This is a genomic window from Bartonella sp. B17, assembly GCF_053795755.1.
Window position 1 is genome coordinate 1,480,616 of the sequence record NZ_CP200032.1, and the last position, 57,671, is coordinate 1,538,286.

A 57,671-nucleotide genomic window follows, 5' to 3' on the forward strand; every position below is an offset into this window, starting at 1 on the left:
ACAGATGTAAAGAAAATTGGTTTACAAGAAATTTTTCCCGGAGCTCTCTTATCTCCACAAGGTAAAATCATTGCAGATTTTTTAATCGGCAAAATAGATGACGGTTATTTGATTGATATTGTTGCGTCTTTAGCTGATATCCTACATAAGCGTCTTCTCCTTTACAAACTACACGCAAAAGTAGAAATTACGCAAATACAACAAGAGATTGTAACAATTTCTTGGAATAATGAAAAAGATACTTCAAATTGTACTTTAAATTTTATTGATAAGCGATTTCCACAAAAAGAAAAAATATTACGATTTTATGGAAAAACATCTTTTTTTGCTCCTGAAAATAATGATAACTGGAACCGCTTGCGTATCCGTTATGCAATTGCAGAAAGTGGTCAAGACTACGAAATAGGAAAGGTCTTTCCTCATGATATTAATTACGATCAAATTAACGGACTGGCATTCAATAAAGGTTGCTATATCGGGCAAGAAGTCATTTCAAAAGTGCATCACCACCGTGCAGCACGTCGTCGTACGTTGATAGTAAAAGGTCAGCATGCATTAACCCCAAAATCTAACGTTGAAATAAATGGTAAAGTGTTTGGTCATTTGGGAACATGTGTTGCAAACGAAGCCTTAGCTTTAATGCGAATTGACCATGTTAAAGATGCTATGGATAACAATAACATATTTATGGTAGAGAATACTCCCGTCATAATAAGCATTGCTGAAAATATGAATTTTACCTTTCCTTAAAATACTATGGAAACTGACTAATGGCTAAAGTTGAATTATCACAAAATGGAGAACTACGTGCTTGGCAAAGAATGCTTTCTGGTCGGCGGCTTGACCTTTTAAACCCTTCTCCTTTTGATATCGAAATTGAAGATATTGCCCATGGACTTGCTCGCGTTGCACGTTGGAATGGTCAAACGCAAGGAGAACATGCTTATTCTGTTGCACAACATTCACTTTTAGTAGAACAAATATTTCAGAAGCTTTTTCCGCAATCACGTGGTGATGAATGTCTCTGTACTCTGCTTCATGATGCAGCAGAATATGTTATTGGTGATATGATTTCACCCTTTAAAGCTGTCATAGGAAAACAGTATAAACTTATTGAAAAACACATACAAGATGCTATCCATATGCGTTTTTCTCTTCCCATTTCTCCTGCTCAAAAACTCTTAAAAAAAATTAAACAAGCTGATCGTATTGCCGCATTTTACGAAGCTACAACCCTTGCAGGATTTAGTCCAGACGAAGCCCTTCGTTATTTTGGCTCTCCGAATAATATTTTACCAAGTGGACTTAATTTACAACCATGCTCTACACAAGAAATTGAAAAAGCCTTTTTGCTCCGCTTTAATGACCTTGATATTCAGAGATCATACTAAACTTCTCTTCATCGCTTACTCTTTGCATAGCAATAAAAAATCATGAATGCATTAGATACTTGCTTTCTCTCATGCGTTCCTCTTCAAAACAACAATAACAGAAATAAAATAAGTGTTTTATTTTATTTATGCCTTATAGTTTCTGCCTTTATAATAGCTTATAATTTAAAACTAGCAAAAAGCGAACATTCCTGAACTCAAAGTACTTGTTACAATTCACTATCGAAAATATTTTTTTAAATGAGCAAATCAAATAATACAAAAAAGTAGTAACCCACCCTTGCATTAAATAAAAACCAATATAAAAGAAAGCAATTGGTTATTGGAGCTTGCTAATAAAAGCTCTTTTAGGATTTTGTATTAAACTGAGTTCTATTTAAATTTATAAACTTCTGTATCTGCTGGAAAAGCACGTGACTTCACGTCATTTGCATAATTTTTAATCGCAGTTTCAGCTGCTTGCTCAAGAGAACCATAACGACGCACAAATTTAGGCACATGAGCGCCATATCCTAGCATATCTTCTGTCACCAATATTTGCCCATCACACTGATTAGATGCACCAATACCAATAGTAGGAATAGAAAGCTTTTCTGTAAGTTTTACCGCTAAGGGCTCTACGACTCCTTCCACTACAACAGCAAAAGCACCCGCTTCTTGAATTGCCACTCCGTCATCTACGATCTTTTGCCAATCACTCTCCTTGCGTCCTTGTGACTTAAAACCACCAAAACTATTTACCGCTTGTGGAGTAAGGCCTACATGCCCCATAACTGGAATACCACGTTTACATAAAAAATTAATTGTTTCTGCCATATAGACACCACCTTCAAGCTTTATTGCACCACATCCTGTTTCCGCAAGAATACGTGATGCATTAGAAAAAGCTTGTTCTTGACTTTTTTCATAAGAACCAAAAGGCATATCAACAACCACAAGCGCCTTTTGAGAGCCACGCATAACCGCACGCCCATGCAAAATCATCATATCTAAATTAACAGGAAGCGTTGTATCAAACCCATGCACAACCATGCCAACACTATCACCAACCAAAAGAAAATCGCAGTATGGATCAGCAATCCGTGCTGTATAAGCCTGATAAGCTGTTAAAGAAACAATCGGTTCTTTCCCTTTTCTTGATCGTATTTCAGAAGCAGTAACACGCTTTACAGCTTTATGTATACTCATTTTCATCCCTTTTATTGCAATATATATTGATCAATAAGTCTAACCTGACCAAAGCGAACAGTTAGTAGTAGAACCGCAGGCTTATCCAATTGTCCTTTAATCACACACAAAGTTCTCATATCCCGTAAATCTATTGATTCAATGACAGCACGCGATTCTTGTTGTAAAATGTTGTGAGCAGTTTTGCATAACTTATCAACTGACCGTTCGCCTTGACGATAAAGCTTTTCAACAGCCTTACCACTTTCAGGAATAATTTTTGCAGCTTTGCGATCTTCTAATGTTAAGAGTTGATTCCGTGAAGAACTCGCTACCCCATCTGCTTCACGTAAAATAGGCACACCAACAATTTCAATAGGAAAAGCTAAATCTTCAACCATACGACGAATGATCAAAAGCTGCTGAAAATCCTTTTCCCCAAAAAAAGCTTTATCTGGCTGAACAATATTAAAAAGCTTAGCAACAACGCTAGTCACACCACAAAAATGCCCCGGACGCAACCTTCCCATCAAAATACGTGATAATTTTTCCACCTTCACAATTGTCTCATTTCCCAGTGGCCACATCTCTTCTACAGAAGGTGCAAAAACATATTCAACACCCTCTTTTTTCAATAAAGCGCAATCACTCATCAAATCTTTTGGATATTTATTAAAATCTTCACAAGGACCAAATTGCTTCGGATTAACAAAAATAGAAACTAATATTCGATCGCACATTGCTCTTGCTCGCTGTACCAATGCGAGATGACCATCATGCAATGCCCCCATAGTGGGAACAAAACCAATCGAAAATCCTAAACGTCGTTCTTCTGCAATACACCAGCGCACTTCGGAAATTGTTTTTAAAACTTGCATCTTCTCATTCTATTCATTTTCATCAAATCAATACATTAATTCTTGCACACCAAATCGCTGTTCAAATAACCGTATTAAATTCATGCGGACTGATGGCGGCCTTATACCTCGCGGTTCCCAAACATGGCGCATTAAAAAAAAGCCTGTCAAAATAAAGCCATTTATTATATCACTAAAATCAGCAGGATGAGCAATTCTTTGCACAAGAAACTGCGGTAAAATCAAAAGCTTTTTTCTCCAAGGATGCCCTGCTTCTTCGCATACAGCGCGTCCTGATTTTGGTGATACATAACAAAGCTTTTCTTTACGACCTGTCGCAGCGCAACGAGATAGATCGAGGCCAAAGCCAAGTTCATCAAGAAGTCGCATCTCAAAACGTACAAGCAATTCTGCATTTACAAATGGTTCATCAAAATTCTGCATAAAAAGATGTAAAATATCATATAAAACGGGATGAGGATCACGCTCTGGAAGAAGACGTAGATGAAAAGCTATCAACTGCAAAGCATAAAGCGCCTCTGGTAAAATAATTAACCGCGCAGCGTATAAATCAAGTGCTTCAATCCTAAAATATCCCAAGTGTTCGTCTAAACGTGCCCACCACTCAACCTCTATAAAATTCCCAGGTTGCAGAAGAGCCATCATACGGCGTGAACGCCCACCTTTTACCATCCCCATATAACGTCCACGCTGACGCGTCATAATTTCAAGAATAACACTTGTTTCACCATGCTGACGTGTACCAAGAATAATAGCTTGTTCTTTCCATTTCATTTTATTTTAAAAGGTTCAATCCCATTTCCCGATAGCGCTCTGGATCGGTATCCCAATTATCACGTACTTTTACAAACAGAAAAAGATGAACCGTCTGATCCATCATTTCCATTAATTCTTTACGTGCGGCCTGACCAATTGCTTTAATTGTATAGCCTTTTGACCCTAAAATAATCTTTTTTTGACTATCACGCTCTACATAAATAACCTGATTAATTTTAACTGAACCATCTGGGCGCTCTTCCCAACTTTCTGTTTCCACTGTTGAAGAATAAGGAAGTTCATCGTGGAGACGAAGAAAAAGTTTTTCACGCGTAATTTCAGCAGCAAGCTGACGCATAGGCATATCTGAAATTTGATCTTCTGGATAATACCATGGTCCCCTTTGCATCATTGTACTTAGCGCATGGAGCAAATCCTTGCAACCAGAACCATCTAAAGCTGAAATCATAAATGTCTGCAAAAAATCCACCCGTTCATTAATCTCGGAAGCTAATGCCAAAAGGGATGACTTCACAACTGTATCAATCTTATTCAGAACAAGAATTTTATCGTGCTTAATATTTTTTACAATATCTAACATCGTATAAATTTCATCTGAAAGACCACTTTTAACATCAATCAAGACTAAAAGAATATCAGCACTCTTAGCACCACTCCAAGCCGCAGACACCATAGCGCGTTCTAACCGTTTATGAGGACGAAAAACACCTGGTGTATCAATCAACACAATTTGCGTATCATCATGAATGACGATACCACGGATCAAAGTCCGCGTTGTTTGTACTTTATGTGTTACAATTGAAACCTTTGCACCAACTAACTGATTAACCAATGTTGACTTACCCGCATTAGGCATCCCAATGAGTACAACAAAACCAGAACGCGTCTTGATAACGTCATCCATAATCATTTTTTCCTGTAGTTTCCCATATACCTTCTCGCCGTAAAATTTTTTCAGCAGCCATTCTTTCGGCATACCGTTTAGAACTTCCTTGCCCAATCTCTGGCGCAAAACCAGAAACACTTACCTCTACCATAAAAATAGGGTCATGATCCGGCCCAGAACGTTTTACAACCCGATAATATGGTTGAGCACAACCCTGTATATGAGCCCATTCCTGCAATTCTGTCTTAGCATCACGACGACCAGCCTCTATCTGTTTTGCCCGATTTTGCCAATACTTTTTAATAAAAGGGCGAACACTCTCTAACCCTCCATCAAGATACATCACAGCAATCAAGGCCTCAACTACGTCAGCATGCATATTTGTAAGTCGACGACCTTCTAAATTTGTCATCTCAAAACCTACACGAATCATATCAGGCAAACCCATTTCTAGCGCAATATCGGCACATGTTTGCGCATTTACTAAACCGTTTAAACGTACCGATAATTCACCTTCACTTGCCTGCGGGAAAAACTGATAAAGCATTTCTGCAATCAAAAGTCCAAGAACCCGATCACCTAAAAATTCTAACCGTTCATAATTTCCCTGCTCTAAATCTTGCACACTAGAATGCGTTAATGCCACCTTTAATCTGTTTTCATTTTTAAAACGGTGCTCAGTCAGTTTTTCAAGCTGATTAATCATTGAGCGTTTCATCGCTGATCTCCTGCTTATTAAGCGGCAAATCATGAACAGTATGAATCAAAGAAAAAAGACGTTTCCAACGCACATCAAACGGCCAGCGCCAAATTTGCCAAGCACTTGAGCTATTACTGATAGAGAAAAAAATTAAACTTGCTCGACCAATTAGATTTTCCTCTGGAACATATCCTACACCTAAGCGACTATCGTCAGAATTATCGCGGTTATCACCCATCATAAAATAATGCCCTAAAGGAACTTCAAAAACTTTTGTCTCATCAACTTGTGGAAAAAACCCCAAATCAAGTGTATCATAACTAACACCACTAGACATTGTCTCACGATAAACATCAACAGAGTGATTGACCTCTGTTATATCAGGATCATCAATCTGTCCCATAAAGCGGCGTGGAACAGCTTCATCATTAATGTAAAGAACACCTTGGCGAACTTGTATACGATCCCCTGGTAATCCAACAACACGTTTTATGTAATCAATATCTGGATTTTTTGGTAAACGAAAAACTACAACATCTCCACGCTTAGGCTGAGATGCCCAAATACGTCCCGAGAAAATGGGAGGAGAAAAAGGTATAGAGAAATGAGAATACCCGTATGCGTACTTAGATACGAATAGGTAATCTCCTACAAGCAAAGTGGGACGCATTGAGCCAGAAGGAATACTAAAAGGCTGAAAAAAAAGCGTACGAATAAGTGCAGCCAAAAACAAAGCCTGTATCAAAACAAAAATAAATTCAAGAATTCCACCTTTTTCTTCTTTTTTATGCATTTTCTCTTTCTGGATCATTACAGAGCACCTTCCCATCACAGATACAACTCATCTTTTCATCATAATGTTAGAATAACAAAAGCACAATCTTCCACAATATCTATCCACGACAAGGAAGTGCCTCTATAACAACAAATGCCTGCGCCCAAGGAAAATCATCTGTTAAGCTAAGATGAATGACAGCATCATAATGAGGGAGCAATAACTTCTTCAGTTGCATTTGTGCACGATTTTCTAATTTCATAATTGGTTTTCCAGATGGTAAATTGACCACCTCCATATCTTTCCAACTTACACCGTAAGCAATTCCTGTTCCCAGAGCTTTAGCACATGCTTCCTTGGCAGCAAATCTTTTGGCATAAAAAGAAGATTTTTTTTGAAATTTTTTAGATCTTTTCTGCTCAACATCCGTAAAAATACGTTGAACGAATCGGTCACCATGGCGAATTAACACTTTTTCAATGCGTCTTATATCAACCAGATCATTTCCAAGACCGACAATCATAAGATATTACCCCAATTTTCTTGCAACAAACGCCTTTTATTCATAATCTTTTGATATCGCTTTTGTTGAAAACGGGTTATTGCTCTATAAATACCCACATAAGATAAACCGCCCAAAACAAAACCTAAAAGGATTCCTCCTACGATCATGGGTCGCATAATCGAGTTCCATGCGTCTTTAAAGAGCAGAGATACATTTGAAAACGTTAAACCATCAAAAAGGGCACGAACTTGAGAAAGAGAAATCTCATTTACATCGCTAAAGAACGATAAACATAAATAGCCTATCTTATAATCTGCCATAACAATAAATAAAAATGTAAGTGGATTAGAAAAAACGGTTCCAACGATTGCTGCAGCAAAATTTCCGCGCAAAACCCAAGAAAAAAATACAGCCAAAATCATATGTACCCCAAAAAGGGGCGAACAAGCTAAGAAAATGCCAATAGCAAAGCCTAGCGCTACTTTATGCGGTGTTGCAGATATACGCAAAATACGTTTATACATATAGCGAAATGAACGAGAAAATGAACGACGTGGCCACAGCCAAAGCCGCATACGCTTTACAAAATCTACTGACTCTTGACGACGAAAAAACATATTTTTCTCAATACACATCTTATGAAAACAAAATAATCTGTGTGATTCCAATTAATCATGTCAATTTTTTGCACAAAAACAAAAATATAAAGATAATTAAATATCTTAAATACTCCTGCTTCCCGGCTTTACCGCTGGAATCGCAGCAAGATCAGCAGGCAATGCATCACTAGTATAAGATGCTACCTCATATTCAGCAAGTGCAATCAAGGGAACTCCAACATCAGCTTTACCACCAGAACGATCAAAAATACACGCACTTGCCACCACATCTGCTCCAACTGCAACCAAAGCTTCGATCGTTTCACGAATAGAAAGACCCGTTGTCACAATATCTTCAACAACCACAATCCGTGCACCTTCCTTAATTTCAAAGCGACGCAATTGAAATACACCATTTACACGTTCTACCCAAAGAGAAGGAACACCAAGGTGACGTGAAGTTTCATACGATGGAATAAGTCCACCAATCGCAGGGCCGACTACATAATCAATTTTTTCTTCGACACATTTTTTAATTTTTTCAGCTAATCCACGACACAATTTTTCCGTCAAATCAGCATGCATGAATACTTTTGCCTTTTGCATATAAATAGCACTATGGCGACCTGATGTTAAAATAAAATGCCCTTCCATAATAGCATCTGCTTGTTTAAAAATGTTAATCACATCTTGTGTATTCATCGCAAAATCTTTCATTCTTTATCCATAAACCCGACGCACTGCACTAACAGAACTTGCCTCTTTTAACTGAGAAAAAATACGATTTAAATGCTTTAAATCCCAAACTTCTAGATCAATCATAATTTCTGTAAAATCTGGTGCCGCACATATAAAAGATAAATTTTGAATATTGGCATCATTTACTGAAATAATTTGCGTAATTTCAGCCAAAGAGCCAGGACTATTAACAGCCAAAACACTTATCCGAGCAGGAAAACGTTCATGCATTTGGGCATCAATATCCCAACGCACATCAATCCATCGCTCTAGCTGATCATCATACGCCATCAAAGCTGAAGATTGTATTGGATAAATAACGATTCCTTCACCTGGTTGCATAATGCCGACAATCCGATCTCCTGGTACAGTCCCTTCAGGAGAAAATCGAACAGGAATATCTCCACGCGTTCCCCTAATAGGTAATGCTTTGCGTTGAGACTCATTCTCCGAAATACCATCTTCCTTTTCTGGAACTTTAAAAATCATCCCTTGAGCATTTTCAATGTTAAACCAACCCTCTTCTTCAGTCTTAAAAGACGGCTTTTGGATTACACGATTGTCTTGATAATCCGGATAAACTGCTTTAATTACATCAACAGAAGGCAATTCACTACGTCCAACAGCTGCTAATACATCTTCTACATCTTTGCGTGCCAAACGTGGTAAAATTGGCTTGAGAGCATCTTTTGAAAATTGTTTTCCTATATATTCAAACGAACGCTCAAGAATACGATATCCAAGACCCGAATATTGTCTATGTACTTCTGCGCGAGTTGCTTTACGAATAGCCGAACGCGCCTTCCCCGTTACAACAAGCAACTCCCACGCCGCTGGCGGAATTTGAGCTTGTGAACGTATAATTTCAACTTCATCACCATTTTTTAATTTGGTCATTAAAGGCATAATACGACCATTAATTTTTACACCAACACAAGAATTACCAATGTCGGTATGAACTGCATAAGCAAAATCAATAGGTGTCGCACCTTGTGGAAAAGCAATTAATCGACCTTTTGGGGTAAAACAGAACACTTGATCTTGAAAAAGTTCAAGCTTTGTGTGCTCTAAAAACTCTTCCGGATTATCTCCATCTGATAAAGACTGGATCGTCTGACGCAACCATGCATATGCATTCGTTTCGTTTGATAACTTTGAAATCGAATAATTAGAACCTTGCTCTTTATAAAGAGAATGTGCTGCAACGCCATATTCAGCAATTTCATCCATAGCAGCAGTTCTAATCTGTAGCTCAACGCGTTGTCTTGAAGGCCCCACAATTGTTGTATGAATGGAACGATAATCATTCTGCTTTGGTATAGAAATATAATCTTTAAAACGACCAGGTACCATTGGCCACGTAGTATGGATAACACCAAGAGCACGATAACAATCATCCGTAGTTTCAACAATTACGCGAAATCCAAAAATATCGGATAATTGTTCAAAAGATAACGCCTTGCTTTCCATTTTACGAAAGACTGAATAAGATTTTTTCTGACGACTTTTGACATCAGCTTTAATACCATGTTCAAAAAAAAGCTTTGTTAATTCATTTTCAATCGTGGAAAGTAAATCACGATTACGCTTTGATAACTCAGAAAGCCGATTAGTAATAGTATGATAACCTTCTGGGTTTAAATAAAAAAAAGAAAGATCTTCCAATTCTTCACGCATATCCTGCATGCCCATACGACCAGCAAGCGGCGCATAGATGTCCATTGTCTCCTCAGCAATTCGCCGGCGCTTGTCATCACGCATAACAGCAAGGGTGCGCATGTTATGAAGACGATCTGCAAGTTTGACTAAAAGAACACGCACATCATCAGAAATAGCGATAAAAAGCTTACGAAGGTTCTCTGCTTGTACTGCCTTTTTCGATACAAAATCAAGTTTATTAAGCTTTGTAAGACCCTCAACTAACTTACCAATTTCAGGACCAAAATGTTGATCAATTTCTACCCGCGTAGCGCTCGTATCTTCAATTGTATCATGTAAAAGAGCAACAGCAATTGTTGCCTCATCCAATCGCATATCTGTCAAAATAGCAGCTACTTCTAAGGGATGAGAAAAATAAAGATCACCTGATGCGCGTCTCTGATGACCATGTTTTTGCATCGCATAATTATAAGCTCTGTTTAACAGGTCTTCATCTACGTCAGACTTGTAACGCTGAACACGCTCAACAAGTTCACACTGACGCATCATAAAAGCATATCCTTTAATATTGCTAAAACCCAACCACCTCTTATTGAATATCTCATTAATAAAAGGCAAAAAGAAAATACCTCAACATGACAACGTACATTAATTCTCGTAATACGAGCCGTCAAACTTAATAATCGTCACTCTTTTCTGGAATGACCAAACCTTCGATACCTGCTAATAAAGCTTCTTCTGACATGTGATCAAAGGAACTTGTCTCCTCTTCTGACGAAGCACCAAAAACACTTCCAACCCCACTTGAGTGAGAAATAAATTCACTTGCAACTTCTGGTTCATCCACTTCCACATGTTTTTGCAACGAATGAATAAGATCTTCTTTTAAATCAGCCGGCGACAATGTCTCTTCTGCTATTTCACGCAAAGCTACAACTGGATTTTTATCATTGTCACGATCAACAGTAATCTGCGCGCCTTGTGAAATCTGACGCGCCCGATGCCCAGCTAAAAGCACCAATTCAAAGCGATTATCGACTTTATCAATACAATCTTCTACCGTTACGCGAGCCATTCACGCCTCTTTCTTAAAGGTTTTAAAATTTCATATCAAGCGCACAGTATATACAATAATCGAAATAAAACACAAGAAAAACAACAAAAGTTCCAATCTTTTTTGCCAAAAAGCTTATTTAATAAAATTTTTGTAGGCTTTATAAAAGGTGCACGGCTTATTGAAATCAGTATGACTGCTGTCCTAGAATAAAAAACAATAGCATTAATTTCAAATAAAAATGTATCTTGAATAACAAAACTGTTTCTTGAAATAATTTTTAAAGCAACATCACTATTGCCAACATTTATTAAAAATTTTTCTAAACAACGACGATTCAATGCACACTTTAGTTATGGAAATACATAAGTTAAAAATAAAAAATCTTATCCCATTAAAGAATATTTATTAACGTTTAATTCATAAAGTAAATTACTAAAAAGTTGTTTCTCTTTGCAAAAATAATTGGTAATGATTTTATGAATAAGCCATATTACAAAGTAGTTCGTTTATATTCATAATGAGATTGTTTATAAAAATAATCAATGCCTATCGCCATGAATAGTCAATTAACATCGTTTTGTCCAGAACCGCCAAAAGATTGCGATTTATGTCCTCGCTTGCACAAATTTATCGCTGATTGGCGTATAAAAGAACCAAACTGGTACAACGCGCCAGTAAATCCATTTTTTCCCTCTACAGGTGCAGCCACAACACGCCTCTTGATTATTGGGCTTGCTCCTGGATTACGCGGAGCAAATCGAACTGGACGCCCGTTTACTGGTGATTACGCTGGACAATTACTTTATTCTACTTTAAAAAAGTTTGGCTTTGCTCAAGGCACTTTTGAAGCAAGAACAGACGATAGTCTTGAATTGATTGATACAGCAATCGTCAATTCAGTTCGTTGTGTTCCACCGGAAAATAAACCCACTAGCACCGAAATTAATACTTGCCGGTATTTCTTTTCACCTCTTTTAACAAATCTTCCTAAACTTAGAGCCGTTATCACTCTTGGCACCATTGCACATCATTCAACTGTACGTGCCCTAAACGCTAAGGTTTTAGCACACCCTTTCAAACATGGAGAAATAAGTAATATCGGTAGACTACGCATCTTTGCAAGTTACCACTGCTCACGTTATAATACCAATACTGGTCGACTGACAGATGCTATGTTTCATCGAATATTTCAAGCAGCAAAAACATACTTAGATCAATGCTAAAGTTGCCCTAGCAGTACTTAAAAAATGGATCTACAAATTAATTCTGTTATCCATATCTTTTTAAAAGCCTTGCTTTTTCGCGTCCCCAATCACGTTTTTTTTCCGTTTCGCGTTTATCATAAAGCTTTTTCCCACGTGCTAAAGCAATCTCTAATTTAACACGCCCTCGTTGATTAAAATAAAGCTTAAGTGGAACAAGCGTCATTCCTTCACGAGAAGTCGCATTAAAAAAACGAGCCATTTCACGTTTTGAAATTAATAATTTACGCAAACGGCGCGGTTCATGATTAAAACGATTAGCTTGTGTATATTCAGGAATATAACTATTAACCAACCATAATTCCCCACTTTCAAAACTAGCATAACTTTCAGCGATATTAGCATGATTGGAACGCAAAGATTTCACTTCCGCTCCCTGAAGCACAATACCAGCCTCAATATTACTGAGAATTTCAAAATTAAAACGAGCTTTACGATTATCAGCAATTATTTTTCGTACTGGTGCAGTCTTTTTTTTATTCATGGCTATGTCAATATCATTTTACCCTTTAAAGCAGACCTGCATATTGTAAAGCTGCATCAATAATTTTCTTTGTAGCATCTGTCAACGGAACAATCGGTGAACGAACAGTATCGCCACAAAGCCCCAATTTTGCAGCTGCATATTTAATACCTGCAGGACTTGGTTCTACAAATACTGCACGATTGAGAGGCATCAAACGATCATTTAACTCTAGTGCTGTTTTATAATCACCACGATAACAAGCAGCATGAAGTTCTGCATAAAGCTTTGGAGCAACATTAGATGAAACAGAAATGCACCCTACTCCCCCATGAGCATTAAAACCTAATGCTGTACAATCATCACCAGAGAGTTGTATAAAATCTTTACCGCACTTTTCGCGTTGTTCACTGACACGTTCAATTTTGCTCGTCGCATCCTTAACGCCAATAACATTTTTAAAATTTTGACGAAGATCTCTCATTGTTTCCACGGACATATCAATAACAGATCGACCAGGAATATTATAAATTACAATAGGAATAGAAATAGCCTTCGCAAGAGAAGAAAAATGCGTATATAAACCACGCTGGTTTGGCCTGTTATAATAAGGTGTGACCGCCAAAACTAAATCTGCACCTACCTTTTCTGCATGTTGTGCAAGCTCTATAGTCTCGCTTGTACTATTTGATCCTACTCCAGCAATAACGGGAACGCGCTTAGCAACCTGTTCAACACACAATTCTATAACTTGCTTATGTTCTTTATGACTTAAAGTTGCTGATTCTCCTGTTGTCCCGACAGGGCTTACACCGTTAATACCTTGCATGATTTGCCACTCAACAAAACGGCAAAATGCTTTTTTATCTATAGCCCCATTGTCATCAAACGGTGTGATAAGCGCTGTCACGGCTCCCTTGAGCATGATGAACTCCCTATAATGTTAGCTTTATTAAAAAAGATCGACTTTATAAACTGCTAATGACAGAACATAATCCTGCTCTCTCATTGAAGCAAGACGAATTTCACACAAGCTTTCATAATAATATAGCGTATATCTTTTTTAATTCTGATCCTTGCCCTCAAAGAGGCATACATACATTAACCCATTTTTTATGCTTCTGTTTTAAAAATCTTAAAGGTTAACAAAAAGCAAAGTCTCGAGGTTTTTTTCTCTATGCGTGCATTTTTCACCCTTTTTCTTGTATCAGCTTTTACTGCATTTATACTGACTGCAAAAACTCTATCTTCAAGTGCATTTTCACAAACAACCTTTTTGCACGGGAAAGCGCCAATCCCCTTGGCTCGACCTACCATTAAAGAAAAACCCATTCCGCAACTAAAACGAACCTATACAACAGCCCATAATACTCCCACGATTAGCAATATTACTACGCTCAATCAATTAAAAACTGGTCTCTATGAGCTATCAAACAATAACATTGCGAAAACCATAAGCATTCGTAATGCAATGGAAAAAAATAGCCTTGACCGTCATATTTTGACATGGGCGATCAGTATATCAAGCAAAAACAACGTACCAAGTTCTGAAATATTCAATGCAATTAACGAGCTAAAAGAGTGGCCAGGGATTACCATCATGCAGCGCAATGCTGAACGTGCTTTTATCAATGAAGTCAATTCTGCATACGCAATTATCCAAAAGTTTTCTCACCATTTTCCCCTTACAGCAGAAGGTATGACAGCATTTGCTAAAGCACTTATTGAAACGAAACAAACAACTCGTGCACGGCAAATCATTGCACCATGGTGGCATAAAGCAAATCTCAATGCAAAAGAAGAAGAGCTTGTTCTTAAAAATGCAAGTGCTGCATTAAAGCCTATCGATCATCTAAAACGCATGCAGTCTATGCTTTATGCACATCGATTTGATTCAGCTGAGCGGGTTGCAAAATTAGCTCATGCTCAGTCTCTTTTTAACGCATTTATTGCCGTTGAAAAAAATGATCCTAACACCATACAAAAGTTACAAGCAGTTGATCGATCATGGCAAAAAGATCCTCTTTTACAATTTGCTCAAATTCGCTATCTTCGCAAAACTGGACAATATAGTGCAGCAGCAGCACTCATTATGAAAGCACCTAGAGATTCATTAAGTCTTGTTAACCCTGATGCGTGGTGGAAAGAACGACGTGTTCTTTCTCGCGAAATGCTCGATCTAAATAAACCCCAAATTGCTTATCAACTCGTTGCGACTCATATGGGTATAACATCTTCATTGGCTATAACTATCGATGTTGAATTTCATGCAGGATGGTATGCACTTCGGTTTCTTCATGATCCCAAGTTGGCAATGCACCATTTTTCTCTCATTCCCAAGTTATCTTCTGCACCTCTCTCAGCATCTCGTGGATACTACTGGATGGGGAAAACAGCGGAAATTTTAGGAGAACATGAAAATGCCCAACATTATTTTCACCGTGCAGCCCATTTTAGTTCAACTTATTATGGTCAGTTAGCAGCTTCACAGCTTAATCTAAAAAAACTCAACATCTCTTTTCCTAAACCAACAAAAGCTGAACGGCAACGTTTTAGCACACGAAAAGCTACTCAAGCAATTCAACGACTTGAATTAGCTGGTTATGATAATTTTGCTAAAATTTTTTATAAAGAACTCGGTAAAAAAATAGAAAGCCCTGGCGAATTAGCTCTTCTGGCAGTTATGGCAGAAAAAAATGGTGACTATCATACTAGCCTTAAAATTGGAAAGACTGCTGTTTTTCAAGGAAAAAATGTCGGTGCACTTTCTCATCCTATCGGTGCTATTCCAGCATCGGTCAATATTTCTGCAGCAGAACAAGCACTAGTTTATGCTATTGCGCGCCAAGAAAGCGAATTTAATCCAACAGCTATATCAAAAGCAGGTGCACAAGGAATATTACAATTATTGCCAACAACTGCAAAAGAACTTGCAAAGAAGCATTCAATCGCATGGTCACCTCAAAAATTTAGAAGTGACGCCGGTTATAACGCTATATTAGGCTATTATTTTGTAGGTGATCAGTTAGAACGCTTTAACGGATCCTATATACTAACTCTTATTGGTTATAATGCGGGCCCTCGTCGCGCCAATGAGTGGATAAAACGTTATGGAGATCCTCGAGGACAACCGCTTGATAAAGTTATCGATTGGATAGAACGCATCCCCTATACAGAAACACGTAACTATGTGATGCGCGTCATGGAAAATTATGAAATCTACAAAGCCAGACTTATAGGAACAACAGACATAAAAGCTGATCTTGTTGCTGGTCGATAGATAAAGTACCTGACTCATTAAAAAAGCAATCATTCTGTCTTCTTCATAAAGCACAGCATGATAGAAATCATAGCAATAAACGAGTGAAATTAATAAAAAAAATTTAAAATCAGCTAAATATCAAAGATACTCTAATAATTTTATTCACCTTTGACGGTGGAGGAAATGGAACAGTACCAACACGTTGAAGTGCCGCCATAGCTAATCTATCAAGCTCCTTATCACCAGAAGAAGATACAATACGTCTAGAAAAAATATCTCCCTGTTCGTGTACTCTAAATTCTAACTGCACTGTTCCTTTTGCACGACTGGTACGCTGTCGTACAACATAATTTTTTTGTTTTTCTAATTGTGCCTGTACCTTTGCCAACCATTCTGCCAACAACGCATTCTCAAGAGTTGCCGCATTACCATCATAATTAATAGTAGGCGTATGGACGACCTTTGCATCGAGCTGTTTTGTTACGGCCTTTGTTCTTCGTTTTTTAGCAGGCATTTTATGCTCTACCTTAGGAATAGGTACTGTAAAATCATTTTTTTCCAAAGTATTTTTAACTTCTTCTGATTGAACCTCATCCACTGATTCTAATATCTTTGATTCTTGCTTTAAAAAATTAGACTGCAACACTTCTGGATCCGTGTTGACATTCGATGTATCTGCGTCAACATTTTGCAGATCTGTATTGATATCTGGATTTACGCTCTCTTGATCTTGCACAAAAGTAAGCATAATCGTCTGCATCGTCTGCGAAAGAGTACCATTACTTACACCGGCACTACGAAAATAAAACTGTGCTCCTAATCCTACATGCAGAGAGATAGCACCGACAAACGCGCTGATCCATAGAATTAATGACCGTCTAATATTTGCAAAATCCATAATTTTTCACCGCTATATTAGCTTAATACTAGTGCTTGCCCCTATTAAAACAAGCTATTTTAAAATTGCAATTTTTTTCTTGATTGATTTTGTCATGTTTAATATGGTTTCTCAGTGGTTTTGTTAACCTCAAATCATTTTTGGTTGGCTGTTAATTTTATTATCGGCAAGTCAAATGTTTTTGTATGTAAATTTTAGCGGTGTAGAGGGGCACTTAGAAAAGGTTATTATGTGTCATGCTAATAAGACGAAAAAATATTTATAGGACTTACATAGTTTTAAGCACACTTTCGATCTGTCTACCTTCATTCGCTTTTGCACAAAATAATGACAAAGATGCTGTAACTGAACTCAAGCCGATAGTCATTAAGGGAAAAAAAGTAGAAGATGCTTCAAATTCAGTTACTATTCTAACCGATCGTAAAACCGCTGAAAATCTTGATGAAAAACAAATAAGTAACATGCAGGATGTTGGTCGTCTTGATCCATCCATAAATTATAATCCAAAGAAAAATAGTATTGTGATTCGTGGATTAGATGGAGATCGTGTGCTCACAACAATAGATGGCATTACTATTCCGTGGTTTGAGGACAGCGTGCGGGGAAAAGGCGGAAATACTACATTTGATTTTAATGCACTTTCTATGCTGGATATTATTCAAGGATCAGATTCTAGTCTTTATGGATCTGGTGCATTAGGGGGAATTATTGCTTTACATACCCTTAATCCTGAAGACCTTATTACTGGAGAAAAAAATTGGGGAGGTCTTATAAAAGGTGGATATGATTCTGTAGATAACAGTTGGCGTGTAGATCAAGCTGTCGCAGTACGTAACGCCCAAACATTTTTGCTTTTCCAAGGATCTCGTACAGAGGGTCATGAACGCAAAAATATGGGAACAATAGAGGGCTATGAAGGGCGCTCTCGTCCAAATCCTGCTGATTTTGACCAAACTAATTTGCTTTTTAAAATTCATCAATATTTTGGTGATAACCACAGGATTGGTTTTACAGCGGAACGCTTTGGACATTATAGAGATACTCATTCATTGAATGCTTCTTCAAGGTTTTCTAGAGGTTCTGTTTATGATCAAGATAATAAACGTCGTGAACGTTTATCTTTTTCTTATGATTATAACGGCAATGGAGACGCACTTTTTGACGCGTTTCACGGACAGCTTTATTGGCAAAAACAGTCAAATAATCATATTATGAGTGGGCATCGTGTAGCAGCACCAATAGGAGAATATCTAAGGGATAATCTTGTGCGCGATACTAATTATGGTTTTAGTGCGAATGCGCTCAAAAAAGTGAATACTAATAATGTAAGTCACACATTAAAGTTTGCCACCAATGTTTTGTCATCTCAATTTCATCATTATATGTTGGGTAAAGACAATTGTCATTTGAAGGAAAATGCACGAGGATGCGCCTATTTGCCAGCTAACCGTTCAGAATCTCCAGACACGGATAGTTATAATCTTGGCCTCGCTCTAGAAAATGAAATTAGCTTTGCTGATAACCGTTTTCGCGTAACACCTGGGATTCGTTATGACTGGTATAAACACACCCCTCTTAAAACATCCTCTTATGATAAAGCACTCCATTCTGAAAAATACCCTGCAGAAAAAAATGGTTCACGTTTTTCTCCTAAATTACGTGTGGAATGGGACGTTCGTGATCAAGTGACATTTTATGCTCAATGGGCACAAGGTTTTCGAGCACCACGTGTCTCTGAGCTTTATCTTGCTTATATCAAACCTTCTCTTTACTATGTTAAGGGCAATCCTGATCTTAAGCCAGAGACAAGTAATGGGTACGATGTTGGTATACGATATGGAAATGCTAACTTGGGCGGTTCCGTCAGCGCCTTTTTCAATCAATATAGAGATTTTATAGATACCACAGATAAAGGACCATCAGAAGAATTTATACATTCACGTCGACATTATGTAAATCGTACGAACGTGCGTATTTTTGGCGTTGAAACAAAAGCGCATTTAATTTTTAATAGTGGTCTTCGCAGCAATTTTGCCCTTTCCTATTTGCAAGGACAAGACCTTGACAAAGATGAGTACCTTAACTCAATTCCACCTTTAAAAGCAGTTATCGGATTAGGATACGCAAAAAAATCTTGGGGAACAGACGTTGCGCTTACTATAGCAGCTAAACGTGACAAAGTTGCTAAAGAAGCTGATGATTATCTAAATATACCAGGATATAAAATTGTTGATGTCTCAGGTTGGTGGAAACCGTTCGGTGAAAATGGACCTGTTATAAGAGTTGGTGTTTATAATCTGTTTAATGAAAAATATTGGCATGTATCAGATTTTCCAACCAGCAAAAGTAAAACACCAAAAGATTATTACAGTCAGCCCGGTCGTAATTTTAAAGTATCGTTCGTGCAAAAATTTTAGTCATGTTAGTTAATTATTAGATCAATTAAAAACTATACCGGTAAAAAAGTGAATTATTGTGTTTTCTTTTCCATAGTTTTTTGAACCATAAGAACTTGAGGATACAAGTTTTAATTACTCATAATTTATCGGTCTTTTGTTATTATGCTATTGATAATAATGAATTATTTTGTGATGAGTTGAACTATTCACTAATGATGGTTCAACTCATTACCTAGGAACTGTAAAATTAAAAAATTAATTACCAATGAGTAACATTAAGTAAAATAAGGAAAGTTTATGTCATATACAGCCGAAGCAATTATTCATCTACATAAAGAAAAAAAAGAGATGCATAATCGTGATTTTGCGAGCTCTATTGGCATATCTGAAGCAGAACTTATTGCAGCTTATTGTACGATTGGAAAAGCAAAAAGACTGCAAGCTGATGTTATTACTTTTTTGGAAAATGCTCCTAAACTTGGAACAGTTTTAGCGTTGACACGCAATGAGCATGCTGTTCACGAAGTAACAGGATGTTTTGAACAGATTTTTCAAAACCAACATGTTCCTTTTACACTTGGTGAAATTGACTTGCGTATTTTTTCAAAACAATGGAAATTTTGTTTTGAATATGACATGACTGTTCTTGAGAAACCCATAAAAAGCCTACAGTTTTTTAATCAATATGGCGATGCCATTTTTAAGCTTTATTCTAAAGATATAACCCATATGGGAGAATGGGCTAAACTTGTCGAAAAATTGCTTCATGAGGATCAATCATCTGTTCTTAATATATCTCACTATCCTCCTCCTACCCAACATGATCCCACAAATCTGGATATTGAAAAATTCCGAGATAGTTGGCGGAGAATGACTGATGTACACCAGCTTCAAAGCATTATTTCTGAATTTAAAATTAGTCGAAATGATGCTGTAAAATATGCCGGGAATGAATTTGCTGATGAAGTAAAAATAGAATCTATTGAAATTATGCTTAATCAAATCGCTCAACGAGAAGTCCCAATTATGTGCTTTGTTGGCAACAAAGGATGTATCCAAATTTTTAGTGGGCAAGTAAAAAACATTAAACAAGTGGGATCTTGGCTTAATATTCTCGATAAAAAATTTCATATGCATTTATTAATTTCCGGAGTTGATAATGTATGGCGTGTCCGCAAACCTACAAGTGATGGTTATGTCAGCTCACTTGAAGTTTTCAATAAAAATGGTGAAATGATTATTCAGTTCTTTGGTCTGCGAAAGGAAAGGAAACAAGAACGTGAGGATTGGCGCTCTTTATTGAATAGTTTGCCTTCAATCCAAAAAACAGCAACAACTTAGAAAGGTTAAGTTGGATATGTTCGCATTTCTTTTGCGTAAATTTTTGAGCTTTTTTCTTATCAGCATACTACTTTTTTTTACCTATTTTTCTAAACAAGTAATTGCTGAACCCACAACACGTTTTTCTGAAAATGCGCGGATCGTTTCCATTGGTGGAGCGCTTACAGAAATTGTCTATGCATTGGGAGCTCAAGATCAACTTATCGCTCGTGATAGCACAAGTGTCCATCCCCAAGAAGCACTCAAACTTCCTGTTCTTGGATATATGCGCGCTCTTTCACCTGAAGGTGTCTTATCACTAGAACCAGAAGGTATATTGCTTATTGAAGGAAGCGGCCCTCCTTCAACAATTGATATTCTCAAAAAAACATCAATACCTATAGTGATTATACCAGAGGATTACTCTCGTGAAAATGTAATAAGAAAAATTCATCTCGTTGGAAAAGCTATTCAGCGGGAAATGCAAGCAACTGTACTGATTGAAAAAGTAAATCGTGATTTCATGGAAAATGATGCACTTTTAGCAAAAGTAACAAAACCAAAGCGCGTTCTTTTTATTTTATCCGTACAGAATGGACGCGTTATGGCATCTGGAACAGGTACAGCTGCTGATAGTATGATAAAACTATCAGGTGGGATCAATGCCGTCTCCGATTATAAAGGATATAAACTTCTAAATAATGAAGCGCTATTGAAATTAGATCCCGATGTGATTTTGCTTGCAAAGTACGGTAGAAAATCTGTCAATATTGATAAAATTTTAGCCATACCAGCCATCCAAGCGACAACTGCAGCAAAAAATAATGCCATTAAACAGATGGATACCATGTATCTTTTAGGATTTGGTCCACGCACCGCAAATGCATCAAAAGAGATTATTAATATACTTTATGGTGCCAATCAAAATGGTAAGAGCTGAAAAAATGGTAAAAAATACGTCTATAATGCATACCTATGAAGAAAAAGAGAGTAAAAGAATAAACCGTACCAATTTGAGAAAGATTTTATTATTAGGTTTAATAATATTCCTCATTTTGGGAGTTTTTGGAGGCCTCTTGAATGGTGCATCAAATGCTTCTCTCCTTAATCTCATTCATACAATGCTTACGCAAGATTTTTCGGTGAGCAGTAAAACTCGTGATTATCTCATACTTATAGATATAAGACTTCCTCGTGTTATCTTAGGATTATTAATTGGCTCGGCTTTGGCTGTTTCAGGTGTTCTCATGCAAGGACTTTTTCGTAATCCTCTAGCAGATCCTGGAATTGTAGGTGTATCAGCGGGAGCAAGTCTTGGAGCTATTTTAGCAATCGTTTTTGGTATTGCTTTTCCTTCTTCAATTGCATCTTTTTTAGAGCCTTACAAAGTTGTTGTAGGTGCTTTTTTTGGTGGACTTTTATCAACAACCATTCTTTATGCAATAGCAACACGTCATAACTGTACATCTATTGCAATAATACTTTTGGCAGGTATTGCTCTTGGTGCATTGAGTAGCGCTGTTGTAGGAACTTTAATTTTTATCGCAAATGACCAACAATTGCGTGATATTACTTTTTGGAGTCTTGGCTCTCTTGCAGGTGCTACATGGCTAAGAGTTTGGCTCGTCTTACCTTTTATCTGTGCTGGTCTTCTTTTTTCCCCTTTTTTATCACGAGCACTTAATGCTCTTACTCTTGGGGAAGCAGTGGCTAGCCATATCGGTTTTCATATCCAACGGGTTAAAAATATTGCTATTTTCCTCGTTGCACTTATGTGTGGTAGCGCAGTTGCTGTTAGTGGTGGTATTGGTTTTATAGGTATTGTTGTTCCACATATTTTGCGTCAGCTAATTGGTTCAAATCACCGCTATCTTATTCCTTATTCTGCTTTATTGGGAGCTTCATTACTCATTTTTGCGGACATATTTGCACGCTTAATTGTTTCACCTGCAGAATTGCCAATCGGAATTGTTACCGCACTCTTCGGTTCACCTTTTTTTCTTTGGATCCTTATATGTAAACGGGGAAAAAATTTTTCATGATCGAAGCAATCAATATCTGCGTTCAACGCGGAAAAAAACAGATCCTGCATCACATTAACTTTCAAGCCAAAAGTGGGGATCTCACTATTATTATCGGCCCCAATGGATCTGGGAAAAGTACCTTTATCAAAGCACTAAGTGGAGAAATTCCCTACAATGGAAAAATAACCTTAAATGGTTACGATGTTGCTCAGACAAAAGCTTATAAAATGGCAACAATGCGTGCAGTGCTACCACAATCAACAACGTTAGCATTTCCATTTTTAGTTCGTGAAGTGGTGGAACTTGGACTCTCTGTAAACCAATGCACCATTGCAAAGACTGAATTGCGTGATCTTCCCCATAAAGCTTTAAAGCGCGTTGGTCTAGCTGATTATAGTGACCAATATTATCACCAATTATCAGGTGGAGAACAAGCTAGGGTACAGCTTGCTCGTGTACTTTGCCAAATCTGGGAACCTTTTTATAATGGAAACCCTCGTTGGATGATACTAGATGAGCCTATTGCTAACCTCGACATTCAACATCAACTTATTGTCATGGATATTGCCAAAAGTTTTGCTCACTCTGGTGGTGGTGTTCTTGCTGTTCTCCATGATCTCAATCTTGCTGCACATTATGCAAATAAAATGATACTGCTAAAGCAGGGAGAAATTTATTGTGAAGGCAGTGCTTCTACTGTTCTGACAACGAACAACTTGCGCTCTGCTTATCACTGTTCTTTAACTGTTTCTGAATTGCCTAAAGGAGATATTCCTTTCATATTGCCACAAACTGCATCCTCCTTATGAAATTAGCAATTTGTTCAAAAGCCATTTGATTAAACCTAAAACTTAAATTAAATAACAAAATAGGATATGCAAATATATTTAAGAGTCATTTTATTTTAAAATTAACTCTTTTTTATAGAAAGCAGCATCACAAATATATTACTGGAATTGTTTTTTTCTACCAAAAATTGAAAATATTATAACCTTATACGCTCTAAAAGGGATACATTCGTACTTAACGATAAGCTCTCATTAATTTTGTTTTTTGCATTGATATGTGTACAAAAAATAACTTTTAACCGGTTTTTGTTTATAATAAATCGCATATTATTAGTATAGATAGTTAAAATTGCCGAATGAAAATTTGCTCAAATATTGTTTTTATACTTTCAACTCTTTTAATTCATAGTATATTAATCAACTTATTGTTCATACAGGAAGTAACGCGGATTTTCTCCGCGTCAACTGAGATCATCCAGTGATAGATGATTATTTGTAATATAAAGTCTTACGATTTTATGGCATAAACAACAGTTGTATTCACAGGCCGCGTTTCTGCCTCACCAGTTGAAGAAATAGTTGCTTTGTGCGTGTGTATACCAGAAGGGGATGTCTTGTCTGTCTTTCTTCTAAAATCATAATTTGGATCGTACAGACCAACGGAACCAAACGGCGGTGGCCAAGTAATTTCATTCCAAGTCATACTGTGCACGTGTTCACCCGCATTTTCAATAGTACAAGCATGTGTATGCAATTTTATGCTATCTTTTTGAATATTTGCAAAAGTTCTATTTGGATCTAAACCGCGACCATCATCAAAGCCGCGCAAAAACATTCCTCTAAAATCGGGAACTTTAAAGGTTGTCTCGCTGTCTTTTCCCCATTGATCCCCTATTGCCTCAAATAATTGCGGATAATCTTTACTCTTATAGGTTGCACCATTGCATAAAAGCCAGCCGCTTGGCAGTCTTTGCATAGCAAAAGTAGCAATAAACCCAGCAGGAAAGATTGTTATCTTTGGTGGTGGAAGAGGAGTTGGATTTAATAAATACCAGCCATCACGATCTTTTATTGATGTACCATCATTATAAACTATTTCATAAATACCGCCCTTTTGTAGCTCACCACCTTCTAATGGTACAATACCCGTATTGATGGCTTTATAAAGTGCCTTTGCTCCTATATTGTTAATGTTTATTGTGGTAGAACCAACATTTATACTCGGAGCTTTAAAACGTATAATGATATCATTCTTATATTTTTCTATAGGTGAAACTGTTTTCAACATTATTGATGTTGTGTTGTTCTCTGCATTCACAACCAACTGTGAATCAATAGAGCCTCCACTATCTGCAAGATATTCACGCACGCGCTGCATCATTGCTCTTGCACTATCATTGACAGAACTAGGCGGCTGACCTTCTGCCCAATTAATGATATTATCTGAATTCGCATTTTCGTCAGCCGTTAGCGACCAATCGTAAATATCAGACATTATTCCCCCCTTCTTCTTCAATAAATCTTCTAGCTATCTTTCTACTGATTATATGAGACAACCAACTGTCCCTTTTAATAGGCTAATTAATGGTCTCAATCTGTAAATATGTATTAAAATGCAAAAACTCTGCTACTACCGGTTTTATTCATCATTTTTTGCTGTATCACATGTATTTGCTTATTTTGTTTCTTTTTAGTTCCCTCTGATTCAACAAACTAAATCAATCACACCTCCTTCTTTGGTAAAAGCAACACGAATCTTTTGCTTATGATATAATCACTTCACTTTTGTTACTCGCTTTATTATTGTTCGCTGTGACTATTTTATTATTGTTCGCTGTGACTATGTGGATACGTTTTAGGTATCCCTCTTCTTATTATGAAGTTTAAAATATTATTCCCCGTTATGGATCCATATAACCCACTATTGAATGTAATCGTCTTTTAGACTAATGAAAAATGCTGAAACGCTGGGAATTTTTATGAAGTCCTATTTAACTTCATGCGGTCTGTTCTTATATTTCGCTTCTACGCTTTAAAAATTGTGCAATAACTTGATCTTTTACCTCGTAATCGCAAATCCTCCATAAACTGCCTTACTTTATTTTAAGTGAAAATAGGCTATAATTTTTATGATAGCTTTCTCTCTCAAATACATTAAAAGAAGATTTATTCTGAATTCTTCGCACTACCCCACTTCATTTACAAGCAGATTCCTTTTAAGCGTACCTCGTTTTACTAAACCCATTTCTGCAAGTTATCTTTTAAAAGTCAACCATAAACACTCTTCTTGAATGCCCCCCTTAAACTCGATACATCACTGAAAATGCACCTATATGATAAATTCTTACGTTCTGATCTTATCTAAAACTATCATCCTCCGCACTCTACAGTACTTAAAGATGCATCACCTATTTCCTATAAAACTTAAAAGATGTACCGAATTTCTCTTTGAGCTCTCAAAATTCTTACTCAGTAACGCCATGTCCTGTAAAAAGCACCCTTTGCTCTTCAAAGCTGATGCGTTGTAACTCATTCCTCCCCACACTAAACACCACCGGTTTGCATATTTTAATATATGTAAAACCTCTTTGCAAGGATAATAAACTTTTTTAAAAAATCCAATAATATTGACCTTCTTCCTTCTTACACAATATCAAAATAAGCTTTGAAATAATTTTAATTATCCCATCATCCCGTCTTATGAAGAGTTTTAAACACACCTTGCTTCATATTTCATAACACCACTTTTCTCTTCTACAATTTAGAGAGATAAAATTTTTTTAAAATAATAAAGCAGTCAAAAATTTAAACCTTACTTTTCAAAACAAAAGATAAATTATTACCACCATATTTCTTATTCGTCTGCCTAAAGTTTTTGTCTTTACCATTTTTTTAATTTTTATCTTCTTTGTGCACTAATGATAACCAAAGTAATATTTATCTTTCAGCTTGCTTTAGTGTTTTAAGTTTTTGCATATTCATCCACAATAACAACCACTACTTTATAAGCTTTTTATTCTCGTGATGTCTGATGATATTTGGGAAATAGGTTTTCATATTAAAAAGCCAAATAAGAAATTTAACTATCCTTTTGCACATCTCCCCTTTCTGAATGAGGAAGTGAGCATTATTTTTAAAACATCACAAATTTCTTTGAAAACTGTATAGTTATCTGTTTTCTACAAAAATAAAAACGTTGTATAGAAAGAGTTCATACCATTTTTCTTTTTTATAATAGAATGTTTGCAAAAAAAATTTTGATCTATATTTTATAAAGTGTATAGCTCAAAAAAATGTCTAAAAATCAGCACTCAGCTTTAAGAAAAACTATCTTAACTTCCAAAAAATTCTTCAAAATCATTAAAAACGTATCTTTGTGATTGACAATATAGGTATTTAAGCCAAACATATATCTGTGCTGATAAAAGTACTAAAGGGGGTATGTAATGCAAATATTATTGAAGATGTTGCATCTATTTTTCAATGAAATTTATTGAATTTTATCGAATGCGTTCTTGTATGAAAGCCGCATGATGCGCGTCTCTTAAACTCAAGCACATGTGATTGAATAATTTCGAATATACCTCTGTTAACATCGTAACCTGTTTTTGAACTATGTGTCATAAGGAAAAAGTTTGTGCAAAAAAATACTCCATCAATCAATTGCAACCCCTTTCCCGCTTCGCGCAAAATTTATCAACAGAGTCGTCTCTTTTCTGATGTAAGCGTACCATTTCGCGAAATTTCATTAACAGAAGGAAGCGGTGAAAAACCTTTAAATGTCTATGATACTTCTGGTCCCTACACCGATCAAAATATGACCATTGATATTACAAAAGGTTTGCCAGAAGTTAGCTCATCTTGGCTGTCTCAACGTGCTGATACTGAGGCGTATCCTGCACGACCAGTGAAACCTGAAGATAATGGACTAACCTATGATAAAAATCCTACACCGATCTTTGAACAAAAAAGACCGATTTTGCGAGCAAAAAATGGTAAAGCAGTTACACAAATGGCTTATGCACGTGCAGGCATCATTACTGCAGAAATGGAATATGTAGCTATACGAGAAAATGAAGGTCTAGCGTTAAAAGATCAGAAAAAAACGCAATCAAAAGAAATATTTGATGGATCAATCCCAGAAATTTACACTGCAGAATTTGTTCGCAATGAAATTGCTTGTGGACGCGCCATTATTCCTCAAAATATTAACCATCCAGAATGCGAACCAATGATTATTGGACGCAATTTTCGTGTTAAAATTAATGCAAATATTGGCAATTCAGCAGTTACTTCCTCTATGGCAGAAGAAGTTGATAAAATGGTTTGGGCCATTCGCTGGGGAGCCGATACAGTTATGGATCTTTCAACGGGTCGGGGGATTCATAATATTCGTGAATGGATTATTCGAAATTCTCCAGTTCCCATTGGAACTGTTCCAATCTATCAAGCACTTGAAAAGGTACAGGGTATTGCTGAAAATTTAACATGGGATATTTTTCGCGATACCCTCATTGAGCAAGCAGAACAAGGTGTTGATTATTTTACCATTCATGCAGGACTAAGGTTACCTTTCATCCCTCTAACCATTAATCGCACAACAGGTATCGTTTCACGGGGCGGCTCTATTATGGCAAAATGGTGTCTATATCACCATAAAGAAAGTTTTCTTTATGAACATTTTGATGAAATTTGTGATATCGCACGTATGTATGATATTTCTCTTTCATTAGGAGATGGGCTGCGCCCTGGATCTATTGCTGATGCCAATGATGAAGCTCAATTTGCTGAACTTAAGACTTTGGGAGAATTGACAAAAATTGCGTGGGAAAAAGATGTGCAAGTTATGATCGAAGGGCCAGGTCATGTACCAATGCACAAAATTAAAGAAAATATGGATAAACAATTAGATCTTTGTCATGAGGCGCCTTTTTATACTTTGGGACCTCTTACAACTGATATAGCTCCCGGATATGACCATATTACATCAGCAATTGGTGCAGCTATGATTGGATGGTTTGGAACTGCTATGTTGTGCTACGTAACGCCCAAAGAACATTTAGGGCTTCCTGATAAAAATGACGTCAAAATTGGCGTAATTACTTATAAAATTGCTGCACATGCTGCTGATCTTGCTAAAGGTTTACCCAGAGCACAGCTGCGTGATGATGCTCTATCGCGAGCACGATTTGATTTTCGATGGCATGATCAGTTCAATCTTTCTCTTGATCCAGAAACAGCCTGTACTTTTCATGACGAAACCATGCCTAAAGAGGCTCATAAATTGGTGCATTTTTGTTCTATGTGTGGGCCAAAATTCTGTTCTATGCGTATTTCTCATGATATTCGTGATGCAGCAGAAAAAAAATAAAGAATGAAGGTATGATCACCATGGCAGAAAAATATCAAAAAAATGGTGATCTTTATATAGAAGTTAACCCTACTCAAAAAAAGATAGTAAACAGTTGACAAATATTCTTATAAAAGGTGCGGGCGTAGGCGGTTTAACAGTTGCTTTCATGTTACAGAAAAAAGGAGTTTCTGTTACTGTATCAGCCCCATCTCATTCTCCTATAGGAACTGCTAGTTGGTATGCAGGAGGAATGCTAGCACCTTACTGTGAAAGAGAAAATGCTAAACAAATTGTTGAAGATCTCGGCATAAAAGCTATACGATGGTGGAGTAAAACGCTTCCCAATCTTGTGACACAAAGAGGAACTTTAGTTGTTGCACCTACACGGGATATGGTAGAGCTTGAACAATTTTCAACACGCACGCACAATCATAGAACCATAAATAGTGCAGAAATAGCTCATCTTGAACCGGATCTCGCAGAACGTTTTAGCTGTGCACTCTTTTATGAAAATGAAGCACATATTGATCCTCGCAAAGCGCTTATCGCTTTAAAAGAAAATCTCATAAAAAATGGAGCATGTTTTGTTGATGTAAAAACATCTGAAACAAATTTTGATATCATCATTGATGCAACAGGAATAGCTCGTTTAGAAAAAGACAAAAATATGCGAGGCGTGCGTGGTGAAATGTTACTAGTGCGCAGCAAAGATATTAAAATTTCTCGTCCAATTCGTCTTCTTCATCCGCGTATTCCACTCTACATTGTCCCCCGACAAGATAACATTTTTATGATTGGAGCAACAATGATTGAAAGTGATTTTAGTGGTGCTATCTCTGTGCGATCAATGATGGAATTACTTAATGCAGCCTACACTTTGCATCCTGCCTTTGCTGAAGCGGAAATTATCGAGTCCGGCGTTGGTATACGGCCGAGCTATCCTGATAATTTCCCTTACGTACAGAAACATGGTAATCATATTTTCGTTAATGGATTTTATAGACATGGTTTTCTTTTATCTCCAGAAATGGCAAAACAAGCCGTAAAATTAGCATTGGAGTGAAGCATGCAAATATTTGTTAATGGTGAAATAATTGAAACAGAAGTCATCACTCTTAATCTATTGCTTAAAAAATTGGGTTATGAAGGCGAGTGGCTAGCAACCGCTGTTAATGCTGAAGTCATTCCTATAAATGCACGAAGCCAATTTGTTTTGCATGAAGGAGATAAAATTGAAATTTTAAGCCCAATGCAAGGAGGCTGAAATTATGCTGAATCTTTACGGACGCAAATTTTCTTCCCGTCTTATGTTAGGTACAGCTCAATATCCTTCACTGACAGTTCTGCGCGATGCTATTCATAAATCTGGTACAGAAATTGTAACAGTTTCATTGCGCCGAGAAACCGCAGGAGGAAAACAAAGTGGACAATTTTGGCAATTTCTTACAGAACTTGATATAACAGTACTCCCTAATACCGCTGGTTGTTACACTGTTAAAGAAGCTGTTACAACTGCCAAACTAGCACGAGATCTTTTTAAAACAGCTTGGATTAAACTCGAAGTTATCGGCAATCCTGATACTTTACAGCCAAATGTTTTTTCCTTAATTGAAGCAGCGCAAATTTTAAGCAATGAAGATTTTCAAGTTTTTGCTTATACAACGGATGATCTTATTGTTGCTGAAAAACTTTTAGACGTTGGTTGCCGCGTTATTATGCCTTGGTGTGCTCCTATTGGATCAGCTAAAGGTCCTCATAATACTGATGGATTGCGTTCTATCCGCGCTTACCTTCCTGATATCACCCTTGTTATCGATGCTGGTATTGGACGTCCTTCGCATGCCGCCGTTGCTATGGAGCTTGGATATGATGCAATACTTCTTAATACAGCAGTTGCTAAGGCCAATGATCCTGTTTTAATGGCTGAAGCCTTTTCTAAAGCTGTAAAGGCAGGACGCATGGGATATAAAGCTGGCATTCTTGAAGCACGAAATATGGCGGTTCCTTCAACGCCAATTATTGGAAAAGCAGTATTTTCATGAGATTGGATCCATTTTACCTCATCGTTGATAGTGCTGATTGGATTGAGCGTTTGATTCCTCTTGGAAATAAACTCGTACAATTGCGTATGAAAAATGCCCCCCCCCAAATAATTCGCCAACATATAAAACGCGCAAAAAATATTTGCGATAAATTTGGAGCACAATTAATTATTAATGATTATTGGGCACTAGCAATTGATGAAAAATGCAATTTTATTCACCTCGGACAAGAAGATTTAAGCAATGCTGATCTTTCCGCAATTCGTAAAAATGGTATTAAACTTGGTCTTAGCACACACGATGAACATGAATTAGATATCGCTATATCTTTTAATCCTGAGTATATTGCACTTGGTCCTATTTACCCGACCATCTTAAAAAAAATGAAATGGATGCCACAAGGATTAGAAAAAATAAAACAATGGAGAAAACAGATTGGTGCTCTGCCTTTGGTTGGCATTGGTGGTTTAACACCAGAGCGCGCAATTGATGTATTAGAAGCAGGGGCAAATAGTGCTGCTGTTGTAACCGATATTATCTTCCATAAAAATCCCGAAGAGCGTGTGAAACAGTGGATAAAGGCAACACAAGCATGGCGGTGATACCTTCTATTCTTATTGTCGCTGGGACTGATCCAACAGGAGGTGCCGGTATTGTTCGTGATATAGAAACTGCTGCACATTTTCAAGTAAAAGCAAATTTAGCAATCACTTCTGTTAACGTGCAAAATGATGATCACGTTACCGAAATTGTTCCAATGGATGAAAAAATTGTTGCTGCGCAAATGCGTGCAGCTCTAGAGGCTAATCCAATAAATACAATTAAAATTGGTATGACAGGTACCAAAACAATTATAACAGCAATCTGTAATGTACTAAAAGACTATCCCCATATTCCTGTTATTTTTGATCCTGTGCTTGTTGCTTCATCAGGAGGAAAATTAACAACAGAAACAGTTGTAGAAATTATGGTAAAGCAACTGCTCCCTCATATTTATCTCTTAACACCGAATATAGAAGAACTCGCTATTCTTAGCCAAAGCCCATTGGCATTTAATCATGAAGAAGCAGTACAACAAGCAAAAAAGCTTCTGTCATTTGGTTCGCGCTATATATTGGTAAAAGGTGGGCACACAAATACCCCTCTTGCAACTGATAGTTTAATTAACAAAACTGAAATAATAAATATTCCTACTCCCCGCTTAACAGGAACAATGCGTGGAACAGGTTGCATTTTATCAAGCGCTATTGCGGCACATTTAGCATTAAATGAATCTATAATTGAAGCAGTAAAAAAAGCAAAAGCATATACCTACACACTCTTCTTTGATCATTGCCAAAAAAAATGCTAAATTAACATTCTGTTATTTTTTAATGCACGCTTTATCAACGTTCTCATACAGAGATTAGTAACGAAAACATCATAAAGCTTGAAGAATAATTCTGTCTGGTTTATTCGTTAATGGATCAATTATCAGAAAAAATACAATGTCAAACCGAACTCAATATTCAATCTCTTATGAAGAGCTTTTAAATTTTTACAAAGAAAGTGGCGCTGACGCCGTATTAACTGATGTACCCATTGATCGCTTTAATCAAGCTGTTTTTTCAGAAAAAAAATTCAAACAAGCAATCAACATTTCCCATTATAAACAAGCATCACCAGTCCAAAAACAGCATGATTCTCCATTGCTTAACCCCAGTATCACACAGCATGCACTTTCAGCTATAGAATTAGCAAAAAATGCTCATACGCTTAATGAATTGAAATCTGCACTCCTTGCTTTTAATGGCTGCTCATTAAAATTAACAGCCAAAAATACCTGTTTTGCAGATGGAAAAGCAGGAAGCTCACTTATGCTTATTGGAGAAGCGCCAGGACGCGAAGAAGATATACAAGGCATTCCTTTCGTAGGAAAAGCAGGTATATTGCTTAATAAAATATTAGCATCAATTGGCTTAACAAGAGAAAATGTTTACATAACCAATACTATTCCATGGCGCCCACCAGGAAACCGCACACCAACACCAAGAGAAATTGCTTTATGCCGCCCTTTTGTTGAAAGACATATCCACCTTGCTAATCCTCGTATCCTTGTAGCGTTAGGGAATGTCGCTACACAATTTCTTACAGGAGCTCAAAATGGAATTATCCGAACAAGAGGAAAATGGCTCACTTATGTAGGAGAAGGCAAAGTCAAAATCCCTGTTATGCCAACCTTTCACCCCGCCTATCTTCTACGAACACCTAGTCAAAAAAAGCTTACATGGATGGATTTTTTAGAAATAAAAAATTACTTAAATAATCTTTCATAGTTCTTTAATATTACTTTATTTCAAAAATATAAATTACTTTTTCATCATTTATACTATTAATATAGTCAGGAAAAATTATGGAGCAATTAACAACGCCTACTTATCGTTTGGAAGATTATAAACCTACCCCTTACGCTATTCCTAAAACGCAGCTTCATTTTTGTTTGGAGCCGACAAGAACTCGCGTGACAGCAACATTGTTAATTGAAGCTCGTCAAAATACAAAAGAAAAAACACCTCTTGCGCTTTCTGGTAATGATCTTACATTAATTTCTGTTGCTATTAATGGCGAGATATTGGACAAAAGTTCTTATAAGAGTACTTCTTCACATTTAGAGATTACAGCCCCACCAGTAACTCCTTTCACATTGCAATTAGTTACGGAAGTGAATCCTGAAAAAAACCGTACGCTCATGGGGCTTTATCTTTCAAATGGTGTCTATTGTACACAATGTGAAGCAGAAGGATTCCGTCGTATTACTTATTTTTACGATCGCCCAGATGTTCTTTCTACCTATACAGTGAAAATTGAAGCAGATTCTCAGACAATTCCTATTTTGCTTTCTAATGGAAACCTTTTACAAACGGGAACTCTTGATGGTAATCGACACTTTGCTATCTGGGAAGATCCTCATCCCAAGCCATCTTACCTCTTTGCTTTAGTTGGTGGAAATCTTGATAAGCTGGAAAATCATTTTACCACTGTATCTGGTCGACATGTTAAACTTGGCATTTATGTAGAAAAGGGAAAAACTGAAAGAGCAGTTTACGCCATGGATGCACTAAAACGCTCTATGCGTTGGGATGAACAACATTTTGGACGTGAATATGATCTTGATGTTTTCAATATCGTTGCTGTCTCCGATTTTAATATGGGTGCAATGGAAAATAAAGGACTCAATATCTTCAATGATAAATATATTCTTGCCGATCCTCAAACGGCAACTGATCATGACTATAGAAATATAGAACGCGTCATTGCTCATGAATATTTCCATAATTGGACTGGAAATCGCATTACTTGTCGTGATTGGTTTCAACTCTGTTTAAAAGAAGGATTAACAGTTTATCGTGATCAGGAATTTTCCTCAGATCAGAATATACGCAGTCTACAGCGAATTGAAAACATAAAAACACTGAAAGCTACGCAATTTATTGAAGACGCTGGTCCACTTGCTCATCCTGTACGTCCTCGTCAATATAGCCAAATTAACAATTTTTATACCACAACTGTCTATGAAAAAGGAGCAGAAGTGGTTCGCATGATACATACAATCGTTGGTTCCACTCTATTTCGTAAAGGTATGGATCTTTATTTTCAGCGTCATAATGGACAAGCTTGCACGATTGAAGATTTTATCGCTTGTTTTGCTGAAGTCTCTGATCGTGATTTTTCACAGTTCATGCTGTGGTATGAACAAGCAGGCACGCCCAATGTGGAAATCGATAGCCATTATAGTGATGGTATATTAACGATTAATGCAAAGCAGCATATTCCTGCAACGCCGCAACAAAGCATAAAAAAACCTATGCTTATCCCTATCGCATTTGGCCTCTTAGGACATAACGGGGAGCCCATCACTTATGAAGCAGATACAGATATTCAATCAGATGTAATGCTCCTATCTAAAGAAAACCAAACATTCATATTAAGAGGATTGCGCGAAAAACCTGTTTTATCACTTCTTAGAAATTTTTCTGCACCTATCATTTTACACACTCCATTCAATGAAAGCGAACTTATCTTTCTTGCAAAAAATGATAGCAATCAAATTAATCGTTGGCAATCGCTCAACCATTTGATGACAAGAGCTCTTATTCAAGCCATTCAGGATAAAACATTAACAACAGAGACCATACCTTCCATTTTGCTAGAATTAATTGAAACAATCGTTACAAATGAAAGTCTTGAGCCAGAATTTCGTGCATTTTGTTTAAGTTTGCCTAGCGAAGTTGAACTTTCCCACATAATCGGTAAAAATATAGATCCAGACTGCATCCACCATGTGCGTAACCAATTTTTAGCTTCGATCGCGCACACCCATCAAAAGCTTTTCACAAAAATTTATGCACAGATGCAGATTGAAAAACCTTATTTACCAAATACTGTACAAGCTGGGAAACGGGCATTACGGAACATTATACTAGATTATCTTTCTATCGCTGAAGCCAAACCGAATCGCGCTGCAACACAATATGCAATAGCTGATAATATGACTGACCGTATAGCTAGTATAACCACTTTAGTGAAACACTTTAACGAAAGTAAACAAACACAAGATGCTTTAAATGATTTTGAAAATCGATACCAGCATGACCCGTTAGTTATGGATAAATGGTTCTCTATTCAAGCAATAGTTGCAGGAGAATCAACACTCGACCACGTTAAAAAACTTATGCAGCATCCACTCTTTTCACAGGATAATCCTAATCGTGTGCATGCTTTAATAGGTGTATTTGCATCTAAGAATTTAACAGGTTTTAACAGAATTGATGGCGCATCATATAATTTTCTTTGCCAACTCATTTTAAACATTGATAAAGAAAATCCACAACTTGCTTCACGATTATTAACAACAATGCGCTCTTGGCAACAATTGGAACCTATTCGGCGACAAAAACTTGAGACTGCGTTAAAAACAATAGTAGCAACTCCTCAATTATCAAGCGATTTAACAGATATAATTAAGCGCATGCTTGCTTAAAAAATATTTATAATCAATGTATTATAATATAATTTAGCTTTTTAATAACCATAAGATCATAAACAGGTAATTTAAACCTGTTTATGAGCCGTGTTAAATATTAAGATTTCTTTTATTTTCACAGGCTCATGATATTTATAAGAATAAGAGTAAAATTATTTTTTTTTAAAAAAAAGACTAGACAGGAGACTCCTGTTTTGATTCACTGCATTTATGGAGTTATTGCAAATGTCAAAGCAGTTTTTAGTCACATTATTTTGTAATTAGAGGAACTAGAAATGGCTAAATTGGACGCATATAATGCGCCAACAGAAGTGCACGTTGCGTCAAAATCGAGCGTCCAAAATCGCAAGATGCGAATGGCGCACATTAACCTGCTTTCTGATTCAAATTATAAAAAACTTCTATTTATTGAGCCTTGGATTCGACGCTTTGTTCCAATTATAATTGTTGCATTTCTTGTGGTGTTTGCAGCAATTCGTTTTGTGCTAATCTATGACTGGCATCACACAGTTGATAAAAATACGCGCTCCACAATCGCTCTCTTAGCTCCTCATATTGCCAATATAATTGATCATGATCTTCTTTCTAACACTCAAAAAGAAGAAACTGCTGTTCTTTCTCATAATTATTTTCAAAACATCCTTACCGATTTTCATAACCAAGGTCTTATCAATACTAACGCTGTTATTGCTATAGTAGATCAAAAAGGCATCGTCCTAGCATCATCCAACTCAGAGATCATTTTAGGAAAACCCTTACAAGATTTTACCTCTGAAAGTACTGTTTTACAGTCTCTTGGACAACACGCCGGTGTAATGCAAATTATAGCTGGGAAAGATAATCCTGCTTTAGCTTCATTTAGTAAAACGAAAAATGGGCAATATGGTGTATTCGTTAGTGAAAAAACACGAGATACCTATGCGCAGTGGCGCAAAGCTTTTTCATTAAATATAACGTTATTCATAGGAACTACTGGCGTTATTCTAGCTCTCCTTTGTGCTTATTACAATCAAATCGTACGGGCACGCAATACAGATGAAATTTCAGAAAAAATTCAAAACCGCATTGATATGGCAATGCTGCGTGGACGCTGTGGATTGTGGGATTGGAACATGGCAAGTGGACGCGTCTATTGGTCACGAGCAATGTACGAAATGCTCGGCTATGTGCCCCAAGATGCATTGCTATCAATCCCCCAAATCACCGCAATCATCGATCCAAATGACACTAATTTTTTTGACCTTGCCCAAGAATTAATGAGCGGTAAAAAAAAACATATCGATATTAACGTCCCTATGCGTCATGCTGATGGTCATTATGTATGGATGCGTATTCGTGCCGAAGTTACCGAAGAAGAAGAGCCTCATTTGGTTGGTATTTCTTTTGATATTAGTGAACAACGTCAATTAGCTGAACAAACAGCACAAGCAGACCTTCGTATCCGCGATGCTATTGAAAATATTTCAGAATCCTTTGTATTATGGGATTCAGAAAGACGTTTAGTTATGTCGAATAGCAAATTTTGTGAATATGCATCTATCCCTAAACAAATTCTACAATCAGGAATACAACGTGAAACTGTTGAAGCTATGGCACGTCCTGCTATCAGTGAACATCTACTCAAAGATGATGGTGCTGGAAACTTAACCAGCATTCGCCAAACTGCAGATGGCTGTTGGCTCAAAATTAATGAACGACGTACTCAAGATGGAGGACTTGTTTGCATTGGAACAGATATTTCTGAACTGAAACAGCAACAAGAAAAATTTGAAGACAGTGAAAAACGCCTTTTTTCTTTTATTCAAGAGCTAAAACGCGCACGAGGAAATGCTCAGCAACGTGCAACAGAAGTCGAAAAACTGAATAAAAGTCTGAAAGCAGAAAAAGAGCGTGCAGAAAGTGCTAACAAAGCTAAATCAGAATTTTTAGCGAATATGTCCCACGAACTGCGTACTCCACTTAATGCTATTCTCGGTTTTTCGGATATCATGCTACAATCCACCTTTGGTCCTCTTGGTTCACAACGCTATAAAGAGTATGTGCATGATATTTATAGCTCAGGAACCCATCTTTTAACTCTTATTAATGATATTCTTGATATGTCCAAAATCGAAGCTGGACGATTTACTCTTGACTGTAAAAATATTGATCTTGGACCCATCATTAGTGAAGCGGTACGAACACTTACGCCACAAGCGCAAGCAAAAAATATTTCTGTTACAACAAATATTGCTCCAGAACTTCATGCCGAAGTTGATTGTCGTGCAATGAGACAAATTTTTCTTAATCTCATTTCTAATGCTGTTAAATTTACGCCTTCTGGTGGTAATATTGATGTCTGTGCTTTCCAGAAAAAAAACGACTTAATTTTTAAAATTAAAGATACAGGTGTGGGTATTCCTCAATCCGCAATTAAAAAACTTGGACAGCCTTTTGAACAAGTTGAAAATCAATTTACTAAAACTCATACTGGCTCAGGCCTTGGATTAGCCATCTCACGCTCTCTTATAGAATTGCACAAAGGAGAACTTGAAATCACCTCTAAAGAAATGAAAGGGACAACTGTAACTATTACAATGCCAATTCAACAAAGTGTGTCTTAAAAAGATACATCATTATCCTTATTACAACAGCATCCCTTGCCGTTAATGCTGAAGACAATGGCTGACACCTGCATTTCATTAACCAATTTTAAAACAACATCGCTAGTCCTTAATTTGATATGCAAACCTTTCTTGATCATATCAATATAACGTAGGCAAAATAGTAGAGCTATTTGTTAAAATAATTAAACATATTAACTTTATTTATTCCCTGCTATAGAATACGATATATTCAGTAATAATTTTAAAAGCCCCTTTCGAAATTGGGGCTCTCATAAATAATTTTATTCTATCATAAATTAGAATTTGTATGCTACACCGACACGAAAATCATTAATTTTGTAGCCAATTTCAATTTTATCATGTGCAAATCTTTTCTTGCCAAAATTTGAATAACGGTATTCTGCACGCAAAATGATATTATTTGTCATTGCAAAATCAACACCACCTCCAAGCGTATAACCAACCATCATCTTTTTTTCATTATGTAAAAAATCAGAAGAATCAACTTTTTTACTTATTTTAGCAATTGGCTCACAGATACTTCGAAGTTGCGTATAAGTAATACCTCCCGCGGCATAAGGCATTATCCGATCAGTAGAAAATCCAACCCGCACCCGTGTAGCACCAAACCATTTCTCTTTTAAAGTATGCTGCAAAGATCCAGGCTTTATTGATTCATCAAAACTCCTATATTTCGCTGCTTCCTCCAGCTCTTCTTTTAATGATCTTCTTCTTTGCTTTGCTTCTGGACAACTAATCTTTCTCCTATCACTTTTACCAAACCACATTATATCTGTGTCAACACCTATAATAAAACCATTATTGATGTCTACATTAGAACCTGCATAAACACCACCTATGTAACCAGACAGTTTAGGTGTATTCATTTTTTCAATCAGGTTACCTCTCCCTATATTATTCTCTCTTAAGTAGCTTAAAGCGATTTTATTTGAGAACTTGCCAATTTGACCTCCAAGGTAAAACCCCGTCCAAGAAATAACAGGAGCCACAATAACAGGCACAGGGTGCTCAGGAATTAAAATATCCGTTGCCTGTGCTGAAGAAATTGAAATTAAAGCAAAAATAGATGTTGTGATTAAATATTTTGCATTCATAATCGCTTCCCCTACAAGCTAATGTGATACATAATAATAGATAGTTTCACGTTTTTTTCAAAAAATCTGTAGTACAAATAACACTATTATGAAAAATAATTAAATTTTTAAACTTACTTAATAAAAACTTTTATTTTATTTTGCTAAATATACTTATATTATTGATGTTATAATAATGGTTTACGTATAATAACTTTCGAAAAATTACGGTGCAGTTCCCAATAAGTACTAACATATCCATATCCAAAAGAGATAAGTTGGGCTTCAATAAACTAAAAAACTGTATATTCCAAAGATAAGCCTTGTAAAAAACTATCAAAATCCAACGTTATTTCATCTACTCTTTTAGTAACACCAAAAACTTTCAAAAGTGCTGGTGTAAATTCTTATTAACTTTTCACGCACTTCAGCAAATTGAGTGGCTTTATAACATCCATAATATAGTGTCCGCATAATACGACAAATACTACTTGTCCTTTCAAAACCTAAACAGCTTAATGTCATCATTGTTTCCAGAATATCTTCTGTACCTGTAAAAGCTAAATTTCCAATTCCTAAGCTAAGTTATCGTTCATTCTTAAATAACGCAGTATAATATAATGTTTTTTAATAACCTGCAGCATTTTTACTAAATCGTGAATAAAACAGCTATTCTCCTAGCATCTCATCAAAAATGAAACACTCGCGAATTGAGAAACTTAAAACCAGCTTTTTATCACCAGCTACAGGGCATGCCTTAATTACAGCTACCCATTCCTAATTTTAAGCACACCCCTCTCATAATATTACAATGCAGTCCTTACAGGTAATTGCCCCAAAAATTGAGGCTCTGGGGCTAGATGAAGCCAAAAATCAAGATAAAAACATATCCTTCTAAAGTATACCCTCGGATAATTGGTGTACCATTTCAGAAAACACATTAATCCTCTCATAAAAAGTATCAATATAAAGCGACATTTCATTAACAAAAACAATAGGATAAATATCAGAAGAATAATTAAATTCTTCTGCTCCTAATTTTCCTATACCTAAAATAATTAAACAATAATCCTTTCCAAATCCATCATGACTAGACAGGCTTATTTTACTATGATCATGCACTATTCTTAAGAGAAAGCGCAAAACCACATTTAATGCCACTTCACACAAAAATATTAACCCAGCACATAAAATTTCGTACGTAAAAATACCACTCAAATCAGCGAATACAATGAGTGCGCACGTTTCCTGCTTCTTGCCTCTTTAAATCTTTATCAATACAGCTCATAAATGATTTCATTTTTATCAAGAAAATATAAAGGGAGAAGCTGCATTTTTAGAAAAATGCTTTTCATTCTCGTTTCCTTAAAGAAACGTTTTACTTTCCATTTTTTGTATTAGCCCCCAAAACAGTTGTTATGTGTAAAAAGAAACAAACGCACTTTTTAAGGGAATAATAAAATAGCTCTGAGTCCTGGATTGGCATTTTCAAGTAAAAGTTCACCTCCATGAAGTTTCATAACAGCTTTTGCTATGCTTAAACCAATACCAAAACCGGGCTGTGTACGACTTTCTTCAAGGCGAACAAATCGCTCTGTTACTTTTTCACATTTATCAGCTGCAATTCCTGAACCATTATCACGAACAACTACCAACAAACATGTACCACGACATTCCATCGATAAGCAAACCTCTGCTTTTTTTCCATCTTTAGGTGCATATTTAATAGCATTATCAATAAGATTAAAAATTGATTGTGCAACAAGTTCACGATTTAACGGAATTTCTTTATCAAATGTATTTCCTAATCGAAGCAAAACACCTAATTCTTCAGCAAAAGGTTCGTAAATCTCAACCGCATCTTCAAGAATCAGCTTCATATTCATAGTTTCAAGATGCTCAATTGCACTGCTAGCTTCAATGCGTGAAATCATTAAAATAGCATTAAAAGTACGAATAAGCTGATCTGATTCAACAATAACACCATCAAGCGCTTGTCGATATTCAAGCTCCGTCTTTTTACCAGAAAGCGCTTCTTCAGCACGATTTCTAAGGCGCGTTAATGGTGTCTTAAGGTCATGAGCAATATTATCTGATACTTGGCGCAAACCAATATTTAGCTCCTCAATTCGATCTAACATGACATTAAGATTGGCCGATAATCGATCAAACTCATCACCAACCCCAGAAACAGGTAAACGCCCACTAAAGTCACCTTCCATCAAACGCTGAGAAGCAGCTGTTACATGATCGATCCTCTGCAATGCTCGCCTGCCGACAAAAAACCATATTAATAAAGCTCCCCCAACCATTGCCACAAGAGCAATTATTACCGCTTTACGCATCACCTTTACAAAACGTTCTGGCTCATCTAAATCTCGACCTATAAGAATCTTCATAGCGTTGGGTAAATCAACAATAATTGCTAAAGCACGATGTTCACTTGTTTTGTCATGCTCTCCAAAGCGTGAATATAAAAAAGACTTCAAGAGAAAACCATCATTATTATGATTCAAAAGTCCAAGTTCAATATGTGCAACGTTCCCTGCTAAAGTGCGTCCCATAGGATCAGTGACAAGATAGAGAAAAGCTCCCGGTTGTCGCGAGCGATAATCGATAGTGCGCACCAATAAAGGCAATCCACCATAGTTATAAGCATTTTCAATACGCTTTAATTCTTCACGCAAAGCTTTCTCAGTTTGTTTTGTTAATAATGAAGCAGAAAATGCTATCATATAAACTGAAAGCCCTGTTGCAACTAATCCAAACAATAAAATGTAAAGTGCCGAAAGCCTTAGCGCAGTTGTACGCAATATATTAACCAAACGACTCATATTTCATTATCTGGTGCTTTCAGCATATATCCAGCTCCACGTACAGTATGAAGAAGTGGAATATCAAAATCTTTCTCAATTTTTGCTCTTAACCGAGATATGTGAACATCAATAACATTCGTCTGCGGATCAAAATGATAGTCCCAAACATTTTCCAAAAGCATAGTGCGTGTAACAACCTGACCAGCATATCGCATCAAATATTCCAGTAAACGAAACTCCCGTGGTTGCAATGTGATATTCATGTTACCACGTTTTACTGTATGTGCTAATCGATTAAGCTCAAGATTGCCTACACGATAAATAGTTTCTGCTTTTTCAGAATTTTTCCGACGCTGCAACACTTCAACACGAGCAAGAAGTTCAGAAAAAGCATAAGGCTTCGTCAAATAATCATCACCCCCTGCACGTAATCCTGTCACACGATCATTAACTTGTCCTAAAGCAGAAAGAATAAGAATTGGTGTTTTATTTCCTTTAGCACGCAACTCAGAAATAATAGAAAGACCATCACGATGTAAAAGCATCCGATCAACAACCATAACATCGTAATTTTCTGTTTCCGCTAAAGTGTATCCAGTATCTCCATCATACGCAACATCAGCTAAATGTCCTGCCTCTAAAAAAGCTTTTTCGAGATAACGCCCTGTTTCACGATCATCTTCGATAACGAGTATCTTCATAAAACGCGCCTCCGTTATTATTAAATAAAATCATAGAACAGAGGCTTACAAGGCCTCCATCCTACTCATAAACAAATGTTACTTTTTTAAAATTGGAAGAGCGATAAAACGATTCTTACCATTTGTTTGTAGTTGTAAGAGCACACCAGTTCGTCCTAATTTTTGTGCTTCTTTAATTATATCGGTAATATCAGATACTTTCTTAATAGGTTTATTATTAACTGTTACAATTACGTCACCAGGGTATATTCCTTTATCTTCTGCATCTGAATCTACACTTGTTACAACCACACCTATATCATCATCAGAAGGAGCAACGACTAAACCATAATCTTCTAATACATCATCTGAATTATTACGTTTCTTTTGATATTTTGAGTCTTCTTTTGCATCTTCGTTTTCAGGCATTGTATCAAGTTTTACCTTGAAAGTTTCCTCTTTACCAGATCTAAAAATAACTAAAGTCACTGTTTCTCCTGGCTTAATATTTCCAATACGCTTTGCTAAATCACGCACATCAGAAACCTTTTCCCCATTCACTGAAGTAATGACATCACCTGCCTTAATCCCAGCTTTTTTTGCAGGTCCTTTTAATGGATCAGTAACTAAAACACCTTTAGCCTCTTTTAAACCAATCGATTCAGAAATTTCTTCTGTTACAGACTGAATCTGAACCCCAAGCCATCCACGCTGAACGGAACCTTTTTCAATAAGTTGCTGCACAACCTGTTTTACTGTTTCTGCTGGAATAGCAAAGGCAATACCAACATTTCCTCCAGAAGGAGAAAAAATTGCCGTATTAACCCCAATAACCTTTCCGCTCAGATCAAAAGTTGGACCACCAGAGTTTCCTCGATTAACAGCAGCGTCAATCTGGATAAAATCATCATAAACACCAGCGCCAATATCACGTCCACGCGCCGAAACAATGCCTGCTGTCACAGTTCCGCCAAGACCAAATGGATTACCGATCGCAACAACCCAATCACCAACACGAAGCTTTGCATCATCACCAAAATCGACATACGAAAATTTTCTTTTTTCATCTACTTTTAATACTGCAAGATCGGTGCGCTGATCCGTTCCAACGAGTCTTGCATCCAATTCTGTACCATCATCAAGAACAACAGAATACTTTACACCATCAGAAATAACATGATTATTTGTCACAATATAACCATCAGACGAAATAAAAAATCCCGATCCAAAAGCTATAGGAGTGAGTTTACGTGAACGCTTTGAAGGTGTTTTGTTTGTCTTACTACGATTATAGAATTCCTCAAAAAACCTTTTTAAAGGATGTTGATTTGGCAATATATCAAATCCTGGTGCATTGTAAAAAAAATCACTAAAAAAATTCTCTTCTTTATTTTTATTGCCCTTCACTTGTACTGAAACAACAGCGGGTTTTACTTGAGAAACAACATCTGCAAATCCCTGCTGTTGAACTAATGAAGTAAAGATAGAGTTTGCATAAGCTGGTCTCGTCCATAAATTTGACACAGATCCACCCCAAAATAGAGCAATCTCCATAGCTGCAAAAAGACTTATCGCAGCTAATTTTGTAGAGAAAGTTTTTCTAACCATTTTATATACGCTCCTATTCAATAATTGATTTCATCTCGATTGCGCTTAATCATAAAATAAAAGATCTTACCATTTTCTGTCTAAATTATTAAAGTTTTGTAAGATTAGACGAGCAAAAACCCATAATCACAAATAGGACTAAATTATCGATTTAAATGCATCAAATTTTCTTTATCGATATTTCAAATAGTTATTTTTATCCGTATCGCCTTCTACAAAAAAGTATGACACTTATACCAATAGTCATCACTATCAAAGGCGACAACCATAAAAGCCACGTTGTTTTATTAAAAGGTGGTTTCAATAAGATAAATTCACCATATCGCTCAACAAGAAAATTAATAATCTGCTGATTGCTCTCACCCATTTTTAACCGTTCGCGAATTAAAAGCCGTAAATCACGTGCCAATGAAGCATCTGAATCATCAATTGATTGATTTTGACAAACTAGACAACGCAAATTCGATGCAATATCGCGCGCACGCACTTCAAGAACTGTATCTTTTAAAACTTCATCTGGCTCTACTGCTATGGTTAACGACAGGGGAAAAATAGCCATAAAGAAAAGCAAAATCCAAAATAGTATCTTTTTCATCTAATACCTTTTTAAATCTAGTATGAAAGGCCTCTTCAACCCGACACGAGACCAATAACTGAATAGAGAAAAACATCCCCCCATAGCCATCATCAATGCACCTAACCAAATAGAAATCACATAAGGTTTCCACCATATGTGCACAGCAAGTCCTTGATCATCTATACGTCCAGGAACAATATATAACTGAGATAAACCATGACTCCAGATACCAACTTCTGTTGTTGATGTCTTTTGACTTGGGTAAAATCGCTTTGATGCCACTACAGTGTGCAGTGTGTTGTTGTTTTCAGATATTGCAAAATTAAACTCCATTACAGAATAATTTTTACCAGCACCTTCTTGCACTTTGTCAAAGCGAATGATTTTATTCGCTATCGTCACCACATCTCCTATATGCATAGTTAAAACACGTTCTTGAGTGAAAGTCGCAACACATACAATACCAAATAGTGTAACACCTAATCCCATATGTGCCATCGCAGCACCAAAAGCTGACCATGGTAATCCAACAAATCTCTTAATCCGCACCGACAAAGCTATTTTATGATATCCGCTCTTTCCCCAAAGATCAGCCAAGCTTCCCAAAAAAACAAAAGCAGAAAGTCCAATCCCTAAAATTGCAAAAACATCACGCAAAGATGCTGCATAAAATATTATAAAACACGTCACACAGACTAATGCAAAAACAAACCATAACCGTTCAAAAACTGCGAGAAAATCACCACGTTTCCACGCCATCATTGATCCAAATGGAACAAACAACAGCAATAACATCATTAAGGGTCCACAAGTGAGATTAAAAAAGGCAGCGCCTACAGAAATCTTTTGTCCAGTTAATGCCTCAATAAAATAAGGATAGAACGTACCAATCAATATTGTTGCTGCTATTGTTATTAACAATAAATTATTTAAAACAATAAAACCTTCACGCGAAATTGGCTGAAATAATCTATCTGTTTTTAAAATAGGTACACGTAGAGTAAAGAGAAACAATGCCCCTACCATAAAGAATAATAATATAGCAAGAATTGCCCGCCCACGTGCTGGATCAAGTGCAAAACTATGGACAGATATAAAAAAACCCGAACGGACAAGAAAAGTTCCCATAAGAGAAAGAGAAAAAGTAAGTATAGCCAAAAATAAAGTCCAGCTTTTCAATGTTCCTCGCTTTTCAAGAACAAGAGCAGAATGCAAAAGAGCTGTTCCTGAAAGCCATGGCATAAATGAAACATTTTCAACTGGATCCCAAAACCAATATCCCCCCCACCCCAACTCATAATAAGCCCAATAGGATCCAACCATAATCCCTAGTGTCAAAAAAATCCAAGAAAGAAGAATCCAAGGACGAACCCAACGCGCCCAATTCCCATTAACATGTCCCACAACCAATGCAGCTACTGCAAAAGAAAAACAAATAGAAAAACCAACATAGCCTAAATAAAGAAGCGGTGGATGAATTGCTAAAGCGATATCCTGTAAAAGAGGATTTAGATCATTTCCCTGCAATGCTGGTGGACTAACACGTAAAAATGGGTTAGACATAAAAAGAATAAATAAAAGAAAAGTGCTTGTAATCAAACTTTGACAAATTAAAACTATCGCCTTGAATCGCTCAGGTAAATGTTGGCTAAATAACGCCATCAATGTACTAAAAAAAGCTAAACCTAAAACCCATAACAATATGGATCCTTCATGGTTACCCCAAACGCCCGTAATTTTATAAAGCATTGGTTTTTCCGAATGGCTATTCTCAACAACATTCAAAACAGAAAAATCAGATACTATATAAGCATGAACAATGGTTAAAAAAGATAATAATACAAGTATAAAGGTGACATGCGTTAATGGTACTCCTACCTGCATCAACGCACGTTCTCCTCGTACAACGCCAAAAGTAGATAAAATCATCTGTAACAAACTAACTGCAAACGCTGCGGCTAAAAGAATATGACCTAATTCAACGAGCACAACCTAATTGCCCTTCCATATCGTAGCGTTTTTTCAAGCAATCAGCCGTTCTTTTCGGCATATAAGTTTCGTCATGTTTTGCTAAAACGCGTGTACCAATAAAAAATCCTCGTTTGTCAAAAGCCCCCTCCACGATAACCCCTTGTCCTTCACGAAAAAGATCTGGTAATATGCCATTGAAAATTACCTTTTCATGTTTTTCGTTATCCGTTATGAAAAAAGTAACTTTCATCTTATCAATATATTGAACCGTCCCCTTTTCAACAAAACCTCCTAAACGTAAAGAGCGTCCCGTAAGAATATCTTCTTTTGTTATTTCAGATGGTATTCGAAAATAATTCACCGTATGACGCATTGCATACATAATAAAACTTATTGCAACGAACATAAGGAAAAAACACAGTAAGGCCATCAGCAATCGATTTTTTTTTCGCTGCTTTAAAATAACTTTCAATGAAGAAGGATTCTTTAAAAACTGACTGTTCATGGCCTATCTATAAACACCATTTTTATAAATGCGTTATATAAGCGCTAAATTATTATGATATGTTCTATCCTTTAAAGAGCTTCGCACATATTGCGTATAAGTGCAACTTTTATCCAATATCTTTCATCTTCCCAATGATTTTTGATTTATTAGTCATAAACTAGCCATCACCACTTTTTGAATATTCTATTAGATGAATCACGTAGCTGAATGATCATTGCTTCAACATGCGATCGCCCTGCAAAATCTTTAGGCATTGTATCAAGAAAATTTTGTAAGAATTGCATTGCCTGTACAGATTTCCTTTCTTGACGGAGCGCATCCGCTAACAATAAACGAGAATAAAAATCTTCTGGCGCTAAATCCGCAGCTTTCTGAAAAGCACTTTGCGCTTCTTGTGTAATTATTCCGCCCTCATAACCAACCAATGCTAAACCATACCCCACAAGTCTTGGAGCTGATTCTCCATTTAGACGAAGCGCATCTAAATAAATATTCACTGCATCCTGAAAATAACCTTCCTCAAGGTACCTTACTGCCAGCATATCTGCTAATTTGCCATCATTAGGTGTGCGTAAAAAAAGCACTTGCAGACGAACAAGCTGCTCATGCTTATTAAGTGCCTTTGGATCTTTGCTCATGAATTCGTTAAAAAAATAACTTTTAGTTTTCGGATTACCCGTAAAACTATAAATGCTCCATGTCATAAGAAAAACAAATAAAACACTAGAAGCTCTAAGAATATGTCTCTTTTTAAAATGCGTGGAAACTTTGTTAAACACAGCAAAATGCATACGATTTCTATAAATATTAACAGCAGAAAGTTGTTTCTCTTTTCTTTTGTCTACAGCTAAACCACAGCGAAAAAAAAGAATAATCGCCAAAAATAGAAGAAAAATTATAGCCAAAACTAATAATAACATATCACTTTGATGCCAATATGAAAATCAAAAAGCGTACTTCGTCATTCTATCCCTTCATTCCCTAAAGAGCTAATAAAAAACATTTAAAAATTATTTTTGTATGGATGGAAATTAGAAGTATGACTTCGTAAACTTTATTATCAATTTTTTTAATACATTATAAAGACACAAAATAAAGCTTTTTTATATTTCAACCAGACATAAAATAATTTCTACTCTGAATATTATATATGAAAGTGCCTCTCTATTTTACACACTTTAACATATTTTCACTGTTAGAAAAGGAAAATATGCTTATCGTCTTGGTAATAAAATTTTTGCGTATAGCCCACCTAAATCAGAACGTGATAAGAAAAAATTTCCACCATATTCGTTGACCATATCTGCAACAATCGCTAACCCAAGACCTGTTCCTGGCTTGCTTTCATCAAACCGATGCCCTCTTTTAAAGGCTTCACCAATTTGTTCTTCTGTTAAACCAGAACCATCATCTTCTACAATGACACTAAAAAATTCTGCTTCCTCAACATTTTCTTCCAAACAACAAGAGATCAAAATTTTTGTATGAGACCACTGGGCGGCATTCTCAATTAAATTACCCACAACTTCTTCTAAATCTTCCTTTTCACCGGAAAAAATAATATCATCAGCATCCATGATAAATTGAAATTGTTTCTCAGGATTAAGCTTTTCCATAACCCGCACTAAGCGATCAACTACCCTGCGAACAGACGTGTGATAAATGACACTGTCGCATTGTGCTGCAATCCGAGCACGTTGCAAATAGTGATTTATTTGAGCTTGCATCATTTTTGTTTGCTCTCTTAATAAAACAGCCTGTTCTCCGCGCATCTTATCAGCCTCATTCATAATAACTGATAAAGGCGTCTTCAATGAATGTGCAAGATTACCAACTTGCGTTCGAAACCGTTCAATAATTCGCTGATTATTATCAATAAGAGCATTCATTTCTTGTACTAACGGCATAACTTCACTGACTAAGTCCGTATTTACGTATTTAACTTTACCCTCGCGAATATCATTCAATGCTTGTCGGATAAGCTTCAATGGTTGAAAACTAAAAAAAATAATAGCAATGTTGATAAGAACACTGCCTATACCAAAACTCCAAAGAAAAATTTGCAAAATTTGCTTAAATTGCTGCACTTGTGCATGCACTTCATCAATATTTCCAACAAGACGAAAACGCGCAATATGATTCTGTTCATCAAGAACAACATCACTCTCAATTACTTGTAAATTCTGATCATTCGTTCCATTTATCCGATAAAATCGAAAAAATTTGTTGTCAAAAGGTATATCAACATCGCTTGATGAAAATATTTCTCCAGTTCCCAATGATGGAGATGTCAGTCTCCCTTGTAAATTAGGTGAAAGTGCAACAACTTCCCAATACCAACCCGACGTTGGATCTGAATAACGAATATCATTAATCCCAAGCTCTCCTCCTTTCAAATTCCCATCAGGTGACACAGTCACTGTTGCAATAAGACTATAAAGCTGAGCAGCAAGGATACGTTTCAGACTTTGCTCACTTGAGCGTTGATAAAACAAAACACTAACTGCAGAAATCGATGAAAGTGAAATAACGACCCATACTGTTGACAAAATCATAACGCGTAAGCTGAGAGATTTACCAACGAAAAAAAATATTCTTCTCAGCCAGATACTGTTTTTTAGAACTGTCATTAATCACCTAGTGCTCTTGCACGATATCCCATTCCGCGAATAGTTTCAATTAAATCTACCCCAAGCTTTTTACGCAATCTTCTTACAAAAACTTCAATCGTATTCGAATCTTTATCAAAATCCTGATCATATAAGTGTTCAATAAGCTCCGTCCTTGAAACCACCCTATCACTATGATGCATAAGATACGAGAGAAGCCTAAGTTCATGTGAGGTTAATTTAATCAGCTTATCATTAACAAAGACACGAGAAGTCTTAGTATCTAATAAAACATCGCCGCAGCGTAACATGCTTGTCGCATGGCCTGTAGCGCGGCGAATTAACGCCCGCAACCGTGCCATAACTTCTTCCAAATGAAACGGCTTAACAACATAATCGTCAGCACCTGCATCAATACCCAGTACCTTATCAGACCAACGATCTCGCGCTGTTAATATTAAAATGGGCATGAGATATCCTTCTTGGCGCCATTTTTCAATAACACTAATTCCATCTAGACGCGGTAAACCGATATCGAGAATTACAGCATCGTAAGACTCTGTACTTCCTAAAAAATAAGCTTCTTCACCATCAAAAGCACTATCCGAAACGTACCCTGCACTTTTTACAGCTTCCACTAATTGATGATTGAGATTCCGATCATCTTCAACAATTAAAATACGCATTATAATACCTGCCAAGCATTATATTAATAAGCAGGAACGGAAATCTCAATACGGCGCAACTTTTTACCATCATGGGCTGGTACGACAATAACAACAACACACATATCTCTTCCATCCTGAACAGTGTGAGTCGAACGTACTAACACTCCTCTTTGCTTTTCAGCAACATTCCTACCGACTTCAACACATTCAGAAGCCAAAACAGAATTTGCGCCTAGTAAAATTGTTATAATTATAAATGAGAAAACTTTTTCTATCATAGATATTTTATAATCTATTTTAGATGAATATAAAATGAATATTCTTTTTTCTATCTATTCAAAAATTATACACAGAGAATAACCTACCCTTTGTGCAATTAAATAATAAGTATTATTAAATTTTTTATTAATTTTAAATAAAATAGTTTAAATATTGTAAAATATTTTTTCATAGAAAAATAAAAAATTAATAAAGATTAATACACAAAATATCAAAATAAATTATCGTAATCTTTAAATAAAAAACTTTATTTTTAAAAACTATAGCAAAAAAATACTTGTACTCCATATAATAATTATAAATTTATTTGGTTGTATCACTTTGTTATAGGCTATTTAAAATGTTTGATTTTTTTAAAAAAAAGAAAGCACAACACAATAAGCCATTCCATAGTCCTGCACTCATTGAATTAGATGCATGGTTAGATACAATATTTTATCGTCTCCGCTCTATTAACAGTTTTTTCTGGAGTAAGGCAAAAATCATTTCACAATGTTTCCATATAAGAGGATGGAAACGATTTATAATCGAAGTTTTTGATGAAGCACTCACATTAGGATTGATTGGTTTTACTCTTTTTACGACTGTTGGAATTTCTGTTTTTGAATTGACAAAAAAAGATTGGGATTCGTCTAAAAATTTTTCCATCCTTTTTCTAGACCGCTATGGAAATCCTATAGGCAATCGCGGTGCTTTATCAGCTGTATCTGTTCCTATTGAAAAAATGCCTGATTATGTCATTAAAGCGGTTTTAGCGACAGAGGATCGTCGCTTTTTTAATCATTGGGGAATTGATTTGTACGGCCTTACACGGGCAATTTTGCAGAATATGCAAGCAGGAGGTGTCGTTCAAGGTGGTTCAACCATTACGCAACAACTGGCTAAGAACTTGTTTTTAACAAATGAAAGAACCATAACGCGCAAAATTAAAGAAGCTTATCTTGCTCTTTGGCTAGAAGCAAATTTCAGCAAAAAACAGATCTTACAACTTTATCTTGACCGAGCATACATGGGAGGAAGCAATTTTGGTATTGCAGCAGCAGCAAAATTCTATTTTGGGAAAAACATACGCAATGTATCCCTTAATGAATCCGCTATGTTGGCAGGTCTCTTCAAAGCTCCAACTAAATACGCTCCTCACAACAATCTGCTTGCTGCTCAAACACGCGCCAATGTGGTGCTTTTTAACCTTGTTAATAGCAAATTTATGACAGATAGCCAAATTATTAATGCCTATCACCATCCTGCCACAACTATTGTAAAAATAAAAAATAATCAGCCTGATTATTTTATTGATTGGGCATTCAGCGAAGTCAAAAAAATTAGTGACAAATTGCCAAGCCATACCTTGATCGTTCAAACCACTCTTGATCCATATATTCAAAAAGTGGCGGAAAAATCAATCGCGTATTATTTACATCAATATGGTCCACAATATCGAGCAACACAAGCAGCCGCTGTCATTCTTGACAATGATGGAGCCGTACGTGCAATTGTTGGAGGACTAGATTATAGCAAAAGCCAATTTAACAGAGCAACACAGGGTGGACGGCAACCTGGCTCTTCATTCAAACCTTACGTGTATGCAGCTGCAGTAGAGCGTGGTCTATCCCCTTCAACGATAGTCTTAGATGCCCCCATTAATTGGGGGGGGTGGTCACCAAAAAATAATTCTGGTCGTTATCTCGGAAAAATTGATTTAGCAACTGCTTTAGCCTTTTCTATCAATACAGTACCTGTCTATATTACACGTCAATATCTTAATCATGATATTCGACCAATTATAAATTTGATCAAAAATATGGGTATTACTGCTCATATTTTGTCACATAAAACAATGGTTCTTGGAACATCCAACATGACACCAATGGATCAAGCAACCGGCTTTAACGTCTTTGCCAATGGAGGCATGGCTGGGAATCGCCATGGCTTTACGCAAATTAGCACAACAGAAGGTCATGTTATATGGGATTGGAAGAATGATAGAAATAAACCACATCGGGTTATAAGCAAACAATCAGCAGCGTATATGAATCAAATGATGGTTGGTGTTACAACACGAGGATCTGGTAAACGCGCTGCTCTCCCTATGACTCTTGTTGCTGGGAAAACTGGTACATCACAAGCCTATCGTGATGCATGGTTTGTTGGCTTTACTGGAAATTATACTGGAGCTGTATGGATGGGCAATGATGATTTTTCACCAATGAATCGCGCTTTTGGTGGTGTCGTTCCTGCTATGATATGGCATAATATTATGCTCTACGCACATCAGAATATAATGATCAAACAGCTCTATGGCGTCAAAAATTCTATTCTTCCTTATCAGTCAAAAACACTTTCTTCTAACGATACGTCTGTATTTCCGCTTCAAATACCCCACACTCTTTCACCTGAAACATTAAATATTGTAAAACTAATTTATAGAGATCTAAACAATCCGTCTGCAATATTTTTAAGAACGAAAACTATTAAAGCTTCTGCATTTTAAATTTGAGATATTTTATCATGTTGCTTAATATTGCTCTTTCTTTTTTAATCTTTTCTTCTTCCATTTTATGTGGAATATTTAGTGTTAATTATATGCTCAATTCTTTCAATAGTTTTGGACAATTCACAATTGGAAAATGGAGCGCTTATCCGCAAGTGGACATAACAGAAACTGATCCCTATACCCGAGCACGTGCTACAAAACGAGGTGATATTTCACTCGGACGTACAGAAGGTCTCGTTTTCCAAATTTGGAAAGACAGTCACGGACACCCATTATCCTCTCATTGTGATTATTTGTTAAAAGGACACATTCCTGAAACCCGCCTCTTTACTCTTTATACAGCTGACAAATCCCTTAAACCCTATACTTTATCCCAAAAAATACCTTTTGAACTTTACACCGATAACATTATCTACGAAAGTGACGGCTCATTCCGCGTCAACATTTCTCCAAAACCGCAAGCTGGCAATTGGCTTGCAACAATTAGTCAAAAAAAATTTGGGCTTATTATAACTTTATATGATACCCCAATTATCTCTTCAACTATATTGCAAGAACTCACCATGCCATCTGTAGAAAAAATTTCATCAGGACAAAGAAACTGTGACTAAATTCATTCACATTGGCCTTCTTATAGGCATCGGTGCTATCATTACTCACATTTGTATTTTATTTTTCATTCCCTATTATACACAAAACAATATATGGGAGCGATTTAAAAAGCCGGAAAATTATTATCAATTTGCCGACGTAGATGTTAATGATCCTATTCACCAGTCCGCTGATCCGCTTTTTCTTCTTAACCTTTGTAGATTTGACCTCGATAATGGTCCTGTCCATTTAAAGGCTTTGAAAACGACACAATTTTGGTCGCTATTAGTTTACACACGCAATGGAATTATTTTTTACAGTCTCAATGACCAAACAGCTCCTAATGCTACGCTTGACCTTATCATCGGAAAACCCAGACAAATCATAGAACTCAAGAAATCAAAGCCTAGGAATAATACCAATTCAGTTTTAGTTGCTAAAGATTTAAATAAAGGCTTCGCTGTCTTACGCATCTTTTCTCCTTCTCCAATTGTAAAAGAAGAAAGTGAAGCTTTCCTTTCATCTGCAACCTGTCGCAGATTCAATGGATAATAATTATATCGATCTTTGCTTCTATAGCTTTCTTATTTCCATAAAAGCGAATAAAAATATATAGAATAATGAAATGTAAACTCAATCAACTAAAATCAAAATTAAGATATAGATCTTATTGCAATTTCTACTAAAGTAAAAATTATGAAAATAAGCTACATAACAATTACAAAAGCACAAATTTTTATAGAAACAGACACCAAAAACAAATCAGCACTATCGATTATAAAAATGAACGTGAATAAACATAAAAGTTTTGAACAAGTACGCCCGCATAAATCACAGAATTTATCACCTAAACTGAATTCATACTTAACCATTTTTCATAAAATTCAATTAATTGCGTGATCAGTTTACAAAAGAGATCGTAATTTCTCGCATAAATTAACTAAGATAAATACTGAAAATTGATGTGGCACAAAGCATTCTTGATCCCTCAAATAAGTGCTTTACCTTTGTAAAATATGAAACTTAAAAAAAGCTTCGTTTGTAATTTTGTTGTTGAGGAAAAGAGAGCTTAATGAAAAAAAGATATGTCCGGTTAACTTCAAGAGCAGCGGTATGGTCTCCCCGTTTTGGCGGATTAGCGTTTTTGATTTTGTTATTTTCAATACTTCTACAGCGCTTTTCCATGATTTATGTCACTGATTTCATGATTTTGATAACAATTTCCGCTTGCCTTATCGTTGTTTCCCTCTTTCTTGCTATAAAAGCGCTTTACAGCTTATGGATGTATGGCGCTCGAGGTGGAATGAAAGCTTTAAGAGGTATTATTTATTCATTGATAACCGCCACACCATTAATATTACTTTTAGGATTATGGTTTACACTACCAGCTATTTATGATGTCTCTACTGACACACAGGAACCACCATCTTTTTTTCGTACCATTCGTCCCAATAACGCTCTACCATTAAAAAATGTCTTGATTGAACAAGAAACATTGCAAATATCGAAATGGCCAGAAATGTCAGGACGTCGTTATGATGGCTCCCCTGACCATATTCGAGAGTCAGTTCTTAATGTTTTAGCCGCTTATGGTTGGCCTATTCTGTCCGAGCGGAAATTTAAAGATAAAGAAGATGCACTCTATATTGAAACAATAGCAAAAACTTTTTATCTTGGCTTTATTTCAGACATTGTGATTCGTTTAACAAATGAAGGAGATACAACTTTTGTTGATATGCGTTCTGCTTCGCGTTACGTGCCAAGAGATTTTGGAACAAACGCCGCTTTTATTATAGATTTCATGAATGCACTTGATACAGAAATAGCTTCACTTCCGCTTTTTGAAAATAACTAATGAAAGTTTAAAAAATGCGATATTGCATTTTATGCTATTTTGTTTACTCAATAAAAAGTCGTCGTAAGATCTAAAATCGCTTGTTTTGTATCATTTCAATTCAAGAGAAATTCAGGAATTGATGTTTTTGAAAAAAATGAGTATACTTGCGTATTTATTCAGGCATTTTTTTTCTTTTGACTTGAAAAATTAACTGATTTGTTTGTTTTCTGATTTTTTGATTACAATGGCAAATAAGATAGGGACTTGTCTTCTATATGTGTGTATCATTTTTAACGCTTTTACACAAAAAACTTATGTAAAATCCACTTCAAAGATATGTGGTTTTTTCTAACTTTCTAATAAGAACCTTTGCTGGGCAATCAATTATAATGGGTAGTTTTTTGCACTCTAGAAAACGATGCAATGCATTTTCCGTCTTTTTTAACCTCAAATACTTCATCCACTTTTTGCTTAAACTCATAATATCGAGTAATTCAAATACTAATATCAGTACCACAGCTCGCCATCACTATAGCACTATATAAAAGCGCATTTTGACTTATCTACATACTACTTTAACCGGAATATGGATAAAAGCTGGATAGCTTCTTAATCTTTTAATTAGAATCTATTTGGATTATAAGTGCCATTTTTTCTTCTCCAACCTTCTAGGTGATCGAAATTGTTAAACTACAATCCAATTTTTGCCTTTTGAGCTGCAAATTGTGCATCTGAACTTTAAAACTATTTTTTTACTATTGTTTTTATATTCTAAAAAAGGATATTGGATAAGTTTTTAAAAATTGTTATTAGAGTAAAAATAATAGTAACAATAATACAAATAAAAATTAGAATCTTAAATGATACTTTAAAAATTTTTTAAAATATCATTTTCAATGCTATTAATAATTTCTGTTTATTTTTCCATCTTTAGCGATAAGAAAACATAAGGCTAAAACCGCTTTACTAGGATTATAATTTTTCAATAAAGGATCTAAAATCCAAAGAAATTCTAAATTTCCAAAATCTGTAAGGATTGCTAAGATCTTAACAACATACGGAACTTCTTCCTGAAAGTTTTAAATCAAAGCTTTTTCCATCACATTCATGATATTAACTAAAGTATTACACTCCTTACCCTGAATATCATCACTATTGCAAAACTGATACAATACCATCCACAATTATATAAAGAATCTATACTAAGTTTCATTACACACTTCTGTGGATTTATTCTCTCAAATATGCTAAGTATTTTATCGTAATTTTTGTTGAAAGAAAAACTTTTTTGCGTCATCGAATCTTTTAATAATGTTCGTAAGGCAATCATGGATCCTTTCTTTATCTTGTCCTGATAAAATAACAAT

At 36.2% G+C, this 57,671-nt stretch carries 47 protein-coding genes and 2 pseudogenes (1 of these 49 cut by a window edge); 22 read left to right on the forward strand and 27 right to left on the reverse strand.

Annotated elements, in window-relative coordinates:
* Positions 1 to 750, forward strand: the 3' portion of a protein-coding gene (gene ygfZ / locus V4B18_RS06615; protein WP_455475648.1) for a CAF17-like 4Fe-4S cluster assembly/insertion protein YgfZ. 96 nt of this gene lie to the left of the window's left edge; the window shows 750 of its 846 coding nt (coding positions 97–846); its start codon lies beyond the left edge, outside the window; its stop codon occupies positions 748 to 750.
* Positions 751 to 770: 20 nt separating this feature from the next.
* Positions 771 to 1,391: a YfbR-like 5'-deoxynucleotidase gene (locus V4B18_RS06620; protein WP_455475649.1), complete on the forward strand. Its 621-nt coding sequence runs from the start codon at positions 771 to 773 to the stop codon at positions 1,389 to 1,391.
* A gap of 372 nt (positions 1,392 to 1,763) precedes the next feature.
* Here V4B18_RS06620 and panB read toward each other — a convergent pair whose 3' ends face one another.
* The 11 genes from panB to rpoZ all read right to left on the reverse strand — a co-directional run bounded on the left by panB (position 1,764) and on the right by rpoZ (position 11,150).
* Entirely contained in the window at positions 1,764 to 2,579 is an 816-nt protein-coding gene (panB, locus tag V4B18_RS06625; RefSeq protein WP_455475650.1) for a 3-methyl-2-oxobutanoate hydroxymethyltransferase, read from the reverse strand.
* An 11-nt stretch (positions 2,580 to 2,590) separates the two neighbouring features.
* Positions 2,591 to 3,436, reverse strand: coding sequence for a pantoate--beta-alanine ligase (panC, locus tag V4B18_RS06630; protein ID WP_455475651.1), 846 nt, complete (start codon positions 3,434 to 3,436; stop codon positions 2,591 to 2,593).
* 27 nt (positions 3,437 to 3,463) lie between these two features.
* Entirely contained in the window at positions 3,464 to 4,210 is a 747-nt protein-coding gene (gene recO / locus V4B18_RS06635; protein WP_455475652.1) for a DNA repair protein RecO, read from the reverse strand.
* Position 4,211: 1 nt separating this feature from the next.
* Complete coding sequence (era, locus tag V4B18_RS06640) at positions 4,212 to 5,117, reverse strand: GTPase Era (RefSeq protein WP_455475653.1); 906 nt, start codon at positions 5,115 to 5,117, stop codon at positions 4,212 to 4,214.
* Positions 5,110 to 5,817, reverse strand: coding sequence for a ribonuclease III (gene rnc, locus V4B18_RS06645; protein WP_455475654.1), 708 nt, complete (start codon positions 5,815 to 5,817; stop codon positions 5,110 to 5,112). The genes era and rnc overlap by 8 nt, the downstream gene beginning before the upstream one ends.
* Complete coding sequence (lepB, locus tag V4B18_RS06650) at positions 5,798 to 6,610, reverse strand: signal peptidase I (protein ID WP_455475655.1); 813 nt, start codon at positions 6,608 to 6,610, stop codon at positions 5,798 to 5,800. The genes rnc and lepB overlap by 20 nt, the downstream gene beginning before the upstream one ends.
* 82 nt (positions 6,611 to 6,692) lie before the next feature.
* The gene (gene acpS, locus V4B18_RS06655) at positions 6,693 to 7,097 is read right to left on the reverse strand and encodes a holo-ACP synthase (RefSeq protein WP_455475656.1); all 405 of its coding nucleotides are present in this window, start codon (positions 7,095 to 7,097) and stop codon (positions 6,693 to 6,695) included.
* The gene (locus V4B18_RS06660) at positions 7,094 to 7,696 is read right to left on the reverse strand and encodes a DUF2062 domain-containing protein (RefSeq protein ID WP_455475657.1); all 603 of its coding nucleotides are present in this window, start codon (positions 7,694 to 7,696) and stop codon (positions 7,094 to 7,096) included. Before V4B18_RS06660 ends, acpS begins: the two co-directional genes overlap by 4 nt.
* A 105-nt stretch (positions 7,697 to 7,801) precedes the next feature.
* A complete protein-coding gene (pyrE, locus tag V4B18_RS06665; RefSeq protein WP_455476555.1) occupies positions 7,802 to 8,380 on the reverse strand; it encodes an orotate phosphoribosyltransferase in 579 nt (192 codons plus the stop codon).
* Between the two features lie 18 nt (positions 8,381 to 8,398).
* On the reverse strand, positions 8,399 to 10,624 hold the full coding sequence (locus V4B18_RS06670) for a RelA/SpoT family protein (RefSeq protein ID WP_455475658.1): 2,226 nt from the start codon (positions 10,622 to 10,624) through the stop codon (positions 8,399 to 8,401).
* Positions 10,625 to 10,751: 127 nt separating this feature from the next.
* Positions 10,752 to 11,150 (reverse strand): DNA-directed RNA polymerase subunit omega, encoded by a 399-nt coding sequence (rpoZ, locus tag V4B18_RS06675; protein ID WP_455475659.1) that lies wholly within the window; start codon positions 11,148 to 11,150, stop codon positions 10,752 to 10,754.
* 536 nt (positions 11,151 to 11,686) lie between these two features.
* On the opposite strand from rpoZ, the gene V4B18_RS06680 reads away from it, so the two are divergent.
* A complete protein-coding gene (locus V4B18_RS06680) occupies positions 11,687 to 12,355 on the forward strand; it encodes a uracil-DNA glycosylase (protein WP_455475660.1) in 669 nt (222 codons plus the stop codon).
* Positions 12,356 to 12,401: 46 nt separating this feature from the next.
* On the opposite strand, the gene smpB is transcribed toward V4B18_RS06680, so the two are convergent.
* Together smpB and dapA are read right to left on the reverse strand one after the other, a co-directional pair.
* Entirely contained in the window at positions 12,402 to 12,878 is a 477-nt protein-coding gene (smpB, locus tag V4B18_RS06685) for an SsrA-binding protein SmpB (RefSeq protein WP_455475661.1), read from the reverse strand.
* 25 nt (positions 12,879 to 12,903) lie between these two features.
* Positions 12,904 to 13,782: a 4-hydroxy-tetrahydrodipicolinate synthase gene (gene dapA / locus V4B18_RS06690; RefSeq protein ID WP_455475662.1), complete on the reverse strand. Its 879-nt coding sequence runs from the start codon at positions 13,780 to 13,782 to the stop codon at positions 12,904 to 12,906.
* 252 nt (positions 13,783 to 14,034) lie between these two features.
* Between dapA and V4B18_RS06695 the strand changes: the two genes are divergently transcribed.
* Positions 14,035 to 16,137 (forward strand): lytic transglycosylase domain-containing protein, encoded by a 2,103-nt coding sequence (locus V4B18_RS06695; protein ID WP_455475663.1) that lies wholly within the window; start codon positions 14,035 to 14,037, stop codon positions 16,135 to 16,137.
* 109 nt (positions 16,138 to 16,246) lie between these two features.
* Here V4B18_RS06695 and V4B18_RS06700 read toward each other — a convergent pair whose 3' ends face one another.
* A complete protein-coding gene (locus tag V4B18_RS06700; RefSeq protein WP_455475664.1) occupies positions 16,247 to 17,017 on the reverse strand; it encodes a TonB family protein in 771 nt (256 codons plus the stop codon).
* Positions 17,018 to 17,253: 236 nt separating this feature from the next.
* Here V4B18_RS06700 and V4B18_RS06705 point away from each other — a divergent pair, with 236 nt between their 5' ends.
* The 5 genes from V4B18_RS06705 to V4B18_RS06725 all read left to right on the forward strand — a co-directional run bounded on the left by V4B18_RS06705 (position 17,254) and on the right by V4B18_RS06725 (position 23,569).
* Positions 17,254 to 19,434: a TonB-dependent hemoglobin/transferrin/lactoferrin family receptor gene (locus V4B18_RS06705; RefSeq protein ID WP_455475665.1), complete on the forward strand. Its 2,181-nt coding sequence runs from the start codon at positions 17,254 to 17,256 to the stop codon at positions 19,432 to 19,434.
* A gap of 279 nt (positions 19,435 to 19,713) precedes the next feature.
* Positions 19,714 to 20,757, forward strand: coding sequence for a hemin-degrading factor (locus V4B18_RS06710; RefSeq protein WP_455475666.1), 1,044 nt, complete (start codon positions 19,714 to 19,716; stop codon positions 20,755 to 20,757).
* A 16-nt stretch (positions 20,758 to 20,773) separates the two neighbouring features.
* Positions 20,774 to 21,676, forward strand: coding sequence for a heme/hemin ABC transporter substrate-binding protein (locus V4B18_RS06715; RefSeq protein WP_455475667.1), 903 nt, complete (start codon positions 20,774 to 20,776; stop codon positions 21,674 to 21,676).
* Between the two features lie 4 nt (positions 21,677 to 21,680).
* Positions 21,681 to 22,778 carry a FecCD family ABC transporter permease gene (locus V4B18_RS06720; protein ID WP_455476556.1) on the forward strand — a complete coding sequence of 366 codons (1,098 nt, stop codon included), beginning with the start codon at positions 21,681 to 21,683 and terminating at the stop codon, positions 22,776 to 22,778.
* The gene (locus V4B18_RS06725) at positions 22,775 to 23,569 is read left to right on the forward strand and encodes a heme ABC transporter ATP-binding protein (RefSeq protein ID WP_455475668.1); all 795 of its coding nucleotides are present in this window, start codon (positions 22,775 to 22,777) and stop codon (positions 23,567 to 23,569) included. The genes V4B18_RS06720 and V4B18_RS06725 overlap by 4 nt, the downstream gene beginning before the upstream one ends.
* A gap of 487 nt (positions 23,570 to 24,056) precedes the next feature.
* Here the strand turns inward: V4B18_RS06725 and V4B18_RS06730 are convergent, their stop codons facing one another.
* Positions 24,057 to 25,043 (reverse strand): phage tail protein, encoded by a 987-nt coding sequence (locus V4B18_RS06730; protein WP_455475669.1) that lies wholly within the window; start codon positions 25,041 to 25,043, stop codon positions 24,057 to 24,059.
* A gap of 2,142 nt (positions 25,044 to 27,185) precedes the next feature.
* On the opposite strand from V4B18_RS06730, the pseudogene thiC reads away from it, so the two are divergent.
* The 9 genes and pseudogenes from thiC (at position 27,186) to V4B18_RS06775 (ending at position 38,569) form a co-directional block, all read left to right on the forward strand.
* Positions 27,186 to 29,017: pseudogene (gene thiC / locus V4B18_RS06735) on the forward strand (phosphomethylpyrimidine synthase ThiC).
* On the forward strand, positions 29,014 to 29,964 hold the full coding sequence (gene thiO, locus V4B18_RS06740) for a glycine oxidase ThiO (protein ID WP_455475670.1): 951 nt from the start codon (positions 29,014 to 29,016) through the stop codon (positions 29,962 to 29,964). The pseudogene thiC and the gene thiO overlap by 4 nt, the downstream one beginning before the upstream one ends.
* 3 nt (positions 29,965 to 29,967) lie before the next feature.
* A complete protein-coding gene (gene thiS / locus V4B18_RS06745) occupies positions 29,968 to 30,165 on the forward strand; it encodes a sulfur carrier protein ThiS (RefSeq protein WP_455475671.1) in 198 nt (65 codons plus the stop codon).
* Between the two features lie 4 nt (positions 30,166 to 30,169).
* Positions 30,170 to 30,943: a thiazole synthase gene (locus V4B18_RS06750; RefSeq protein WP_455475672.1), complete on the forward strand. Its 774-nt coding sequence runs from the start codon at positions 30,170 to 30,172 to the stop codon at positions 30,941 to 30,943.
* On the forward strand, positions 30,940 to 31,545 hold the full coding sequence (locus tag V4B18_RS06755; protein WP_455475673.1) for a thiamine phosphate synthase: 606 nt from the start codon (positions 30,940 to 30,942) through the stop codon (positions 31,543 to 31,545). Before V4B18_RS06750 ends, V4B18_RS06755 begins: the two co-directional genes overlap by 4 nt.
* On the forward strand, positions 31,536 to 32,294 hold the full coding sequence (locus tag V4B18_RS06760; protein ID WP_455475674.1) for a hydroxymethylpyrimidine/phosphomethylpyrimidine kinase: 759 nt from the start codon (positions 31,536 to 31,538) through the stop codon (positions 32,292 to 32,294). Before V4B18_RS06755 ends, V4B18_RS06760 begins: the two co-directional genes overlap by 10 nt.
* A 136-nt stretch (positions 32,295 to 32,430) precedes the next feature.
* Positions 32,431 to 33,258, forward strand: a complete 828-nt coding sequence (locus V4B18_RS06765) for a uracil-DNA glycosylase (protein ID WP_455475675.1) — start codon at positions 32,431 to 32,433, stop codon at positions 33,256 to 33,258.
* Positions 33,259 to 33,335: 77 nt separating this feature from the next.
* Positions 33,336 to 35,963, forward strand: a complete 2,628-nt coding sequence (pepN, locus tag V4B18_RS06770) for an aminopeptidase N (RefSeq protein WP_455475676.1) — start codon at positions 33,336 to 33,338, stop codon at positions 35,961 to 35,963.
* Between the two features lie 278 nt (positions 35,964 to 36,241).
* The gene (locus tag V4B18_RS06775; protein ID WP_455475677.1) at positions 36,242 to 38,569 is read left to right on the forward strand and encodes an ATP-binding protein; all 2,328 of its coding nucleotides are present in this window, start codon (positions 36,242 to 36,244) and stop codon (positions 38,567 to 38,569) included.
* A gap of 299 nt (positions 38,570 to 38,868) precedes the next feature.
* Here V4B18_RS06775 and V4B18_RS06780 read toward each other — a convergent pair whose 3' ends face one another.
* From V4B18_RS06780 to V4B18_RS06835, 12 genes and pseudogenes are all read right to left on the reverse strand, one after another.
* On the reverse strand, positions 38,869 to 39,687 hold the full coding sequence (locus tag V4B18_RS06780) for an outer membrane protein (RefSeq protein WP_455475678.1): 819 nt from the start codon (positions 39,685 to 39,687) through the stop codon (positions 38,869 to 38,871).
* A gap of 223 nt (positions 39,688 to 39,910) precedes the next feature.
* Positions 39,911 to 40,929: pseudogene (locus V4B18_RS06785) on the reverse strand (hypothetical protein); the annotation flags it as partial.
* 182 nt (positions 40,930 to 41,111) lie between these two features.
* On the reverse strand, positions 41,112 to 42,500 hold the full coding sequence (locus tag V4B18_RS06790) for an ATP-binding protein (protein WP_455475679.1): 1,389 nt from the start codon (positions 42,498 to 42,500) through the stop codon (positions 41,112 to 41,114).
* On the reverse strand, positions 42,497 to 43,183 hold the full coding sequence (locus V4B18_RS06795; protein ID WP_455475680.1) for a winged helix-turn-helix domain-containing protein: 687 nt from the start codon (positions 43,181 to 43,183) through the stop codon (positions 42,497 to 42,499). The genes V4B18_RS06790 and V4B18_RS06795 overlap by 4 nt, the downstream gene beginning before the upstream one ends.
* 78 nt (positions 43,184 to 43,261) lie before the next feature.
* Positions 43,262 to 44,770, reverse strand: a complete 1,509-nt coding sequence (locus V4B18_RS06800) for a Do family serine endopeptidase (RefSeq protein WP_455475681.1) — start codon at positions 44,768 to 44,770, stop codon at positions 43,262 to 43,264.
* A 196-nt stretch (positions 44,771 to 44,966) separates the two neighbouring features.
* Positions 44,967 to 45,365, reverse strand: coding sequence for a cytochrome c-type biogenesis protein (locus V4B18_RS06805; protein WP_455475682.1), 399 nt, complete (start codon positions 45,363 to 45,365; stop codon positions 44,967 to 44,969).
* Positions 45,366 to 47,336, reverse strand: a complete 1,971-nt coding sequence (locus V4B18_RS06810; RefSeq protein ID WP_455475683.1) for a heme lyase CcmF/NrfE family subunit — start codon at positions 47,334 to 47,336, stop codon at positions 45,366 to 45,368.
* Positions 47,326 to 47,823, reverse strand: coding sequence for a cytochrome c maturation protein CcmE (gene ccmE / locus V4B18_RS06815; protein ID WP_455475684.1), 498 nt, complete (start codon positions 47,821 to 47,823; stop codon positions 47,326 to 47,328). Before ccmE ends, V4B18_RS06810 begins: the two co-directional genes overlap by 11 nt.
* Before the next feature lie 167 nt (positions 47,824 to 47,990).
* Positions 47,991 to 48,746 carry a tetratricopeptide repeat protein gene (locus tag V4B18_RS06820; RefSeq protein WP_455475685.1) on the reverse strand — a complete coding sequence of 252 codons (756 nt, stop codon included), beginning with the start codon at positions 48,744 to 48,746 and terminating at the stop codon, positions 47,991 to 47,993.
* Positions 48,747 to 49,040: 294 nt separating this feature from the next.
* Positions 49,041 to 50,456, reverse strand: a complete 1,416-nt coding sequence (locus V4B18_RS06825; RefSeq protein ID WP_455475686.1) for an ATP-binding protein — start codon at positions 50,454 to 50,456, stop codon at positions 49,041 to 49,043.
* Positions 50,456 to 51,121, reverse strand: a complete 666-nt coding sequence (locus V4B18_RS06830) for a response regulator transcription factor (protein ID WP_455475687.1) — start codon at positions 51,119 to 51,121, stop codon at positions 50,456 to 50,458. Before V4B18_RS06830 ends, V4B18_RS06825 begins: the two co-directional genes overlap by 1 nt.
* A gap of 23 nt (positions 51,122 to 51,144) precedes the next feature.
* Positions 51,145 to 51,381 (reverse strand): hypothetical protein, encoded by a 237-nt coding sequence (locus V4B18_RS06835; protein ID WP_455475688.1) that lies wholly within the window; start codon positions 51,379 to 51,381, stop codon positions 51,145 to 51,147.
* 341 nt (positions 51,382 to 51,722) lie between these two features.
* Between V4B18_RS06835 and V4B18_RS06840 the strand changes: the two genes are divergently transcribed.
* The 4 genes from V4B18_RS06840 (at position 51,723) to V4B18_RS06855 (ending at position 56,322) form a co-directional block, all read left to right on the forward strand.
* Positions 51,723 to 53,873 (forward strand): transglycosylase domain-containing protein, encoded by a 2,151-nt coding sequence (locus V4B18_RS06840; RefSeq protein ID WP_455475689.1) that lies wholly within the window; start codon positions 51,723 to 51,725, stop codon positions 53,871 to 53,873.
* Positions 53,874 to 53,890: 17 nt separating this feature from the next.
* The gene (locus tag V4B18_RS06845; protein ID WP_455475690.1) at positions 53,891 to 54,487 is read left to right on the forward strand and encodes a DUF1214 domain-containing protein; all 597 of its coding nucleotides are present in this window, start codon (positions 53,891 to 53,893) and stop codon (positions 54,485 to 54,487) included.
* Complete coding sequence (locus V4B18_RS06850; protein ID WP_455475691.1) at positions 54,480 to 55,019, forward strand: DUF1254 domain-containing protein; 540 nt, start codon at positions 54,480 to 54,482, stop codon at positions 55,017 to 55,019. The genes V4B18_RS06845 and V4B18_RS06850 overlap by 8 nt, the downstream gene beginning before the upstream one ends.
* Positions 55,020 to 55,539: 520 nt before the next feature.
* Positions 55,540 to 56,322: a DUF1499 domain-containing protein gene (locus V4B18_RS06855; RefSeq protein ID WP_455475692.1), complete on the forward strand. Its 783-nt coding sequence runs from the start codon at positions 55,540 to 55,542 to the stop codon at positions 56,320 to 56,322.
* Positions 56,323 to 57,671: the final 1,349 nt, after the last annotated feature.

Excerpts from the sequence above, each read along its gene's own strand:
- V4B18_RS06730 (WP_455475669.1), bottom strand. The coding sequence starts at position 25,043 with ATGTCTGATATTTACGATTGGTCGCTAACGGCTGACGAAAATGCGAAT.
- lepB (WP_455475655.1), bottom strand. The coding sequence starts at position 6,610 with ATGATCCAGAAAGAGAAAATGCATAAAAAAGAAGAAAAAGGTGGAATT.
- V4B18_RS06825 (WP_455475686.1), bottom strand. The coding sequence starts at position 50,456 with ATGACAGTTCTAAAAAACAGTATCTGGCTGAGAAGAATATTTTTTTTC.
- panC (WP_455475651.1), bottom strand. The coding sequence starts at position 3,436 with ATGCAAGTTTTAAAAACAATTTCCGAAGTGCGCTGGTGTATTGCAGAA.
- rpoZ (WP_455475659.1), bottom strand. The coding sequence starts at position 11,150 with ATGGCTCGCGTAACGGTAGAAGATTGTATTGATAAAGTCGATAATCGC.
- V4B18_RS06660 (WP_455475657.1), bottom strand. The coding sequence starts at position 7,696 with ATGTTTTTTCGTCGTCAAGAGTCAGTAGATTTTGTAAAGCGTATGCGG.
- dapA (WP_455475662.1), bottom strand. The coding sequence starts at position 13,782 with ATGCTCAAGGGAGCCGTGACAGCGCTTATCACACCGTTTGATGACAAT.
- V4B18_RS06620 (WP_455475649.1), top strand. The coding sequence starts at position 771 with ATGGCTAAAGTTGAATTATCACAAAATGGAGAACTACGTGCTTGGCAA.
- smpB (WP_455475661.1), bottom strand. The coding sequence starts at position 12,878 with ATGAATAAAAAAAAGACTGCACCAGTACGAAAAATAATTGCTGATAAT.
- V4B18_RS06755 (WP_455475673.1), top strand. The coding sequence starts at position 30,940 with ATGAGATTGGATCCATTTTACCTCATCGTTGATAGTGCTGATTGGATT.
- V4B18_RS06820 (WP_455475685.1), bottom strand. The coding sequence starts at position 48,746 with ATGTTATTATTAGTTTTGGCTATAATTTTTCTTCTATTTTTGGCGATT.
- V4B18_RS06760 (WP_455475674.1), top strand. The coding sequence starts at position 31,536 with ATGGCGGTGATACCTTCTATTCTTATTGTCGCTGGGACTGATCCAACA.
- acpS (WP_455475656.1), bottom strand. The coding sequence starts at position 7,097 with ATGATTGTCGGTCTTGGAAATGATCTGGTTGATATAAGACGCATTGAA.
- V4B18_RS06725 (WP_455475668.1), top strand. The coding sequence starts at position 22,775 with ATGATCGAAGCAATCAATATCTGCGTTCAACGCGGAAAAAAACAGATC.
- rnc (WP_455475654.1), bottom strand. The coding sequence starts at position 5,817 with ATGAAACGCTCAATGATTAATCAGCTTGAAAAACTGACTGAGCACCGT.
- panB (WP_455475650.1), bottom strand. The coding sequence starts at position 2,579 with ATGAGTATACATAAAGCTGTAAAGCGTGTTACTGCTTCTGAAATACGA.
- V4B18_RS06845 (WP_455475690.1), top strand. The coding sequence starts at position 53,891 with ATGTTGCTTAATATTGCTCTTTCTTTTTTAATCTTTTCTTCTTCCATT.
- V4B18_RS06795 (WP_455475680.1), bottom strand. The coding sequence starts at position 43,183 with ATGAAGATACTCGTTATCGAAGATGATCGTGAAACAGGGCGTTATCTC.
- V4B18_RS06700 (WP_455475664.1), bottom strand. The coding sequence starts at position 17,017 with ATGGATTTTGCAAATATTAGACGGTCATTAATTCTATGGATCAGCGCG.
- V4B18_RS06805 (WP_455475682.1), bottom strand. The coding sequence starts at position 45,365 with ATGAAAAAGATACTATTTTGGATTTTGCTTTTCTTTATGGCTATTTTT.
- V4B18_RS06835 (WP_455475688.1), bottom strand. The coding sequence starts at position 51,381 with ATGATAGAAAAAGTTTTCTCATTTATAATTATAACAATTTTACTAGGC.
- V4B18_RS06710 (WP_455475666.1), top strand. The coding sequence starts at position 19,714 with ATGTCATATACAGCCGAAGCAATTATTCATCTACATAAAGAAAAAAAA.
- V4B18_RS06830 (WP_455475687.1), bottom strand. The coding sequence starts at position 51,121 with ATGCGTATTTTAATTGTTGAAGATGATCGGAATCTCAATCATCAATTA.
- V4B18_RS06695 (WP_455475663.1), top strand. The coding sequence starts at position 14,035 with ATGCGTGCATTTTTCACCCTTTTTCTTGTATCAGCTTTTACTGCATTT.
- V4B18_RS06855 (WP_455475692.1), top strand. The coding sequence starts at position 55,540 with ATGAAAAAAAGATATGTCCGGTTAACTTCAAGAGCAGCGGTATGGTCT.
- era (WP_455475653.1), bottom strand. The coding sequence starts at position 5,117 with ATGGATGACGTTATCAAGACGCGTTCTGGTTTTGTTGTACTCATTGGG.
- thiS (WP_455475671.1), top strand. The coding sequence starts at position 29,968 with ATGCAAATATTTGTTAATGGTGAAATAATTGAAACAGAAGTCATCACT.
- V4B18_RS06840 (WP_455475689.1), top strand. The coding sequence starts at position 51,723 with ATGTTTGATTTTTTTAAAAAAAAGAAAGCACAACACAATAAGCCATTC.
- V4B18_RS06750 (WP_455475672.1), top strand. The coding sequence starts at position 30,170 with ATGCTGAATCTTTACGGACGCAAATTTTCTTCCCGTCTTATGTTAGGT.
- pepN (WP_455475676.1), top strand. The coding sequence starts at position 33,336 with ATGGAGCAATTAACAACGCCTACTTATCGTTTGGAAGATTATAAACCT.
- V4B18_RS06775 (WP_455475677.1), top strand. The coding sequence starts at position 36,242 with ATGGCTAAATTGGACGCATATAATGCGCCAACAGAAGTGCACGTTGCG.
- V4B18_RS06680 (WP_455475660.1), top strand. The coding sequence starts at position 11,687 with ATGAATAGTCAATTAACATCGTTTTGTCCAGAACCGCCAAAAGATTGC.
- V4B18_RS06780 (WP_455475678.1), bottom strand. The coding sequence starts at position 39,687 with ATGAATGCAAAATATTTAATCACAACATCTATTTTTGCTTTAATTTCA.
- V4B18_RS06705 (WP_455475665.1), top strand. The coding sequence starts at position 17,254 with ATGCTAATAAGACGAAAAAATATTTATAGGACTTACATAGTTTTAAGC.
- V4B18_RS06765 (WP_455475675.1), top strand. The coding sequence starts at position 32,431 with ATGTCAAACCGAACTCAATATTCAATCTCTTATGAAGAGCTTTTAAAT.
- V4B18_RS06720 (WP_455476556.1), top strand. The coding sequence starts at position 21,681 with ATGGTAAAAAATACGTCTATAATGCATACCTATGAAGAAAAAGAGAGT.
- V4B18_RS06715 (WP_455475667.1), top strand. The coding sequence starts at position 20,774 with ATGTTCGCATTTCTTTTGCGTAAATTTTTGAGCTTTTTTCTTATCAGC.
- ccmE (WP_455475684.1), bottom strand. The coding sequence starts at position 47,823 with ATGAACAGTCAGTTTTTAAAGAATCCTTCTTCATTGAAAGTTATTTTA.
- recO (WP_455475652.1), bottom strand. The coding sequence starts at position 4,210 with ATGAAATGGAAAGAACAAGCTATTATTCTTGGTACACGTCAGCATGGT.
- V4B18_RS06670 (WP_455475658.1), bottom strand. The coding sequence starts at position 10,624 with ATGATGCGTCAGTGTGAACTTGTTGAGCGTGTTCAGCGTTACAAGTCT.
- V4B18_RS06800 (WP_455475681.1), bottom strand. The coding sequence starts at position 44,770 with ATGGTTAGAAAAACTTTCTCTACAAAATTAGCTGCGATAAGTCTTTTT.
- V4B18_RS06790 (WP_455475679.1), bottom strand. The coding sequence starts at position 42,500 with ATGAGTCGTTTGGTTAATATATTGCGTACAACTGCGCTAAGGCTTTCG.
- pyrE (WP_455476555.1), bottom strand. The coding sequence starts at position 8,380 with ATGAATACACAAGATGTGATTAACATTTTTAAACAAGCAGATGCTATT.